54 protein-coding genes and 2 pseudogenes (2 of these 56 cut by a window edge) are annotated in these 54,111 nt (G+C 69.5%); 26 read left to right on the forward strand and 30 right to left on the reverse strand.

The features are described 5' to 3' along the window. Together ABL838_RS30850 and ABL838_RS30855 are read left to right on the forward strand one after the other, a co-directional pair. Positions 1-895, forward strand: the 3' portion of a protein-coding gene (locus tag ABL838_RS30850; protein WP_418123404.1) for a tripartite tricarboxylate transporter substrate binding protein. 89 nt of this gene lie to the left of the window's left edge; 895 of the gene's 984 nt are visible here — the last part of the coding sequence; the start codon falls outside the window, past its left edge; the stop codon is at positions 893-895. A gap of 114 nt (positions 896-1,009) precedes the next feature. Next, positions 1,010-1,201: a hypothetical protein gene (locus ABL838_RS30855; protein WP_418123406.1), complete on the forward strand. Its 192-nt coding sequence runs from the start codon at positions 1,010-1,012 to the stop codon at positions 1,199-1,201. Between the two features lie 9 nt (positions 1,202-1,210). Here ABL838_RS30855 and ABL838_RS30860 read toward each other — a convergent pair whose 3' ends face one another. After that, a complete protein-coding gene (locus tag ABL838_RS30860; RefSeq protein ID WP_418123407.1) occupies positions 1,211-1,840 on the reverse strand; it encodes a TetR/AcrR family transcriptional regulator in 630 nt (209 codons plus the stop codon). 75 nt (positions 1,841-1,915) lie between these two features. Here ABL838_RS30860 and ABL838_RS30865 point away from each other — a divergent pair, with 75 nt between their 5' ends. After that, complete coding sequence (locus ABL838_RS30865; protein ID WP_418123408.1) at positions 1,916-2,752, forward strand: thioesterase family protein; 837 nt, start codon at positions 1,916-1,918, stop codon at positions 2,750-2,752. Between the two features lie 35 nt (positions 2,753-2,787). Further along, positions 2,788-4,428 (forward strand): acyl-CoA dehydrogenase family protein, encoded by a 1,641-nt coding sequence (locus ABL838_RS30870; RefSeq protein WP_418123410.1) that lies wholly within the window; start codon positions 2,788-2,790, stop codon positions 4,426-4,428. 19 nt (positions 4,429-4,447) lie between these two features. Here the strand turns inward: ABL838_RS30870 and ABL838_RS30875 are convergent, their stop codons facing one another. Continuing rightward, positions 4,448-5,341 carry a gamma-glutamyl-gamma-aminobutyrate hydrolase family protein gene (locus ABL838_RS30875; protein WP_369660336.1) on the reverse strand — a complete coding sequence of 298 codons (894 nt, stop codon included), beginning with the start codon at positions 5,339-5,341 and terminating at the stop codon, positions 4,448-4,450. A gap of 140 nt (positions 5,342-5,481) precedes the next feature. Here ABL838_RS30875 and ABL838_RS30880 point away from each other — a divergent pair, with 140 nt between their 5' ends. Further along, positions 5,482-6,537: a sugar phosphate isomerase/epimerase family protein gene (locus tag ABL838_RS30880; protein ID WP_369660335.1), complete on the forward strand. Its 1,056-nt coding sequence runs from the start codon at positions 5,482-5,484 to the stop codon at positions 6,535-6,537. A 63-nt stretch (positions 6,538-6,600) separates the two neighbouring features. On the opposite strand, the gene ABL838_RS30885 is transcribed toward ABL838_RS30880, so the two are convergent. Both ABL838_RS30885 and ABL838_RS30890 read right to left on the reverse strand, forming a co-directional pair. Further along, positions 6,601-7,029, reverse strand: coding sequence for a hypothetical protein (locus ABL838_RS30885; RefSeq protein ID WP_418118500.1), 429 nt, complete (start codon positions 7,027-7,029; stop codon positions 6,601-6,603). Positions 7,030-7,171: 142 nt separating this feature from the next. Continuing rightward, positions 7,172-8,470, reverse strand: a complete 1,299-nt coding sequence (locus ABL838_RS30890; protein ID WP_418123411.1) for an aspartate aminotransferase family protein — start codon at positions 8,468-8,470, stop codon at positions 7,172-7,174. A 119-nt stretch (positions 8,471-8,589) separates the two neighbouring features. Between ABL838_RS30890 and ABL838_RS30895 the strand changes: the two genes are divergently transcribed. After that, complete coding sequence (locus ABL838_RS30895) at positions 8,590-9,072, forward strand: Lrp/AsnC family transcriptional regulator (protein ID WP_418118502.1); 483 nt, start codon at positions 8,590-8,592, stop codon at positions 9,070-9,072. Here ABL838_RS30895 and ABL838_RS30900 read toward each other — a convergent pair whose 3' ends face one another. After that, positions 9,073-10,533, reverse strand: a complete 1,461-nt coding sequence (locus tag ABL838_RS30900) for a PLP-dependent aminotransferase family protein (RefSeq protein ID WP_418123413.1) — start codon at positions 10,531-10,533, stop codon at positions 9,073-9,075. An 86-nt stretch (positions 10,534-10,619) separates the two neighbouring features. Between ABL838_RS30900 and ABL838_RS30905 the strand changes: the two genes are divergently transcribed. From ABL838_RS30905 to dbpA, 3 genes are all read left to right on the forward strand, one after another. Next, a complete protein-coding gene (locus tag ABL838_RS30905; RefSeq protein WP_418123414.1) occupies positions 10,620-11,876 on the forward strand; it encodes an MFS transporter in 1,257 nt (418 codons plus the stop codon). 350 nt (positions 11,877-12,226) lie between these two features. Continuing rightward, positions 12,227-12,514, forward strand: a complete 288-nt coding sequence (gene infA / locus ABL838_RS30910; RefSeq protein WP_093195906.1) for a translation initiation factor IF-1 — start codon at positions 12,227-12,229, stop codon at positions 12,512-12,514. An 85-nt stretch (positions 12,515-12,599) separates the two neighbouring features. Then, complete coding sequence (dbpA, locus tag ABL838_RS30915; RefSeq protein WP_418123416.1) at positions 12,600-14,030, forward strand: ATP-dependent RNA helicase DbpA; 1,431 nt, start codon at positions 12,600-12,602, stop codon at positions 14,028-14,030. Here the strand turns inward: dbpA and ABL838_RS30920 are convergent. Next, on the reverse strand, positions 14,005-15,441 hold the full coding sequence (locus ABL838_RS30920) for an MATE family efflux transporter (protein ID WP_418123417.1): 1,437 nt from the start codon (positions 15,439-15,441) through the stop codon (positions 14,005-14,007). The genes dbpA and ABL838_RS30920 overlap by 26 nt on opposite strands. Before the next feature lie 60 nt (positions 15,442-15,501). On the opposite strand from ABL838_RS30920, the gene ABL838_RS30925 reads away from it, so the two are divergent. From ABL838_RS30925 to ABL838_RS30940, 4 genes are all read left to right on the forward strand, one after another. Further along, a complete protein-coding gene (locus ABL838_RS30925; RefSeq protein WP_164546861.1) occupies positions 15,502-15,672 on the forward strand; it encodes a hypothetical protein in 171 nt (56 codons plus the stop codon). Positions 15,673-15,778: 106 nt separating this feature from the next. After that, entirely contained in the window at positions 15,779-16,108 is a 330-nt protein-coding gene (locus tag ABL838_RS30930) for a hypothetical protein (RefSeq protein WP_418123419.1), read from the forward strand. A 19-nt stretch (positions 16,109-16,127) separates the two neighbouring features. Then, a complete protein-coding gene (locus ABL838_RS30935; protein ID WP_369660327.1) occupies positions 16,128-17,144 on the forward strand; it encodes a MerR family transcriptional regulator in 1,017 nt (338 codons plus the stop codon). 33 nt (positions 17,145-17,177) lie between these two features. Beyond that, the gene (locus ABL838_RS30940; RefSeq protein ID WP_418123421.1) at positions 17,178-18,401 is read left to right on the forward strand and encodes an acyltransferase family protein; all 1,224 of its coding nucleotides are present in this window, start codon (positions 17,178-17,180) and stop codon (positions 18,399-18,401) included. On the opposite strand, the gene ABL838_RS30945 is transcribed toward ABL838_RS30940, so the two are convergent. Beyond that, positions 18,338-19,225: a LysR family transcriptional regulator gene (locus ABL838_RS30945; protein WP_369660325.1), complete on the reverse strand. Its 888-nt coding sequence runs from the start codon at positions 19,223-19,225 to the stop codon at positions 18,338-18,340. The two genes, ABL838_RS30940 and ABL838_RS30945, sit on opposite strands and share 64 nt — an antisense overlap. Positions 19,226-19,306: 81 nt before the next feature. Between ABL838_RS30945 and ABL838_RS30950 the strand changes: the two genes are divergently transcribed. After that, complete coding sequence (locus ABL838_RS30950) at positions 19,307-20,200, forward strand: EamA family transporter (RefSeq protein WP_418123423.1); 894 nt, start codon at positions 19,307-19,309, stop codon at positions 20,198-20,200. Between the two features lie 90 nt (positions 20,201-20,290). On the opposite strand, the gene ABL838_RS30955 is transcribed toward ABL838_RS30950, so the two are convergent. From ABL838_RS30955 to ABL838_RS30995, 9 genes are all read right to left on the reverse strand, one after another. After that, complete coding sequence (locus ABL838_RS30955; protein ID WP_126021001.1) at positions 20,291-20,965, reverse strand: GntR family transcriptional regulator; 675 nt, start codon at positions 20,963-20,965, stop codon at positions 20,291-20,293. A gap of 26 nt (positions 20,966-20,991) precedes the next feature. After that, positions 20,992-22,287: an FAD-dependent oxidoreductase gene (locus ABL838_RS30960; protein ID WP_418123425.1), complete on the reverse strand. Its 1,296-nt coding sequence runs from the start codon at positions 22,285-22,287 to the stop codon at positions 20,992-20,994. Then, positions 22,284-22,535, reverse strand: a complete 252-nt coding sequence (locus tag ABL838_RS30965) for a (2Fe-2S)-binding protein (protein ID WP_418123426.1) — start codon at positions 22,533-22,535, stop codon at positions 22,284-22,286. The genes ABL838_RS30960 and ABL838_RS30965 overlap by 4 nt, the downstream gene beginning before the upstream one ends. After that, positions 22,532-23,635 (reverse strand): NAD(P)/FAD-dependent oxidoreductase, encoded by a 1,104-nt coding sequence (locus ABL838_RS30970; protein WP_418123427.1) that lies wholly within the window; start codon positions 23,633-23,635, stop codon positions 22,532-22,534. Before ABL838_RS30970 ends, ABL838_RS30965 begins: the two co-directional genes overlap by 4 nt. A gap of 20 nt (positions 23,636-23,655) precedes the next feature. Then, positions 23,656-24,594, reverse strand: a complete 939-nt coding sequence (locus ABL838_RS30975) for a 4-hydroxyproline epimerase (protein ID WP_418123428.1) — start codon at positions 24,592-24,594, stop codon at positions 23,656-23,658. Positions 24,595-24,609: 15 nt separating this feature from the next. Next, complete coding sequence (locus ABL838_RS30980) at positions 24,610-25,749, reverse strand: branched-chain amino acid ABC transporter substrate-binding protein (protein ID WP_418123429.1); 1,140 nt, start codon at positions 25,747-25,749, stop codon at positions 24,610-24,612. 84 nt (positions 25,750-25,833) lie between these two features. Continuing rightward, positions 25,834-26,748 carry a dihydrodipicolinate synthase family protein gene (locus ABL838_RS30985; protein ID WP_418123431.1) on the reverse strand — a complete coding sequence of 305 codons (915 nt, stop codon included), beginning with the start codon at positions 26,746-26,748 and terminating at the stop codon, positions 25,834-25,836. Positions 26,749-26,900: 152 nt separating this feature from the next. Then, complete coding sequence (locus ABL838_RS30990; RefSeq protein WP_418123432.1) at positions 26,901-27,620, reverse strand: glycine zipper 2TM domain-containing protein; 720 nt, start codon at positions 27,618-27,620, stop codon at positions 26,901-26,903. Positions 27,621-27,748: 128 nt separating this feature from the next. Further along, a complete protein-coding gene (locus tag ABL838_RS30995; RefSeq protein ID WP_418123433.1) occupies positions 27,749-28,522 on the reverse strand; it encodes a Crp/Fnr family transcriptional regulator in 774 nt (257 codons plus the stop codon). Between the two features lie 111 nt (positions 28,523-28,633). On the opposite strand from ABL838_RS30995, the gene ABL838_RS31000 reads away from it, so the two are divergent. Next, a complete protein-coding gene (locus ABL838_RS31000; RefSeq protein ID WP_418123435.1) occupies positions 28,634-30,631 on the forward strand; it encodes an acetoacetate--CoA ligase in 1,998 nt (665 codons plus the stop codon). Between the two features lie 78 nt (positions 30,632-30,709). Then, a complete protein-coding gene (locus tag ABL838_RS31005; protein WP_369660316.1) occupies positions 30,710-31,696 on the forward strand; it encodes a Bug family tripartite tricarboxylate transporter substrate binding protein in 987 nt (328 codons plus the stop codon). Between the two features lie 10 nt (positions 31,697-31,706). On the opposite strand, the gene ABL838_RS31010 is transcribed toward ABL838_RS31005, so the two are convergent. The 5 genes from ABL838_RS31010 to ABL838_RS31030 all read right to left on the reverse strand — a co-directional run bounded on the left by ABL838_RS31010 (position 31,707) and on the right by ABL838_RS31030 (position 35,925). Then, complete coding sequence (locus ABL838_RS31010; RefSeq protein ID WP_418123438.1) at positions 31,707-32,687, reverse strand: tripartite tricarboxylate transporter substrate-binding protein; 981 nt, start codon at positions 32,685-32,687, stop codon at positions 31,707-31,709. 43 nt (positions 32,688-32,730) lie between these two features. After that, complete coding sequence (locus ABL838_RS31015; RefSeq protein ID WP_418123440.1) at positions 32,731-33,936, reverse strand: M20 aminoacylase family protein; 1,206 nt, start codon at positions 33,934-33,936, stop codon at positions 32,731-32,733. A 114-nt stretch (positions 33,937-34,050) separates the two neighbouring features. Continuing rightward, positions 34,051-34,905 (reverse strand): pirin family protein, encoded by an 855-nt coding sequence (locus ABL838_RS31020; RefSeq protein WP_418123442.1) that lies wholly within the window; start codon positions 34,903-34,905, stop codon positions 34,051-34,053. Continuing rightward, positions 34,902-35,486, reverse strand: coding sequence for an NADPH-dependent FMN reductase (locus tag ABL838_RS31025; RefSeq protein WP_418123444.1), 585 nt, complete (start codon positions 35,484-35,486; stop codon positions 34,902-34,904). Before ABL838_RS31025 ends, ABL838_RS31020 begins: the two co-directional genes overlap by 4 nt. 55 nt (positions 35,487-35,541) lie before the next feature. Further along, the gene (locus ABL838_RS31030) at positions 35,542-35,925 is read right to left on the reverse strand and encodes a DoxX family protein (RefSeq protein WP_418123446.1); all 384 of its coding nucleotides are present in this window, start codon (positions 35,923-35,925) and stop codon (positions 35,542-35,544) included. Positions 35,926-36,011: 86 nt separating this feature from the next. On the opposite strand from ABL838_RS31030, the gene ABL838_RS31035 reads away from it, so the two are divergent. Next, a complete protein-coding gene (locus ABL838_RS31035) occupies positions 36,012-36,914 on the forward strand; it encodes a LysR family transcriptional regulator (RefSeq protein ID WP_418123448.1) in 903 nt (300 codons plus the stop codon). A 47-nt stretch (positions 36,915-36,961) separates the two neighbouring features. After that, a complete protein-coding gene (locus ABL838_RS31040) occupies positions 36,962-37,438 on the forward strand; it encodes an FKBP-type peptidyl-prolyl cis-trans isomerase (RefSeq protein ID WP_418123450.1) in 477 nt (158 codons plus the stop codon). A gap of 21 nt (positions 37,439-37,459) precedes the next feature. On the opposite strand, the gene ABL838_RS31045 is transcribed toward ABL838_RS31040, so the two are convergent. From ABL838_RS31045 to ABL838_RS31060, 4 genes and pseudogenes are all read right to left on the reverse strand, one after another. Then, positions 37,460-39,037 carry a CHAD domain-containing protein gene (locus ABL838_RS31045; RefSeq protein ID WP_418123452.1) on the reverse strand — a complete coding sequence of 526 codons (1,578 nt, stop codon included), beginning with the start codon at positions 39,035-39,037 and terminating at the stop codon, positions 37,460-37,462. Positions 39,038-39,371: 334 nt separating this feature from the next. Further along, positions 39,372-39,943 (reverse strand): annotated as a pseudogene (locus tag ABL838_RS31050) (NAD(P)/FAD-dependent oxidoreductase); the annotation flags it as partial. Continuing rightward, on the reverse strand, positions 39,940-40,659 hold the full coding sequence (locus ABL838_RS31055) for a cupin domain-containing protein (RefSeq protein ID WP_418123455.1): 720 nt from the start codon (positions 40,657-40,659) through the stop codon (positions 39,940-39,942). The pseudogene ABL838_RS31050 and the gene ABL838_RS31055, both read right to left, overlap by 4 nt. Positions 40,660-40,849: 190 nt before the next feature. After that, positions 40,850-41,518, reverse strand: coding sequence for a haloacid dehalogenase type II (locus ABL838_RS31060; protein ID WP_418118527.1), 669 nt, complete (start codon positions 41,516-41,518; stop codon positions 40,850-40,852). A gap of 383 nt (positions 41,519-41,901) precedes the next feature. On the opposite strand from ABL838_RS31060, the gene ABL838_RS31065 reads away from it, so the two are divergent. Together ABL838_RS31065 and ABL838_RS31070 are read left to right on the forward strand one after the other, a co-directional pair. After that, complete coding sequence (locus ABL838_RS31065) at positions 41,902-43,656, forward strand: dihydroxy-acid dehydratase (RefSeq protein ID WP_418123457.1); 1,755 nt, start codon at positions 41,902-41,904, stop codon at positions 43,654-43,656. Positions 43,657-43,659: 3 nt separating this feature from the next. Continuing rightward, positions 43,660-44,586, forward strand: a complete 927-nt coding sequence (locus tag ABL838_RS31070; protein ID WP_418120539.1) for a 2-hydroxyacid dehydrogenase — start codon at positions 43,660-43,662, stop codon at positions 44,584-44,586. A gap of 180 nt (positions 44,587-44,766) precedes the next feature. Here the strand turns inward: ABL838_RS31070 and ABL838_RS31075 are convergent. Next, positions 44,767-45,661 (reverse strand): annotated as a pseudogene (locus ABL838_RS31075) (IS630 family transposase); the annotation flags it as partial. A gap of 174 nt (positions 45,662-45,835) precedes the next feature. Between ABL838_RS31075 and ABL838_RS31080 the strand changes: the two are divergent. Then, the gene (locus ABL838_RS31080; protein ID WP_184639211.1) at positions 45,836-46,252 is read left to right on the forward strand and encodes a VOC family protein; all 417 of its coding nucleotides are present in this window, start codon (positions 45,836-45,838) and stop codon (positions 46,250-46,252) included. A 167-nt stretch (positions 46,253-46,419) separates the two neighbouring features. Further along, on the forward strand, positions 46,420-47,493 hold the full coding sequence (locus tag ABL838_RS31085) for a pirin family protein (protein ID WP_418123459.1): 1,074 nt from the start codon (positions 46,420-46,422) through the stop codon (positions 47,491-47,493). Here the strand turns inward: ABL838_RS31085 and ABL838_RS31090 are convergent. The 3 genes from ABL838_RS31090 to ABL838_RS31100 all read right to left on the reverse strand — a co-directional run bounded on the left by ABL838_RS31090 (position 47,490) and on the right by ABL838_RS31100 (position 50,071). Continuing rightward, the gene (locus tag ABL838_RS31090; protein WP_093195879.1) at positions 47,490-47,780 is read right to left on the reverse strand and encodes a YciI family protein; all 291 of its coding nucleotides are present in this window, start codon (positions 47,778-47,780) and stop codon (positions 47,490-47,492) included. The two genes, ABL838_RS31085 and ABL838_RS31090, sit on opposite strands and share 4 nt — an antisense overlap. A gap of 118 nt (positions 47,781-47,898) precedes the next feature. Next, entirely contained in the window at positions 47,899-48,906 is a 1,008-nt protein-coding gene (locus tag ABL838_RS31095; RefSeq protein WP_418123460.1) for a Bug family tripartite tricarboxylate transporter substrate binding protein, read from the reverse strand. Positions 48,907-48,979: 73 nt separating this feature from the next. Then, positions 48,980-50,071 (reverse strand): tartrate dehydrogenase, encoded by a 1,092-nt coding sequence (locus ABL838_RS31100; protein WP_418118531.1) that lies wholly within the window; start codon positions 50,069-50,071, stop codon positions 48,980-48,982. A gap of 122 nt (positions 50,072-50,193) precedes the next feature. On the opposite strand from ABL838_RS31100, the gene ABL838_RS31105 reads away from it, so the two are divergent. From ABL838_RS31105 to ABL838_RS31115, 3 genes are all read left to right on the forward strand, one after another. After that, the gene (locus ABL838_RS31105; protein WP_418123461.1) at positions 50,194-51,123 is read left to right on the forward strand and encodes a LysR family transcriptional regulator; all 930 of its coding nucleotides are present in this window, start codon (positions 50,194-50,196) and stop codon (positions 51,121-51,123) included. Positions 51,124-51,224: 101 nt separating this feature from the next. After that, positions 51,225-52,301 carry a M4 family metallopeptidase gene (locus ABL838_RS31110; RefSeq protein ID WP_418123463.1) on the forward strand — a complete coding sequence of 359 codons (1,077 nt, stop codon included), beginning with the start codon at positions 51,225-51,227 and terminating at the stop codon, positions 52,299-52,301. Next, the gene (locus ABL838_RS31115; RefSeq protein ID WP_184639197.1) at positions 52,298-52,627 is read left to right on the forward strand and encodes a protealysin inhibitor emfourin; all 330 of its coding nucleotides are present in this window, start codon (positions 52,298-52,300) and stop codon (positions 52,625-52,627) included. The genes ABL838_RS31110 and ABL838_RS31115 overlap by 4 nt, the downstream gene beginning before the upstream one ends. A gap of 7 nt (positions 52,628-52,634) precedes the next feature. Here ABL838_RS31115 and ABL838_RS31120 read toward each other — a convergent pair whose 3' ends face one another. Next, the gene (locus ABL838_RS31120; RefSeq protein ID WP_369660302.1) at positions 52,635-53,960 is read right to left on the reverse strand and encodes an Nramp family divalent metal transporter; all 1,326 of its coding nucleotides are present in this window, start codon (positions 53,958-53,960) and stop codon (positions 52,635-52,637) included. 117 nt (positions 53,961-54,077) lie between these two features. On the opposite strand from ABL838_RS31120, the gene ABL838_RS31125 reads away from it, so the two are divergent. Continuing rightward, positions 54,078-54,111, forward strand: the beginning of a protein-coding gene (locus tag ABL838_RS31125) for a putative quinol monooxygenase (protein ID WP_369660301.1). It continues 275 nt past the right edge of the window; only the first 34 of its 309 coding nucleotides appear in the window; its start codon is at positions 54,078-54,080; the stop codon falls past the right edge of the window.

The raw sequence follows: 54,111 nt of genomic DNA on the forward strand, positions 1-54,111 counted from the left end.
CAAGCCCGTCAAGCTGGTGGTGCCGTTCCCGCCCGGACAGGCCACCGACATCTTCGCCCGCGCCCTGGCCGAGCAGCTCGGCAAGCGGCTGGGCCAGCCGGTGATCGTCGACAACAAGGCCGGCGCCGGCAGCAACATCGGCACCGAGTTCGTGGTGCGCTCGCAGCCCGACGGCTACACGCTGGTGGTGGCTGGCAGCGCGATGGCGGTGAACCAGACGCTCTACGCCAAGCCGGGCTTCGACCCGCGCAAGGACCTGGTCGGCATCTCGCTCGTCGCCAAGGTGCCACTGGTGTTCCTGGCCACGCCCGAGAGCGGCATCCGCACGCTGGCCGAGCTCACCGCGCGCGCCAAGGCCGAGCCCGGCCGGCTGAGCTACGCGAGCGCCGGCATCGGCGGCACGCAGCATCTGTCGGGCGAGATGTACAAGGCGGCGGCGCATGTGTTCATCACGCACATTCCGTACCGGGGCAGCGGCCCGGCGCAGTCGGACTTCCTGGGCAACCAGGTGCCGCTGATGATCGATTCGGTGACGGCCGCGCTGCCGCACATCAAGTCGGGCCGGGCGGTGCCGCTGGCCGTGACCTCGGCCACGCGCTCCTCGCAGCTGCCCGACGTGCCCACGGTGCGCGAGAGCGGCGTGGCGGGCACCAGGAACTTCGAGGCCGTCGGCTGGCTCGGCCTGATGGCGCCGCGCGGCACGCCGGGCGAAATCGTCGAGCGCCTCAACCGCGAGGTGACCGACATCCTCAAGAGCGAGCAGATGGCGCGCTTCATCCGCGAGCGCGGCTCCGAGCCCGCGCCGACGACGCCGGCCGAGTTCGACCGCTTCGTGGCGAGCGAGATCGGCGTGTGGGGCGCGGCGGTGAAGGCCTCGGGCGCCAAGCCCGAATAGGACGCAGGGCAGGGGGCGCCGGCAACAACCCTGTCGGCGCCGGGTCTGTTTGTTACAGGCCGTCCCGGCCGCCGGGCCTATAGTGGCCCGGACCTCACCATCCAGGAGATTCCGTTGAAGTCGTCTTTCATCGCCGCCGCATTCGCGATCGCAATGGGCGTGCTGGCCACGGGCTGCGCCGGCACGGGTTCCGCCGGCAACCCCGGCTCCTCGGCCGCGACGCCAACCAGCGGCAGCGGCGTCACGGTGTTCGGCACCATCGACGCCAGCGTCAGCGGCTACAAGAACAGCAGCGGCGCACGCTGATCGCCGGCCTCAGGCCGCGACAGCCAGGTAGCCGTGCAAAGCGGCACGCAGCTGCCGTGACAGCGCCTGCAGGTCGGGCCGCCCGCCCGTGCCGATGTGCAGGTGCGCGAACAGGCCGTAGATGATGGTCTGGCACACGCGGGCGACTTCCTTCTTCTGGCAATCCGGCGACAGGTCTTCGGCCGCGTCGAGCACGCCCACCCACTCGGCCACGAAACGGTCGTACATCTTGCGATAGGCCTCGGGCCCCGAGAGGTGCCGCTCCAGCAGGTAGTGCGCGCCCCAGGCCAGCGGCTGCGTGCGATGCGCCTCCAGCTGCGCGTCGATCACCGCGTCGACGATCTGCGCCAGCGGCCGGCCTGCGTGCGCGGCGACGGCCGCGCGCATGTCCAGCAGCAGCGCCTTGGAGCGCAGGTGCAGGCACACACGCGCCAGGTCGTCCTTGCTCGCGAAGTATTCGTAGAAGCTGCCGAGCCCCGTGCCGGCCACCGACACGATCTCGCGGATGGTGATGGCGGCGTATCCCTTCTCGACCAAAAGCCGAACAAAGGCTTCCTGCAGCGCCTGCGAGGTGTGGCGCGCGCGGGACTGGCGCGGCTTTCGCCTCGGGGCGGCGGCCGGGGCGCGGGCGGTTGCCATCAGCGCGGCGGAACCCGAACACCTCGCGGGCGGGTTGTTCCTAGAATTTTTTGACCCATCGAACGGCATTCTGCAATGGCCCACGCCCCCGACGACTCCGACGACTCCCGACCCGCCGTCTACACCGCGCAAGGCGAGGACGCATGGCTTCCCAGCGAACACTCGCGCGGCCCCTGGGACCCGCGCGCGCAGCACGGCGGCGCGCCCGCCGCGCTGCTGGTGCACGTGGCCGAGCGCGCCGCGCCCGGGCCGGGCTGGCAGCTGGCGCGGCTCACGCTCGAACTGGTGAAGCCGGTGCCGGTGGCGCCGCTCGTCACGCGCACGCAGGTGCAGTCCTCGCGCTCCACGGTGCGCGTGGGCATCGACCTGCTGGCGGGCGATGTGCTGGTGGCGCGGGCGCATGCGCTGCTGCTGGCGGGCCAGTCGCTGGCGCTGCCGCCCGGCCTGCCGGGCTGGCCGCAGGAGCCGCTGCGGCCATTGCCGCGCGACTGCACGGAGCGCGTGCGCATTCCGGGCCTGCCCGAAGGCACGTCGTTCTACGGCACGGCCGTGGAAACGCGCGTCGCCGAGGGTGACTCGACCCGGCCGGGCCCGTGCTCCGCGTGGTTCCGCCTCGCGGTGCCGCTGCTGCACGGCACAGCCACCTCGCCCGCCATGCGCGCCGCGGCGGCGGCCGACTTCGGCAACGGCCTGAGCTGGGTGCTGCCGGCCGAGCGCTACCTGTTCACCAACGCCGACCTGAGCCTGAACCTGTTCCGCGTGCCGCAGGGCGAGTGGATCGGCCTGCGCTCGGCCACCGAGGTGCACGGCGGGGGCGCGGGCCTGGTCGCGTCCTGCCTCTACGACGAGCAGGGCCCCATCGGCCTCGCCACCCAGACGCTGGTGCTGCGCGAACGGAGCCCCGCCGCCTGACCCGCCCCGCAACGATCAACCGGAGAGAGACAAGCATGACCACCACCGGCATCCACCCCGACAACCAGGTCCCCGAACTCAAGGACTACAACGTCTACACCAGCGACCCCACGCTGCGCGCCTCGGTGGCGCGCGGCGGTGCCGCATGGCGCGACGAGGAACTGGCGCGCCAGGGCGCGGAGTACGGCGCCGAGGCCGCGCTGCGCGCCGCGGAAGACGCCAACCGCCACGAGCCCGAGCTGCACACCCACTCGCGCACCGGCGAGCGCATCGACCAGGTGAGCTTCCACCCCGCCTGGCACACGATGATGGGCATCGCCCGGCGCAACGGCATCGCCAACCTGCCGTTCTTCGACGAGCGGCCCTCGGCCTGGGTGGGCTACGGCGCGTCGCTGTACATGCACAGCCAGATCGAGTCGGGCTCGACCTGCCCGACCACCATGACCAAGGCCTGCATCCCGGTGGTGCGGCGCAACGCGGCGCTGTATGCCGCGCTGCGCGACAAGCTGGCGTCGAACGAGCACGACGCGCGCGACATTCCGCTCGTAGGCAAGACCTCGATCACCGTCGGCATGGGCATGACCGAAAAGCAGGGCGGCAGCGACGTGCGCACGAACACCACGCGCGCCGTGCCGGCCGGCGCCGGACCGTGGGGCGAGGAGTTCCTCATCACCGGCCACAAGTGGTTCTTCTCCGCGCCGATGTGCGACGGCCACCTGGTGCTGGCGAAGACCGACGAGCACGGCTCCTCGTGCTTCTTCGTGCCGCGGTGGCGGCCCGACGGCGGCAAGAACGCGGTGCACATCCAGCGGCTGAAGGACAAGGTCGGCAACCGCTCCAATTCGAGCAGCGAAGTCGAGTTCAAGGATGCCTGGGGCGTGCTCGTGGGCGACGAGGGCCGGGGCATCCCGACCATCATCGAGATGGCGACCGTGACCCGGCTCGATTGCGCGCTGGCCAGCGCCGGCTTCATGCGCCAGGGCTTCGCGCAGGCGCTGCACTACGCGCGCAACCGCCATGCCTTCGGCAAGGCCCTGGCCGACCAGCCGGTGATGACCGCGCTGCTGGCCGACATGGCGCTCGAATCGCAGGCCGCCACGCTGCTGGCGATGGGGCTGGCCTCGCGCTTCGGCTCCGCAGAGCCGCTGGACACGGCCTGGCGCCGGCTGCTCACGCCGGCGGCCAAGTTCTGGAACTGCAAGCGCGCGGTGGCCTTCACCGGCGAGGCGATGGAGGTGTTCGGCGGCAACGGCTACGTGGAAGAGAGCCCGATGGGCCGGCTCTTCCGCGAGGCGCCGGTCAACTCGATCTGGGAAGGCTCGGGCAACGTGATGTGCCTGGACGTGCTGCGCGCCGTCTCGCGCAACCCCGACGACGTGCACCTCGTGCTCGACCAGCTGCACGAAGTCGCCACCGGCGAGCCCCGCGTGCAGGACGCGCTGCAGGCCGTGCGCAAGATGACGCAGCTGCCGCCGCAGGAGCTGGAGCAGCAGGCCCGCCGCTTCACGCAGCGCCTGGTGCTGGCCGCGCAGGCCTGCCTGATGCTGGAGCACGCGAGCGCGCAGGAGTCGGCCGCGTTCCTGTCGAGCCGTTTCGACCCCGACTGGGGGCCGGTGACGGGCATCAGTGCCGGCACTTCCGATCCGGCAGCGCTGCTGCGCGCCGCGTGGCGCTGAACGCCCGGGGGCGCGCCGCCTAGCCCCGCCTTCTCAGCAGCGCCTGCCGCAGCACCCGCGCGGCGCGGTCGCGGATCTTGCCGGGGCCGGAGCGCGGCGTGGTCTTGGGCGCGACCTTGGCGGTGGCGCAGGCCCAGAGGAAGTCGTGCAGGATCGGCGTGTCGTCCACCGTCTCGGTGCTGCCGTACTTGTGGAACTCGGGGTGCCACTGGGTGGCCGAGATGTAGCTGCGGCCCTTCTCGGGGCGGCGGCGGATGGCCTCGGGCACGCGGTCGGGCAGGCTCCAGGCCTCGATCTCGAAGCCCGGCGCGAGCCCCTTGATGCCCTGGTGATGGATGCTGTTGACGCGCGCCGTGCGTACGTGCGGATAAAGCTTGGAAAGCCGCGTGCCCTCGACGATCTCGATGTCGTGGAAGTTCTGGTCGTAGGTCACGGGGTCGCGATGCTTCAGCGTCTGGGGGTGGCCGTGCTGCTCCTCGATGTCCTGGTAGAGCGTGCCGCCGAAGGCCACGTTGATGAGCTGCAGCCCCCGGCACACGCCGAAGATGGGCTTGCCGGCCTGCTCGAAGGCTTCGACCAGCGCGAGGTCGTAGAGGTCGCGGATGCGGTCGCCGATCCAGGCGTCCTTCAGTGGCACCTCGCCGTAGCTGCCGGGCCAGACGTCGGCGCCGCCGTGCATCACCACGCCGTCGAGCCACTCGGCGTAGTGCGACAGCTTGGTGTCGCCGCGCGCGGTCTCGCCAGTGGGGCAGGGCACCATCACGACCATGGCGCCAGCGGACATGAGCCAGTGCGCGATCGACTGCTCGACGTACTGCAGCGTCTTGTTGGTGAAGAGCGAGCGGGCCGGGTCGGCATGCGAGAAGCAGGCGGACAGGCCGATCTTGAGCCTGGCGGAAACAGGTTGTGTCATCGCTGGACTGTCGTCGGTGGCAACCGGACGGGTGATGCGGAAAGGAAAGTCCATTTTGGCTCGTTGGCCTCTCGCGCGGGGTCGGACGACACGCCAAGTATGCTTTCAACGCTGCCCCAACGTACAAGGAAGACAAGCCGATGAAAACCATCAAGGGCCCAGCCATATTCCTGGCCCAGTTCGCGGGAGACGCCGCCCCCTTCAACACCCTCGACGGCATTGCCGGCTGGGCCGCCGGCCTGGGCTACAAGGGCGTGCAGATCCCGAGCTGGGACGCCCGCCTGTTCGACCTCAAGAAGGCGGCCGAAAGCAAGACCTACTGCGACGAGGTGAAGGGCACGCTGGCGGGCCACGGCCTGCAGATCACCGAGCTCTCGACCCACCTGCAGGGCCAGCTGGTGGCGGTGCACCCGGCCTACGACGCGGGCTTCGACGGCTTCGCGGCGCCCGAGGTGCGCGGCGACCCGGTGCGGCGCCAGCAGTGGGCCGTCGAGCAGCTGCACTTCGCGGCGAAGGCCTCGGCCAACCTCGGGCTCACGGCGCACGCGACCTTCTCGGGCGCGCTGGCCTGGCCCTACCTCTATTCGTGGCCGCCGCGCCCGCCGGGACTGATCGAGGAAGCCTTCGACGAGCTCGCGCGCCGCTGGCGCCCCATCCTCGACGCCTTCGACGCCGTGGGCGTGGACGTGGGCTACGAGATCCACCCCGGCGAAGACCTGCACGACGGCGTGAGCTACGAGATGTTCCTGGAGCGCGTGAACAACCACCCGCGCGCCTGCCTGCTGTACGACCCGAGCCACTTCATGCTGCAGCAGCTCGACTACCTGGCCTACATCGACCACTACCACGAGCGCATCAAGATCTTCCACGTGAAGGACGCCGAGTTCAACCCGACCGGCAAGCAGGGCGTGTACGGCGGCTTCCAGAGCTGGATCAACCGGGCAGGACGCTTCCGCTCGCTGGGCGACGGGCAAGTGGACTTCAAGGCCATCTTCTCGAAGATGGCGCAGTACGACTTCCCGGGCTGGGCGGTGCTGGAGTGGGAGTGCTGCATCAAGCACCCCGAGGACGGCGCGCGCGAGGGCGCGAAGTTCATCGCCGACCACATCATCCGCGTGGCCGACCGCGCCTTCGACGACTTCGCCGCTGGTGGAGTGGACGTGGCGGCGAACAAGCGGATGCTGGGGGTCGGCTAGGCCCGCCCGAACCGGGCCGAACAGTTGTTCCGAGGGGTTGGTCTTCGCCCCTTCAGGAAACTCTCAGGCCGCCTTGAATCGCTCGATGCACGCGCGAGATGCGGCGATCTGGCGGTCGAACTTCAAGACGCCTGAGTAGTCCGATTTATCGACACGGAAGTCACCGTTATCGAAGACGTAGCCCACCAGAAACTGGGAGTTGGCAAACGCAATATCGATGCGGGTGTTATCCGCGCGTCGGGTCTGCCGAACATGTCCAAGCAGCACGTCTTCCATCGGGCTCGTAAATGCATCATTGACGCAATCCACCATCTGCGCGTGGGCGTCCTTGCGAAAACTTCCCTGCAGGACCGGTTGAAATTTCTCGGGCGCCCAGACAGTGTTCGTGCTCTTCTGAAACTCGCCGGTGGCTACCGCCGTACAGCCTGACAGGGCCGCGGCCAAGCACAACACGACTGCAATTTCGGCCTTCCGGGCCCGCAGCTTCTGCATCTCTTCTCCTCTTGCTTGCGCGCCTCTTCGGGCGCAAAAAATCCAGAGCCCAGTCTAATCAGGCCCCGATCACTGTGCCAAGTATGCAGAGATGCCGAGTGCATCAGCCCTTTCCGTCTCCAGAAGCGGCGCAAGCCGGCCCTTAGCCCACCGACCGGATCGCGTCGTCGAGTATTTCGAGGCCGCGGTCGAGCTCGGCCTCGCTCACGTTCAGCGGCGGCGCGATGCGCCACACGGCCGCCATGCCGCCGACGGACACGATGTTCATGCTCAGGCCGCGCTCCATGCAGGCGTCGGTGATGGCCCGGCCGCGCTCGGCGTCGGGCTCGCGGGTCTCGCGGTCCTTCACGAGTTCGACGCCCTGCAGCAAGCCGTGGCCGCGCACGTCGCCGATCACCTCGTGGCGGGCCTTCAGCGTCTCCAGGCCCTGGCGCAGGCGCCGGCCCATTTCGGCCGCGCGGCGGGCGAGGTCTTCCTCCTCCAGCACATCGAGCACGGCCAGCGCGACTTCGGCCGGCAGCGGGTCGGACACGTGCGAGGTGACATGCACGAAGCCCTTGTCGTGGCAGTCCTGCTCGATGGCCTCGCTCGTGATGGCCGCGCCGATGGCGACACCGCCGCCCAGCGTCTTCGACACGGTGAGGATGTCGGGCACCACATCGGCCTGCTCGAAGGCGAAGTTGGCGCCCATGCGGCCGAAGGCGGTCTGCGCCTCGTCGAGGATCAGCAGCATGCCGCGCTCGCGGCACTTCTCCTTGAGCTTGGGAAAGTAGCCCCCGGGCGGCACGATCACGCCGCCCGAGCTGAGCACCGGCTCGGCGATGAAGGCGGCGAGCGAGCCGCTGGATTGCGCGTCGACCATGTCGAAGCCGACGTCGAGGCAGGTGGTGTCGCAGGCATCGCGGCAGTGGCGCACCGGACAGCGGTAGCAGTTGGGCGCCGGAATGGACATGGTGCCGGGCTTGCGCGGCCCGTAGTCCACGTGATGCCTGCCGGCGAAGGTGAGCGAGGCGATGCCGCCGGTCACGCCGTGCCAGCCGCCGTTGAGGCCCACGATCTCGTAGCGGCCGGTGGCCAGCCGCGCCATGCGCACCGCCGCCTCGTTGGCCTCGCCGCCGGTGGAAAGAAAAAGCGACTTCGACAACGACGGCGGCAGCATCGACGCCAGCCGCCCGGCCAGCGCGGGCACCGCCGGCCCGATGAAGCCGCTGTAGAGGTGCAGCGCACCCTCGCAGGCCTTCTGGATGGCCGCGACGATGCGCGGATGGTTGTGGCCGATGGTGGCGCACATCTGGCCGGAGGTGAAGTCGAGGATCTCGCGGCCGTGCTGGTCCCACAGCGTGGCGCCGCGCGCCTTGACGATCACGTGCGGGCTCAGGCCCATGCCGTAGCGCACGAGGTGCCTGGCGGCCGCCGGGTCGTAGGTTGCGCCTTCTGCCATCGGATGCTCCTTTTCGTGGGGATGCGGGCAGCGTATCCAGCGGCCGGAGAATCCGGTGTCGTTGTGCAGGCCCCAAAGCGCATCCGATTGCACGGGCGTTGCGCCACACTGGCGGCACCATGAAGACCGGCACCCTCGATCTCGATCGCATCGACCAGAGCATCCTCGCCGAGCTGCAGGCCGACGCGGGCCTGCAGAACCAGGCGCTGGCCGAGCGCGTGAACCTCTCGCCCTCGGCCTGCCTCAAGCGCGTGCAGCGGCTGCGGCGCTCGGGCGTGATCCGCGAGGAGGTGGCGATCCTCGACGCCGCGCGCGTGGGCTTTCCGGTGCTGGTGATCTCGCGCGTGTCGCTGCGCAGCACCACGCGCGAGGCGATACAGGCCTTCGAACGCAAGGTGCACGCGCTGCCGCAGGTGCTGCAGTGCCACTGCGTGGCGGGCGACACCGACTTCGTGCTTGTGATCTGCGCGCGCTCGCTGCCCGAGTACCAGGCCTTCGCGCAGGAGCAGCTGGGCGACGCGCTGGAGCTGGAGAACTATTCGAGCGACGTGGTGCTGTCGACCACCAAGTTCACCACGCAACTGCCGCTGGACCGGGCCTAGCTACAGCAGCCCCGCAAGCCGCCGGATCGCCCCGTCGATCTGCGCCTCGCCGATCAGCCCGTAGCCGAAGGCCAGCCCGTTGGGCGTGCCGGGCGCCAGCGGATCGAGCGCGAAGCGCGACAGCGGCGGCAGCGTGATGCCGGCCGCTGCGGCGCGCTCGACCACGGTGAAGTCGCGCGTGTCGCCATGCAGCCGTGCAGACAGATGCAGGCCGGCGCTCGACGGAATCGTCGCCAGCCGGCCCGCGCCGTGGCGCGACAGCGCCTCCAGCAGGGCGGTGCGCCGCGCGCCGTAGAGCTTGCGCATCTTGCGGATGTGGCGCGCGAGGTGCCCCTCGGCGATGAAGGCCGCGAGCGCCTCCTGCCCGAGCACGGGGCCGTGCCAGTCGGCCAGTTCGCGCGATCGCACCAGCGCCGCGCGGGCCCAGGGCGGCGCGACCACGAAGCCCAGCCGCAGTGCGGGGAACAGGCTCTTGGAAAAGGTGCCGACGTAGAAGACCGACTCGGCGCGGTCCAGCGTCTGCAGCGCGTCGAGCGGGCGGCCGGCGAAGCGGAACTCGCTGTCGTAGTCGTCCTCGACGATCACCGCGTTGCGCTCGCGTGCGAAAGCCAGCAGCGCGGCGCGGCGCGGCGGCGACATCGCGACACCGGTGGGGAACTGGTGCGAGGGCGTCACGCAGACCACGCGCGCCTCGGGCGGAATGCGCTCCACGCACAGGCCCTCGGCGTCGGTGGGCACCGTCACCACCCGCGCGCCCGCCGCCAGCATCGCTTCGCGCAGCGAGGGATAGAAAAGCTGCTCCACCGCGACCACGGTGCGCCCCGGCACGACCAGGATGCGCGCGAGCAGCCCGAAGGCCTGCTGGGCGCCGGCCGTGACCACGATGTCGTCGGCGGTGCAGCCGACCGCGCGGGTGAACGACACATGCCCGGCGATGGCTTCGCGCAGCGCGGGCTGGCCTTGCGGGTCGGCGTAGTCGGCCGTCTGGCGCGCGACGCGGCGCAGGGCGCGGTCGCTCAGGCGGCGCCAGATGTCGAAGGGGAAGAGGCTCACGTCGGGCAGGCCGACGCGGAAGTCGTCGCGCGCGGGCGGCGGCTGCAGGGTGGGAGCGAGGTCGGCGCCGGGGACGCTCGCGGGCACGAGGCGAGGGTCGCGGCCGGCGGCCAAGGCTCTCCTGGGGGAAGGGCGCTGTCGGGACGCCGGCAGCGTGTCGGCCACGTAGGTGCCGGCGCCGGGCCGCGCGAGCAGGTAGCCCTCGCCCAGCAGCAGGTCGTAGGCCGCCAGCATGGTGTTGCGCGACACGCCCAGCCGCTGCGCCAGCGCCCGCGTGGCGGGCAGGCGCGCGCCGGGCTGCAGGCGGCCGTCGAGGATGGCTGCGCGCAACTGGCGGTGCAGTTCGCGCAGCAGGTCGCGCGAGCCGGCGGGCGGCAGGCGGATGGCGAGTTCGAAAAGTGGCTCCATGAACTTCGCCGATTGTGGTTCTTTTGAAGAGCCACTTGCAAACCTATTCTGGAGGCACTGAACACACTTTCCACGGAGTCATCGTCATGAACAACACGGCTCTTTCCTCTTCCTCCTCCGCGCCGCAACCGGCCGAGCGCCTGCCGCTGAGCCTGGGCTGGCTCGCGCTGGGCGCCTTCGCCATCGGCACCGAGAGCTTCATGGTCGCGGGGCTGCTGCCGGTGCTGGCAGCCGACCTGCAGATCAGCGCCGCGCGCGCCGGGCAGCTGGTGCTGCTGTTCGCGCTGAGCTATGCGATCGGCTCGCCGCTGATGGCCGCGCTGCTGGCGCGCTTCGGACGCCGCCGGCTGCTGGTTGTCAGCCTCGCGGCCTTCTCTGGGATGACGCTGGCGGCCTCGATGGCGCACGGCTTCGTACAGCTGGCGCTGGCGCGCGTCGCGCTGGGGCTGGTGGCCGGCGTGTTCCTGCCGACGGCGAGCGCGGTGGCGGCGGTGATGGTGTCGCCCGCGCTGCGCGGCCGGGCGCTGGCGATCGTGACCGGCGGCGGCACGGTGGCGGTGGCGCTCGGCGTGCCGCTGGGCGCGTGGATCGCGGGCTGGGGCGGCTGGCGCACGGCCTACCTGCTGATCGCGGCGGTGGCGGCGCTCGCCACCTGGGGCCTCGCGCTGGGGCTGCCGCGCGAACTGGCGCAGGCACCGGTCGCCGAAAAGCGGGCACCGGCCTTCGCCATCGCCCGCGAACCGGGCGTGCTGCCGGGTTTGCTGGTCAGCCTGCTGTGGGCCACGGGCGGGTTCAGCTTCTACACCTACATCGCGCTTTTCCTCTCGCACACGCTGGGTTTCGGCGCTGAAGGCACGGGCGCGGTGTTCTTCGCCATCGGCGTCGCGGCGGCCATCGGCACCGCGGCCGGCGGCTGGGCCACCGACCACTTCGGCGCCGACCGCATGGCGCAGGGTTTCGCGCTGATGCTGGTGCTGATCCTGGGCGGGCTGTCGTTCGCGGCGCAGATGCTGCCGCACGGGCTGGCGCTGCCGGCGATCGTGGGCCTGTCGGCGCTCTGGGGCTTCGCGGGCTGGGGTTTCGGGCCGGCGCAGGCGGTGCGGCTGATCCGGCTGGCGCCGGAGCGCGCGCCGATGACGCTGTCGCTCAACGCCTCGGCGATCTACCTGGGCATCGCCGCGGGCTCGGGGCTGGGCGGGGTGGCGATCGAGCTGTTCGGCGTCGGCACGGTGGGCTGGGTGGGGGCGGCCTGCCAGTTCGCCGGCCTGATGCTGCTGCTGCTGCACGCCGGGCGCGCGCGGCCGGCGCCACTCCTGCTAAGCTATGCTTTCGATAGCAAATAGCGCTTGCACAACGGCCCTTCGGGGCCTTTTTCTTTTGGGCGTTGTTTTAAGACAAGCAACTGTCATGCCCTGCAAGCTATAATGTCGGGTTCGTTTCGATACCACGACGAAGAATTTCGTCAATCCCGCCTGCAAGCTGCGCTGCTCCCGGACTCTCCGGCCTCCCGCTCGGCAAGCCGGCATTCACAGTGTGTTGGAGCGCCAGACCGGCGCCCATGATGGCCACCACTGCCGTCGTTCCTGTTGAAGCGAATCGCGCGTCCGTCTCGCGCTCCCGTGCGCGGGCTGAAACAATCACACCAATTCAATCTCCAACACACATCGAACGAACGATTCAGAGGTAAGCACAGATGCCAAAGGAAGAACTGATCGAAATGAACGGCGCGGTGACCGAAGTCCTGCCGGACTCGCGCTACCGCGTCACGCTGGACAACGGCCATCAGCTGATCGCCTACAGCGGCGGCAAGATGCGCAAGCACCACATCCGCATCCTGGCCGGCGACAAGGTGTCGCTCGAGCTCTCGCCCTACGACCTGACCAAGGGCCGCATCACCTTCCGCCACCTGGAGCGCCGCGGCCCGCCGCCGACGAACTCCGGCTCCGGCGGCTCCGGCAACAACAACGCACCCCGCCGCTGATACGCCACCGACCGAAGGCCTTGCGACGCCCGCCATGGGTGCCGCAAGGCCTTTGTCATTCGTGCGTCCCGCCGGCCATCGAACCATGACCACCCCCGATTCCACGGCCGGCAACGGCGACAAGAACAACGGCTTCTCCGCGCTGGCGCTCTCGCCGCAGATGCTGGCCAACCTCACGCAGCTCGGCTACACGCAGATGACGCCGATCCAGGCGGCCGCGCTGCCGCCGGCGCTGCTCGGCAAGGACCTGATCGCGCAGGCCAAGACCGGCAGCGGCAAGACCGCCGCCTTCGCCCTCGCACTGCTTTCCAACCTGAACCCGCGCCGCTTCGCGGTGCAGGCGCTGGTGCTGTGCCCGACGCGCGAACTGGCAGACCAGGTCACGACCGAGATCCGCCGCCTCGCGCGCGCCGAGGAGAACATCAAGGTGGTCACGCTCTGCGGCGGCGTCGCGCTGCGCGGGCAGGTGGCCAGCCTGGAGCACGGCGCGCACATCGTGGTGGGCACGCCGGGGCGCATCATGGACCACCTGGAGCGCGAGAACCTGAACCTGGAAGCGCTCAACACCCTGGTGCTCGACGAGGCCGACCGCATGCTCGACATGGGCTTCTTCGACGACATCGTGAAGGTGGCGCGCCAGTGCCCATCGGCGCGCCAGACGCTGTTGTTCTCGGCCACGTACCCCGAAGGCATCGCGAAGCTCGCGCAGCAGTTCATGAAGAGCCCCGAGCAGATCGCGGTGCAGTCGCAGCACGAGGGCAGCAAGATCCGCCAGCGCTGGTACGAGGTGGCAGACCACGAGCGCCTGCACGCCGTGAGCCTGCTGCTCGACCACTTCCGCCCCGTGAGCACGCTGGCTTTCTGCAACACCAAGCAGCAGTGCCGCGACCTCGTCGAGGTGCTGCGCGCCCAGGGCTTCAGCGCGCTGGCCCTCTTCGGCGAGCTGGAGCAGCGCGAGCGCGACCAGGTGCTGGTGCAGTTCGCCAACCGCAGCTGCTCGGTGCTGGTGGCCACCGACGTGGCGGCGCGCGGGCTCGACATCGCACAGCTCGAAGCGGTGATCAACGTCGACGTGACGCCCGATGCCGAAGTGCACATCCACCGCGTCGGCCGCACCGGCCGCGTGGGGCAGCAGGGCGCCTCGGAAGGCCTGGCGCTGAACCTCGCAAGCATGGACGAGATGGGCAGCGTCGGAAAGATCGAGCAGCTGCAGGGCCGCGAATCCGAATGGCACCCGCTGGCCGAGCTCACGCCGGGCAAGGGCGCGCCGCTGCAGCCGCCGATGGCCACGCTGCAGATCGTGGGCGGTCGCAAGGAGAAGATCCGCGCCGGCGACGTGCTGGGCGCGCTGACCGGCGACTGCGGCTATGCCAAGGAGCAGGTCGGCAAGATCAACGTCAACGAGTTCTCGACCTACGTGGCGGTGGACCGCGCCATCGCGGCGGAAGCGGTGCGCAAGCTGTCGGCCGGCCGCGTGAAGGGCAAGTCGGTCAAGGTGCGGCTGCTGGAGCAGTAGCCGCCTGCGGCGAGGTCGGCGCCACCGGCGCGTCGAGCGCCGGGGCCGTACCTGCCGGCACCTCCTGCCGCGCCAGCTTCGCGGCCAGCCGGAACGCGACGATCACCGCCAGCAGCCCGAAGATCGACGAGCCCACGGCCTGACCGATCAGCACGCCGGCCGCGCCGTAGTGCGAGCCCCACCACGCGAACGGAATGGTGCCCAGCGTGGCGCGCCCCCAGTTGAACGCGGTCGACAGCAGCGGATGCCCGAGGTTGTTGAACGAGGCGTTCGCCACGAACAGCCCGCCCGCGAAGAAGAAGCTCGCGGCCAGCCAGCTGCAGAAGAGCGAGATCAGCTGCGCAGCCTGCCCGTCGGCCGAGAACGCGCGGATCAGCACGCCCTGCCCGAGCGCCAGCACCAGCCACGCCACGGCCACCGACACCACCATGAAGAGCAGGCTGTCGCGCAGCCCCTCCTGCACGCGGCGGAACTGCCCAGCGCCCAGGTTCTGCGCGAGGATCGGCCCGACCGCGCCGCTGAGCGCATAGACCAGCCCGAAGGCCACCGGCGTCAGCCGGTCGATGGTGGCCGCGCCCGCCACCGCCGAGGGTCCGAACTGCGCGACCGAATGCGTGACGAAGGCCGCGCCCACCGGCGTGGCGAGGTTGGTCAGCACCGCCGGCGCGGCCACCGTGCCGAGCGCGCGCGCATCGCTACCCAGCCGCGACGGCTCGAAGCGCCCGAGCATGCGGTGCCGCACGATCACGCCATGCAGGCCGATGGCCGCGAGCACGATGCGCGAGACCACCGCGCTGACGGCCGCGCCGTCGAGCCCCATGCCGAAGCCGAAGATCAGGATCGGATCGAGCACCGCCGTCACGAAGGCGCCGCCGAGCGTCACCGTCATCGAGCGGCGCGCATCGCCGATGGAGCGCAGCAGCGCCGAAGTCGCCATGCCGATGCCCAGCAGCGGCAGCGTGTGCACCGTCACCGAGAGATACCGATGCGCGAGCCGCGCCGTCTCGCCCTGGGCGCCGAGCGCGTGCAGCGCCGGCTGCAGGAAGAACGCGGTGCCCGTGCCCGCCACAACCGACACCGCCGTCATCAGCACCAGGCTCGATGTGGCGATGCGGCGCGCGTCCTCGCCTCGGCCGGCACCCACGGTGCGCGACACCACCGCCGCGATGCCGATGGTCAGCCCGATGCACAGCGACGCATGGAAGAAGCCCACCACGCCCGCGAAGCCGATCGCGGCGGCGATCTCCTTCTCGCCCAAAAGCGAGATGTAGAACAGGTTGATGAGGTCGACCGCGAACACCGCGATCAGCCCGATGGCGCCCGTGCCGGCCATCACGCAGACATGGCGCATCAGCGAGCCAGAAACGAAGCGCGCGCGCCCGACACCACCCGCCGTTGCGGTTATTGGCATGTGAAATTCCCGATGTGGCCTAATTGCAGGTTCGAACATTCACTTTTACCCGAGCTTTTCATGCCCAAGACATTCCGTACCGAAGCCGAACGCGTTGCCACCCCGAAGCCGACGCCGCTGCCCGGCTACACCGTGCCGCGCTCCGGTGGCGGCCAGAAGGTCAGCCTCGAACGCGGCACCGCCACGCGCAGCAAGAAGAACCCCGGCAAGCGCGCCAAGAAGGGCGGCTGATCCGGCCTTCGGCCAGCCGGCTCCCTGAAGGAGCCACGACGAACGCGCCCCAGGGCGCGTTTTGTCATTGGGGCGCGCCGCCCCGAGCCTTCCCCCGAGACCCGCGATGTCCGACGACAACCAGATCCTCATCCCGCCCTCGTTCTTCGCGGTCTACACCGATGCGCGCCAGCGCCTGAGCGAGCCCATCGGCGTGGTGCGCGAGCGCTACGAGATCTGCGAGGACCTCGCCAGCCACCTCGTGGGCCATGCGCAGATCCAGCACCACACCGAGGTGCCGGTCGAAAGCGAGATCCTGCGGCGCATCCACGCCGGCCTATTGGCGCCCGAATCGGGCGTGTCGGCGGCCGAGGCCACCTGGGTCGTGCGGCGGCTGGCGGAGTTGCTGGGCTGGGAAGACCCCGAGCTGCCCGAGCCGAAATCCGACGCCAGCTGAAACCGCAGGAGCGACCACCGTGCTGCTGAAGGTCGGAGAACTCGCCCGGCACACCGGCCTCACGGTGCGCACGCTGCACCACTACGACGCCATCGGCCTGCTGGCGCCCTCCGCGCGCTCCGAGGCCGGCTACCGGCTCTACAACGCGGCCGACATCGCCCGCCTGCATGCCATCCAGGCGCTGCGGCTGCTGGGCCTGCCGCTGGCGGAAATCGGCGCGGTGCTCGGCACGGAAAGCGATGCGCTGCCATCCATCCTCCGGCGCCAGATGGCTTCGCTCGACCAGCAGATCGCGCAAGCCACCGCCCTGCGCGAACGGCTCGGCCTGCTCGAGCAGCGCCTGGCCGAAGGCGCCCAGCCCGACATGAAGGATTGGCTCGCCACGCTGGAGCAGATGACCACCTACGGCCGCTACTTCAGTCCTGCCGAGATCCGGTCGCTCATGGCCAACTGGAAGCTCGTGGCCGAGCGCTGGCCGCCGCTGGTGGCCGAGGTGGCGGCGCTGATGGCGCGGGGCGTGCCTGCCGACTCGCTGGAAGTGCAGCCGCTGGCCGCGCGGTGGATGACGCTGATGGGCCAGTGGATGGACGGCAACTACGACCTCGTCACGCGCTGGGGCGAGATGTACCGCCGCGAACCCGTGGCGCGCCGCGAAGACGGGCCTTCCACGGAGCTGGTCGACTACATCGGCGAGGCCATCGGCATCCGCATGGCCGCACTGCTGCGCCACATGCGCACAGACGACTTCGCGCGGCTGGGCCCGCCGCCCGAGGACGAATGGCGGCGGCTCGCAGCCGAACTCGCGGCCCTGCAGGCGCGCGGCGTTCCGCCCGAAGACGAAGCCGTGCAGGCCATCGCGCGCGAATGGGCGCGCCTGTTCGACGCTTTCACCGACCACGACCCCGGCATCGGTGCCCGGCTGATGCAGGCGATGGCGGCCGAACCGGTGCTGCAGGCCACCGCCGTCACCACGCCTGCGGTGCGCGACTACCTGCTGCGCGCGATGAATCCCGCGACGGCCCCGCGCAGCGCTTGACCCTGACGTTGCGTGAGGCCCGACAGTGGCCGCATGAACAACGCACACACCACCCAGGCCCCCCAGCGGCTGCACGCGCTCGACAACCTACGCGCCCTCATGATGTGGCTCGGCATCGTGCTGCACGTCGCGATCAACCACCTCACCATCGACTCGCCGTTGCCGTGGCGCGATCCAAAGACGTCGCCGCTGGCCGACCTGCTGCTGCTGTTCATCCACAGCTTCCGCATGCCGGTGTTCTTCGTGCTGGCCGGCTTCTTCGTGGCGCTGCTGGCCGAGCGGCGCGGCGCGAACGGCATGCTGAAGAACCGCTGCCTGCGGCTCGCGCTGCCCTTCGCGATCTTCTGGCCGCCGCTTTTCGTGGCAACCACGGTGCTGGCGATGGTCTACATCCACCTGACGGTGCGCGGCGTGCCGGGCATCGACGTCGCGCTGACACCCGCGCGGCAGGCCAGCGGTTCGCCCTTCAACACCATGCACCTGTGGTTCCTGTACCAGCTGTTCTGGCTCAGCGTGCTGGCGTGGGCCGGCATGCGGGTCCGGCGCTTCGTGCCGGCGCGGCTACGCGAGGCGCTGGCCTCCGGCTTCACCGGGCTGATGGCGCGACGCTGGGGTTTCGCGGTGCTGGCGCTGCCGCTGGCCTTTGTAGGCATGCTCTATCCGTCGGGCATGGTCACGGAAAGCGGCTCGTTCCTGCCGCCGCTGGCCGAATGGATGCAGAGCGGCCTCTTCTTCGTGGCCGGCTGGTACGTGCATGGCCAACAGGAGCGGCTGCTGGCGCTGTTCGCGGCGCGGTGCAAGGGCTGCGCGGCGGCGGGCCTCGCCTTCCTCGTTGCAACCGTGCTGCTGCTGGGCGCCTCGCGCGGCGGCAGCCTGCATCGCGTGCCGCACCCGGAGTTCTGGATCGCCTTCGCCTACAACGCCACCGCGTGGCTCTGGAGCATGGCGCTGATCGGCGGCTTCGTGCGCTACCTGCCGCGCCAGAACGCGGTGCTGGCCTACCTGTCGCAAAGCTCGTACTGGGTGTACCTGGTGCACATGCTGGGCACCGTGGGCTTCGGCATCCTGCTGTTCAACGCGCCGCTGGGCGCGGTCGCGAAGATGGGGCTGAACATCGCGGCCACCTCGCTGGCGGCGCTCGCGAGCTACCAGCTGCTGGTGCGCCGCACGCCCGTCGGCAGGCTGCTGAACGGTCAGCGCCCCGAGAGCCGCTCGACCAGGAAATCGACGAAGGCGCGTGTCTTCGCCGCGAGGTGACGCGAGGGGTACACGGCATAGATCGGCGTGCGGTCGGCCTCCCAGTCTTCGAGCACCGCCTCAAGCCGTCCCGAGGCCAGCTCGGCCTCGACATAGATGCGCGGGACGAGGCTCAGGCCGAAGCCCGCGAGCAGGGCGTCGCGCACGGCGATGCTGGAGCCGACCTTGTAGCGCCCGTCGATGTGCACCGACACGCTGCGGCCAGCGCGCGCGAAGGTCCATTTGTTGGCGTGGCCCGAGAGCGTGAACTGCACGCACTCGTGGTTCTTCAGGTCGCCGGGCTGTCCGGGCCGGCCGGCGATGGCGAAGTAGGCGGGAGCGCCGCACAGCACGTGGTCCATGGTCATGAGCTCGCGCGCGACGAGGCTCGAATCTTCCAGCCGGTCGCTGCCCCTTATGGCGAGGTCGTAGCCCTCGCCGATGATGTCGACGCGGGCGTCCTGCAGGTTCAGCTCCAGCCGCAGGTTCGGATGGCGGGCCATGAACTCGGGAACGGCCGGCGACAGCAGGGTGAGCGCGAAGGTCAGCGGCGCGCTCACGCGCAGCACGCCGCCGGGGCTGCTGCCCATGGGCGCCAGCGCGGCGTCGGCCTCGGCGAGCTCGTCGAGGATGCGCGACAGCCGCTCGTGGTACGCCGCGCCGGCCTCGGTCAGGCTCATCTGCCGGGTGGTGCGGTTGATGAGCCGCACCTTCAGATGCGCCTCCAGCTCCGCGATGTTCTTGCTGACGGCCGCCGCCGAAAGCCCCATCTGCCGCGCGGCGCCGGCGAAGCTGCCGCTGGAGGCGGCCGTGCGGAAGACTTTGAGGGCGGTGAGGTGGTCCAAGCCTTATTGACGACTGCCGGTAAAGAATCAATTCATTATTCGGACATTCACAACCGCCGGTCAACTCACTAGATTCGAGGCATGACCAGCCGCACCACCGACATCCTCCTCACCGCCACGGCGCCCGCCGTCTGGGGCAGCACCTACATCGTCACGACCGAGCTGCTGCCTGCGAACTACCCGCTGACGGTGGCGCTGCTGCGCGCGTTGCCCGCCGGCCTGCTGCTGCTGGCGATCGTGCGTCAGCTGCCCGAGCGCGCGTGGTGGGGCCGCATCCTGCTGCTCGGCGCGCTGAACTTCTCGGTGCTGTGGGCGATGCTGTTCCTCGCGGCCTACCGGCTGCCGGGCGGCGTGGCGGCCACCATCACCTCGGTGCAGCCGCTCTTCGTGGTGTTCCTCGCCAGCGTCTTCCTGGGCTCGCCGGTGCGCGCGCTGTCGGTGGTGGCGGCGGTGGTCGGCATCGGCGGGGTGGCGCTGCTGGTGCTGACGCCGAACGCGGCGCTCGATGCGCTCGGCATCGCGGCCGCCATCGCCGCCGCGGTGTCGATGGCCTTCGGCACGGTGCTGAGCCGGCGCTGGCAGCCGCCGGTGTCGGCGCTGACCTTCACCGCCTGGCAGCTCACCGCGGGCGGCCTGCTACTGCTGCCCGTGGCGCTGCTGCTGGAGCCGCCGCTGCCTGCGCTCACGCTGCACAACTGGATCGGCTTCGGCTGGCTCGGCCTCGTGGGCGCCGCGCTGACCTACATCGTGTGGTTCCGAGGCGTGGCCCGGCTGGAGCCGTCGACCATCGCGCCGCTGGCCTTCCTGAGCCCGGTGACGGCGGTGATCCTCGGCTGGGCGCTGCTCGGTCAGGCGCTCTCGACGTGGCAGGTGCTGGGCATCTTCATCGTGATCGCGAGCATCTGGCTGAGCCAGCATGCGCAGCGCGGCGCGCAGCCGCCGAAGGTGCGCACCGCGCCGGCGGGCGTGCGCTGAAGGAAGGCCAGGCTGCGGCCGTGGCCCGGGCAGCTGCCCGGGGGGCCGGGGCAGCGAACGAAGTCCTTCGGCCTGTTTTTTTCTCTTTGGCTAGTTGTCGATGATCTTGCGCGCGAAGACTTCGAGGTAATCCATCAGCCGGTTGGCGCCAGCCGTGGCGGCCGCTTCGTCGCCCGTCGCGATGCCGCGCGCCAGCTGCAGGTGCGCGTTCGCACCCTCGACGATCTCGCCCTCGTGCTGGTAGGCGTACCAGAAGCGCCGGCACTGCACGATGGGCGGGATCACCGCGCGCACCGCCGAGTCGTTGTGGCTCGCCTGGTGGTTGACGAGATCCAGCGCGCGGTCGGCCTGCATGTAGTCGTTGAGGTCGCCGCGGCCCGCGGCCTCGACCATCGCCTCGGCGCAGCGCACGATCTCCTGGCGCTGCCGCGCGGTGGCGCGGCGCGCCGAGCAGGCGGCGATCAGCAGTTCGAGCACCCGCCGCGTCTGGATCACGTCCAGGTGGTCGGCCAGGTCGATGGCCGACACCAGCAGCCCGCGCCGGGGCTGCTGCACGATGAGGCCGATGGACACCATGCGCATCAGCGCCTCTCGCACCGGCGTGCGGCCCAGGCCAGTGCGCTCGGCGAGTTCGGCCTCGACGATCTGGCTGCCGGGCTGCAGCTGCATGGTGGACAACAGCGTCTCGATGGCGTCGTAGGCCTCGTCGGCGGCGCGGCGCTTCGGCTGGGGACGGGGTGCGACGGTGTTCTTCGGGGAGGCCATGGTCTTGTTCTGCGGATGCGGCGGCGTCATTGTCGGATGTCCGCGCCTTCGCCCGCGAGGCCAGCGAGCGTGGCGATGCGCACCGGCGACAGCGGCGGGCGCGGCGCGGGCGGTGTCCATCCGAAGAGGAACTGCGCCGCGTCACCGCACACGCGCCCCTGGCAGGCGCCCATGCCGCAGCGGCGGTGCAGCTTGGCGTCGGTCCAGCCGCTGCAGTCCTGCAGCGCGGAGAAGGGCACATCCTCGCAGCGGCACACGAGCGTGTCGGGCTGGGGCAAGGTGCGGATGTCGGCATGCAGCGCGAAGCTGCGGTGCAGCTGCGCGGCGAAGGCATCCCAGCGGGCGCGTTCGCCTTCGTGGGCGGCGGCGGCACGCTCGTTGCCCACCGCAGCATGGCCGGCGATGCTGCCCTGCGCCAGCGCACGCTCGCTGCCGCCGAAGCCGGTGCACTCGCCCGCCGCGAAGATGCCGGGCACGCTGGTGGCCTGCCGCGCATCGACCTGTAGGCCCCGCGCGCTGAAGCCGTCCGAAGCCAGCGCGCAGCCGAGCATGCGGCCGAGCTGCGTGTTGGGCACCAGGCCAAAGCCACAGGCGATGCGGTCGCAGGCGATCTCCACCTCCTTGCCGTTACCTTGGCGCAGGCGCACCGACTCGACCTGCAAGGCGCCACCCGCCGAGACCACGTGCGACGAAGTGCGATAGCAAGGGTCGGCCAGCGTGACGGCCTGCGCCGCCTTGCCGGGCCAGCGCGCGAGGCTGGCGCCGAAGCGCGCGACCGAGGCGAACGAAGCCTGCTCGGCGATGCGCAGCACCCTCGCGCCCGCCGCGCGCGCGGTGGCTGCGGCGGCCAGCAGCAGAGGGCCGCTGCCCGCGATGACGATGCGCTCGCCCTCCACCGGCAGGCCGGCCTTGATGAGCGCCTGCAGGCCGCCAGCCCCGGTCACGCCGGGCAGCGTCCAGCCGGGAAAGGGCAGCAGCAGTTCGCGCGCGCCGGTGCAGAGGACGAGCTTGCCCCATCGCATGCGCACGGCGCCGTCGGCGTCTTCGAGCAGCAACTCGCCGGGCGAGGGCGCCGCGACCACGCGCGTGCCGCTGCGCAAGCGGATGTTGGCGTGGCGTTCGAGCGCATCGCGCCATTTGCGCGCAGCGGGCGGCAGCCTGGCACCGGGGCCGTCGCGCCAGATCTGTCCGCCGGGCGCGGGGTTGTCGTCGATCACGACGATCGATGCGCCGCTCGGTGCGGCCGCAACAGCCGCCGCCATGCCGGCAGGGCCGGCGCCGACGACCAGCACGTCGCAGCGCTCGGGCACGACGGCGTTCATTCCAAAGTCTCCACGCGCATGCCCTCGGCGCACACCGTCTGGCAGGCCAGCCTGCGCCGGCCATCGACGAGCACGCGGCACTCCTGGCACACGCCCATGCCGCAGAAGGGTGCGCGCGGCTGGCCCGTGACCGAAGTGCGCGCGACGCCCATGCCGCCGGCCACGCGCAGCGCGGCGGCGACCGAGCTGCCCGCCTGCACGCGGACCAGATGGCCGTCGATGTGCAGCAGGGTGTGGCCGTTGTTCATGCGGCCTCCCGCAGGCCGCGCGGCGCATAGGGTGCGGCGTCGAAACCGGGTGCCGCGCCGGTCATCAGCGCGGCGAGCAAATGCGCGCTGCCGGGCGCGGTGGTCACGCCCAGGCCTTCGTGGCCGACGGCGAGCCAGAGCTTCTCGCGCCATGGGTGCTTGCCCAGCAACGGCAGGCCGTCGGGCGAGGCCGCGCGCATGCCGGTCCACGAACGCAGCGCGTTGAGGCTGGCGAGCCCCGGCAGGTAGTCCAGGGCGCGCTGGAGCATGCGCGCCAGCATCGGCGCTTCCACGGCCGCGTCGGTGGTGTCGAACTGGCGCGAGGAGCCGATCAGCAGCTGCCCCGTGGGGCGCGGCTGCACGTTGAAGGCGACCGAGTCGCCCTCGCTGTGGTGCGCGCTGGTGACGTAGCCGAGCTCGACGAGTTGGTGATGCACCGTGCCCGGATAGCGGTCGGTGATGAGCAGGTGGCCCTTCTTCGGACGGATCGGCAGTTCGGGGCAGAGCGTGGTCGCCTGGATGCCGTTGGCGAGCACGACCTGCGGCGCGGCGCGGCGGCTGCCGTCGGCCAGTCGCAGCGCGCCGCCGTCCTCGATGGCATCGACCTTCGCCTGCTCGACGCGGACCGATGCCGCCTGCTGGGCGAGCAGCCAGCGCGCCGCGTTGGGTGCGTAGAGGATGCCGTCGCCCGGCACTTCGAGCGCACCGGCGAGGCCCTTGCGCAGTGCAGGTTCTGTGCTTGCCAGTTCGCGCGCGTCGAGCAGGCGGCTGTCGATGCCGTGCGCGCGAAGCCGCTGCTGCTTGCGTTCGGCCTCGGCCATCTCCTCGTCGCTGGCGGCGATCCACAGCGTGCCGCAGGGGCTGTATGCGCAGTCTTCGCTCATGCGCGGCGCGAGCTCGCGCCATTGCGCGATCGAACGGCGGCTCAGTTCGAGCTCGGCCGGGTTGTCGTCCATCGCCACGAGGTGGCCCATGCCCGCGCCGGTGGCACCGCCGATGCCCGCGTCGAGCACCAGCACCTTCGCACCGGCTTGAGCGAGCGCATGCGCGCACGCGGCGCCGACGATGCCGGCGCCGATGACGATGACGTCCGCGTCCATTCCGCCCGCTGCGCCCGATGTCAGAGCCGGATGCCCCAGCCGAAGGGGTCGGCGTCGTCGATCAGCAGCGTCGCCTCGGCGCTGATGTGCGCGCGGCCGCGCAGCGTGGGAATGACGCGGCCTTCGCCGTCGAGCGCATAGCTGGCCTCGAAGACGCTGCCGATCACGCTGGCCTGCTTCCACACCTCGCCCGGCGCGAGCTTGCCGTCGGCCGCCAGGCAGGCGATCTTGGCGCTGGTGCCGGTGCCGCAGGGCGAGCGGTCGTAGGCGTTGCCGGGGCACAGCACGAAGTTGCGGCTGTCGGCGCCCTCGCTGTCGTCGGCGAAGAGTTCGATGTGGTCGATCTCCGCGCCGTCGGCACCGGTGATGCCCTGCGCCGCCAGGGCCTTGCGCAGCGCGGCGGTGTAGTCGGTGAGCGCGGCGAGGTTGTCGCTCGCCACGCGCTGGCCGTGCTCGCTCACGAGGAAGAACCAGTTGCCGCCCCAGGCCACGTCGCCGCGCACGGTGCCGTGGCCCGGCAGCTCGACCGCCGCCTGCCGCAGGTGCCTGTAGGCGGGCACGTTGCGCACGCTCACCGAGCCGTCTTCGTGCAGCGTGGTGGTCACGGTGCCCACGGGCGTCTCGATGCGGTGCTCGCCGACGCCGATGCGCCCCATGTGCGCGAGGCTGGCCACCAGCCCGATGGTGCCGTGGCCGCACATGCCGAGGTAGCCGGCGTTGTTGAAGAAGACGACGCCGGCTGCTGCGTCGGCCGAGACCGGCTCGCAAAGCAGCGCGCCCACCACCACGTCGCTGCCGCGCGGCTCCAGCACGGCGGCGGCGCGCCACCTGTCGTGCCGCTCGGCCAGCAGCGCGCGGCGCTCGGCCATGCTGCCCTTGCCCAGGTCGGGGAAGCCCCCGACCACCAGGCGCGTGGGCTCGCCGCCCGTGTGTGAGTCGATGACCTGGATGCGCTGCATGTTCTTCGCTTCGGATCAGTAGCTTGCGATGGGCACGGGGGCCGCGTTCTTGAAGGTGAACACGGTGATCGGCGCCTGCTTCATGTTGCCCTTGTCGTCGTAGGCGTAGGTGGCGGCCACGCCCTTGTAGGTGGCCTTGTAGAGCTCGGCGCCGACCTTGTCGGGGTCGATGGAGTTGGCCTTCTTCATCGACTCGCCGATGAAGAGCACCTGGTCGTAGTACGAGGCGGCATACGCGTCGGGATCGGCGTTGAAGCGCTTCTTGAACTTCTCCTTGAAGGCCGGGCCGCTTTGCGCCTTCTCGAGGATGGAGCCGCCCTGCGCGCAGAACACCAGGTCGTTGACCGCGTCGCCGCCGAGCTTGCCGGTGGCGGGGCTGCAGACGGTGTCGCCGCCCAGCAGCTTGCCGGGCACCGCGAGCTGCTTCATCTGGCGCGCCATGGGCGCGGCCTGCGGCGCGTAACCGCCGAAGAAGATGGCCTCGGGCGCCTTGGCCTTCATGTTGGTGAGGATGGCGGTGAAGTCCACGGCCTTGTCGGTGGTGAACTCCTGGCCGACCACGGTGAGGCCCTGCTTCTTGGCCTCCTTGGTGAACTCCTCGGCGAGGCCCTGGCCGAAGGCGGTGCGGTCGTCGATCACGCCGACCTTCTTCAGCTTCATTTCCTTGGCCGCATAGACCGCCATCGCACCGCCGATCTGGTTGTCGCTCGCGATGATGCGGTAGAGGTTCTTGTAGCCGCCCTGCGTGACCTTCGGGTTGGTGCCCACGGTGGAGACCATGGTGCCGCCGTCGCTGTAGACGCGCGAGGCCGGGATGGCCACGCCCGAGCAGTACGGGCCCATGACGAACTTGACGCCGTCGTCCACGAACTTCTGCGCCACGCTCACGCCGGTCTTGGCGTCGCACTGGTCGTCTTCGGAGACGAGTTCGAACTTCAGCGTCTTGCCGCCGACCACGAGCTTCTTCGCGTTGAGCTCCTCGATGGCGAGGCGCACGCCGTTTTCATTGTCCTTGCCCGCGAAGGCATTGGGGCCCGAGAGAGGACCGCTGTGGCCGATCTTGACGACCTGCTCCTGCGCATGCGCGTGGCCGGCGAGGGCCAGGGTGATGACGGCGAGGCCGGGAAACGAAACCATGCTTGCTTTTGTCTTCATGCTTCTTCCTGCTGGGTTGGGGACGATGAAAAACACGCTGCCGGCAGCCGGCGGGTAAGCCGGCGCCAGCGCGCCGTCGGTTTATTACATGACCGACTGGTATTGAACAGGCCTCGTCGCGAGCGCCTTCTTCACGATGCCTTCGACGAATTCGCGCTCGGCGCCGACCAGCGGCAGGCGCGGGCGGCGCATGTGCTCGGTGCCCACGCCCACGAGGGCGTCGATGAGCTTGAGGTTCTGCACCAGCTTGGTCGACACGTCGAGGTGCAGCATGGGCGTCATCCACTGGTAGAGCTTGAGCGCCTCGGCGAACTTGCCGGCCTTCATCAGGTCGTAGAGCGCCACCGTCTCGCGCGGGAAGGCGCAGCCCACGCCGGCGAGCAGGCCGTCGCAGCCCAGCGCCAGGCCCTCGTAGGCGAGGTCGTCCACGCCGAGGAAGAGTTGGTAGCGGTCGCCCACGGTGTTGCGCAGGTCGGTGATGCGGCGGATGTCGTCGGTGCTTTCCTTGATGGCGGCGATCCATTCGCAGTCGGCCAGCTCGGCCATGTGCGCAGGCTTCAGGTCGACGCGGTAGGCCACCGGGTTGTTGTAGACCATGATGGGTTTCTGCGCCGCGTTGGCGATGGTGCGCACGTTGAGCATCGCCTCGCGCGCGTCGGCCACGTAGATCACCGAGGGCATCACCATGAAGCCGGCCACGCCGAGCCTGTTGGCGCCGTCGACGTAGCGCAGCGCCTCGCGCGTGCTGGTCTCCGACACGTTGGCCAGCACGGGGATGCGGCCGTCGGCGGCTTCGAGCGCGATCTTCGCGACCTGCAGCTTCTCCTCCAGCGTCAGCGTGCTGGCCTCGCCGAGCGAGCCGCAGGTGACGAGGCCGTGGATGCCGTTGCGGATCTGGAAGTCGATGTGCCGGGCCGTGCCCTCGGCGTCGATGCTCTCGTCGGCGTTGAACTTGGTGGTGACGGCGGGAAAGACGCCCTGCCAGCGGGGATTGCTCACTTGATCGCTCCTTCGGATGTGCGGTGGAAAACGCCGCACTCTAAATATATTAAGGATATACGGTCAAGATACTTTTGGGGCAAGCGCTCTTTTGCCCCGTGTTCTTCTGTGATACGGAGGCGCAGGGCGCGAAAGCCCTGCGGAAGGCCCGCCTACTTGCGGCCGTCGGCGGGACGCAGCACGCCGCGCTGGAGCGTGACTGGCTTGCCGATCGGCGGCGCGGTCTTCGTCTCGACCGTGCGCAGCCGGCCGTCGTCCATGCGCACGCCCACCTCGTAGACGGTGACGGTGCGCACGTGCTTCTCGATGGCGTTGCCGGCGAAACCGCCGCCCACGGCGCCCAGCACCGTGGTGGCGACGCGGCCGTTGCCGTGGCCGAACTGGTTGCCGACGAGGCCGCCGACCACGCCGCCAGTGACCGCGCCCACGCCGGTGGTCTTCTGCTGGCGCTGCACCGGCCGGACCGACTCGACGCGGCCGCAGACCGCGCAAGCGGGCGCGGCCGGCATGGCGGGCGCAGGCTCGGCAGCGGCAACCGTGGTCGAGTTCGCGGGAGCAGTAGCCGCCTGCGGCACGGCGGCCATCGACTGCGGGGCCGTGCCGGCTGCACCAGCGTAGCCACCGACGGCAGGCGGCATGGCAGGCGCGGGTGGCATGGCTTCGGGCTTGAAGTCGTCGGGCGCCGGGGCGGTCGCCGCGGCGGCCACGGGCGTGGATGCAGGCGCGGCCGTTTCCTGCCCTTGCCTGTGCAGCAGCACCCCGCCCAGCGCCGCGACCGCGATGGCCAGCACGCCGATCACGGCCCAGAGCACCTTGGGCGATCCGCCCGCGCGCATGGCCGCAGGCTGTTCGAGGGGCGACGTCGAATTCATGGAAAGTCCTTTCCGCCCCCGCGCACGGTGCGCCGGAGGCACCGCCAGAGCATGGCTTTGGAGGACGCGGAGTTCAATCCGCCGGCGTCCTACAGGCGCATAGGGCGGGGCGCCGAAGCAGCAGCGGATCAGCCCGCCCGCGCCATGCCCGCGATCGGCGCCAGCGCGAGCAGGGTCAGTTGCCCGTAGCCCACGTGCAGCCAGCCTTCGGCCTGCATGTGCTGCAGCGCGAGGTTGCAGCGCTGGCGCGAGACGCCGGCGATGGCGGCGAGTTCGTCCTGCGCGATGGGCAGGTGGATCAGCCCGAGCGGGTTGTTCAGCGGATGGGCCAGCCCGCACAGCGCATTCGCCACGCGCGCGGGGCCGCGCATCAGCCGCACGTCGCCCACGTGGTCCATGAAGTAGTGCAGGCGCTCGTTGATCTGGCCGTAGATGAAGTCCTTGAAGGGCGGGTGCTCCTGCAGCAGGCGGGCGAAGTCGTCCTGCGGCAGCAGCGCGACGCGGCTGTCGCGCAGCGCCACGTAGTCGGCATGGCGGGGCTTGCCGCGCAGCAGCGCGCCCTCGCCGAACCAGCAGCCCGGCAGGATGCCGCCGAGCGTGGAACTGCGGCCGTCGGCGGCGAGCACCGAGGTCTTCAGCAGCCCCTCCATCAGCCCGAACCAGGCCGACGGGATCTCGCCGCGCCGCGCCAGCAGCTGGCCGCGCGACACCCGGTGCTCGCGCATGCGCTCCATCACCCGCTTGTGCAGCGGCGCGGGAAAGGGCGCGCTCCACGACGACAGGCGAAGCAGCTCGTCGATGCCGAAGCCCGCGGGTCCATCCGCCCTCGGGCGCCGGGAAGGCGGCGGACGCGATGCGCCCTGGCGATGCGCTTTCCGCAGTTCGTCTGGCTTCTTTTCCAACGGGCAAACCCTTAAGTCAAATGTCTCATTTTCAACAGTATCGCTTCCGCATCGCCCGAACAATTCGGCCCAAACCGCCCGCCGGGCGGCCCTCCGGATTCCAGCCGCACGATGCACGATTCGCCCCCTTCCGACGCCCACGGCCAGCTGCTGTGGACCCCCTCGGCCGAACAGGTCCGCGCCAGCGGCCTCCATGCCTACCAGCAATGGCTGGCCGAACGCCACGGCGTGCCGGCGGGCGGCTACGAGGAGCTCTGGCAGTGGTCCGTCGACTCGCTGGAACTCTTCTGGCAATCGATCCGCGAGTACTTCGGCGTCGTGGGCGAAGGCGATGCGCAACCGGTGCTCGGGCAGCGCGAGATGCCCGGTGCGCAGTGGTTTCCCGGCACGCGGCTGAACTACGCCGAGAACGTGTTCCGCAGAGTGGGCAATGACCCGGCAAGTCCGGCGATCATCTCGCGCCGGGAAGACGCGCCGCTGCGCGCCATGTCGTGGGCCGAGCTGGAGCGCGACACCGCCGCGCTGGCCGGCCGGATGCGCGCATGGGGCATCGGCCCCGGCGACCGGGTTGCGGGCTACCTGCCCAACTGGCCGGAGACCGTCGTCGCCTTCCTGGCCTGCGCCAGCATCGGCGCCATCTGGTCGAGCTGCGCGCCGGACATGGGCCCCGGCGTGGTCCTCGACCGGTTGCGCCAGATCGAGCCCTGCCTGCTGCTGGCGACCGACGGCTACCGCTACAACGGCAAGCACCACGACCGCTGCGCCCAGGTGAAGGAGCTGCTGGCCGAGCTACCCAGCGTGAAGCGCGTGGTCCACGTGCCGGGCCCGGCCGACGAGGCATCGGCACCCGACTGGCGCGACCGCGTCGACTGGGCCGACGCGCTGCGCGAGGACGCGCCGCCGCGCTACGAGCGCCTGCCTTTCGACCACCCGCTGTGGATCGTCTATTCGTCGGGCACCACCGGCCTGCCCAAGGCGATGGTGCACGGCCACGGCGGCATCGTGCTCACGCACCTGAAGACCATGGCGCTGCAGCACGACCTGCGCGCAGGCGACCGGCTGCTGTTCCTCGGCAGCACCGGCTGGATCGTGTGGAACCTGCAGGTGGGCGCGCTTTTGACCGGCGCGAGCATCGTGCTGTTCGACGGCAACCCCGCCTGGCCCGACGCGAGCGCGCTGTGGCGTTTCATCGGCGAGCAGGGCGTCACGCTGTTCGGCTGCGGCGCGGCCTACCTCGCCAACTGCATGAAGGACGACCTGCGCCCGCGCGACATCGCGAACCTGGAGCGGCTGCGCGCCATCAACGCGACCGGCTCGCCGCTGCCGGTGGAGGCCTATCTGTGGGTCTACGACGCCGTCAAGCCCGACCTCTGGCTGGCCTCGATCAGCGGCGGCACCGACATCGCCTCGGGCTTCGTGGCCTGCGCGCCCAGCCTGCCGGTGCACGCCGGCGAGATCCAGTGCCCCGAACTCGGCGTGGCGGCGTACGCATTCGACGACGCCGGCCGGCCGGTGGTCGGCGAGGTGGGCGAGCTCGTCATCACCAAGCCCATGCCATCGATGCCGCTGTACTTCTGGAATGACCCTGAGAACCGGCGCTACCGCGAGAGCTACTTCGAGACCTTTCCCGGCGTCTGGCGCCACGGCGACTGGATCCGCTTCACGCCGCGGCGCAGCGCGGTGATCTACGGGCGCTCCGACAGCACCATCAATCGCTTCGGCATCCGCATGGGCACCGCCGAGATCTACCGCGTGGTCGAGCAGTTGCCCGAGGTGCGCGACAGCGTCGTGGTCGACCTCGAATACCTGGGCCGGCCTTCTTTCATGCCGCTGTTCGTGGTGCTGCAGCCGGGCATGGCGCTCGACGCGGCCCTCATCGAGCGCATCCGCGCCGCCATCCGCACCAAGGCATCGGCGCGCCACGTGCCCGACGACGTCGTGCAGGTGGACGAGATCCCGCGCACGCTGAGCGGCAAGAAGATGGAAGTACCCCTGCGCAAGCTGCTGCTGGGCACGCCGGCCGACAAGGCGGCGAGCCCCGACAGCATGCAGAACCCGCGCAGCCTTGCGTTCTTCATCGACTACGCCCGCCGGCGCGCGGCGGCCTGATTCCGCGGCAGCCTCCCGGGCCGCCTTCCGTTTTCCCCAGCCCTTTCGCAAACACACAAACTCAAGGAGACACAGCACATGCAACGACGCCACTTCCTCAACGCCATGGCAGGCGCCGCCGCCACCGGCGCACTGACGCCCTTCGCCGCCATCGCGCAGGCGCTGGAGCAGGTGAAGGTCATCTACGGCTTTCCTCCCGGCAGCGCCGGGGACAGCGTGGCGCGCCGCGTGGCCGAGAAGCTCGGCGGCACGCCCTACAGCAAGAACCCCGGCTACGTCGAGAACAAGCCCGGCGCGGGCGGGCGCATCGCACTGGAGACGCTGAAGGCCGCGCCGGCCGATGGCTCGGTGCTGGCGCTGGCACCCGTCTCGGCGCTCTCGGTGTATCCGTACATCTATCCGAAGCTCTCGTACAAGCCCGAGGACGTGACGGCCGTTTCCATCGGCGCGGTGATGTTCCACGGCCTGGCCGTGGGTCCTTCGGTCCCGGCCGAGGTCAAGACGCTGAAGGACTTCCTGGCCTGGGCCAAGGCCAACCCCGAGAAGGCCAGCTACGGCTCGCCGGGCGCCGGCTCCATGCCGCACCTGCTGGGCGCGCTGCTGGGCATGCGCGCGGGCGTCGATCTCAAGCACGTGCCCTATCGCGGCACCGTGCCCAGCATCACCGACCTGGTGGGCGGCCAGATCGCGGCGGCCATGAACCCCAGCGGCGACTACCTGCAGTACGTGAAGGCCGGCCGCATCCGCGTGCTGGCCACCTCCGGCAAGAAGCGCTCGCCTTTCCTGCCCGACGTGCCGACCTTCGCGGAGCTGGGCTACCCCGACGTGACCTCCGAGGAGTGGTTCGGCTTCTACGCGCCCGCCAGGACGCCCGCCTCCACCATCGCCACCGCCAACGCGGCCATCACCCGGGCGCTGAAGGACAAGGCCGTGATCGACGCGCTGGCCCTGGTCGGCCTGGTCGCGAACGGCGGCACGCCGCAGGACATGGCCGCCGACCAGAAGGCCGAGTACGAGCGCTGGGGGCCGCTGGTGAAGCAGATCGGGTTCACGTCGGAGTCTTGAGCGGCAGGCCTCAATCGACCTTCGCCCCCGAAGCCTTCACCACGGCGCCCATCGCATCCCAGTCCGAGCGCAGCAGCTTCTGGAATTCTTCCGCGCTCTGGCTGCGCGGCTCCACGCCCAGGCGCTTGAAGCGCTCCTGGATCGCCGGGTCGGCCAGCACCTTGTTGGCTGCGGCGTTCAGGCGGTCGACCTCGGCCTTGGGCGTGCCGGCGGGGGCGAGCAGGCCGATCCACGAGTCGAAGGCGTAGCCCGGCAGCCCGCTCTCGGCCACGGTCGGCAGCTTGGGCAGGAAGGGGCTGCGCGACTGGCCGGTGGAGGCCAGCAGCTTCATGCGGGCGTCGTCCTGGAAGCCGATCACGCCGATGCTCGAGGAGATCACCGCCTGCACGCGGCCGGCGAGCACCTCGTTGACGGCCTCGCCGGTCGACTTGGTGGGGATGTGCGTCATCTGCAGGCCGGCCTTCGCGAGGAAGGAGGCCATCGCCAGGTGCGTGGCGCTGCCGTTGCCGGCGGAGGCGTAGTTGTACTTGCCGGGGTTGGCCTTGACCTCCTTGATGAAGTCGGCCGTGCTCGACACGCCCATGCCGCTGGCCACCGCCAGCACGTAGCCCGCGTTGCCGACATTGGCGACGCCGACGAAGTCCTTCAGCGGGTCGTAGCTGAGCTTGCTGTAGAGGAAGCCCGCGATGTTGTGGCTCGCGGCCGCGAGGATCAGCGTGTTGCCGTCGGCCGGCGCGCGCGCCACGATGGCCGCGCCCACGGTGCCGCCCGCGCCCGCGCGGTTCTCGACGATGGCGCTGGCGTTCAGCGCCACGCCGAGCTCGTTGTTGAAGGCGCGCGCCACCGTGTCCTGCACCGCGCCGGTGCCGAAGGGCACGACGATGTGGATCACGCGCTGCTGCGCATGCGCCGGAACGCCGATCGCCAAAGCAGCGGCGCCGGCCGCGAAAAAGGCTGCGAGAGAACGTCGGGTGAACGGGGTCGTGCTCATCTGGGTGGCCGCTTTCATCATCAACAGGAAAAGGGAATGCCGATCAGCCGCGCGCCGGCAGCCAGCGCTGCACCAGCTTCACGAAGTAGCTCGCGCCGATCGGGATGATCTCGTCGTTGAAGTCGAACGAGGTGTTGTGGATGATGCAAGGCCCGGGCCCGTGGCCGTCGAGCCGGTGGTCGCCGTCGCCGTTGCCCAGGAAGGCGTAGCAGCCGGGCCGCGCGAGCAGCATGTGGGCGAAGTCCTCGGCGCCCATCACGGCGGGGAAGTCGTCGGTGACCATGTCGTCGCCCACCACCTCGCGCATCACACCGGCCGCGAAGCGCGCCTCGGCCGGGTGGTTCACGGTCGGCGGCGACGAGCGCTTGAAGAACACCTCGGCGGTGCAGCCGTGCGCCGCCGCCACGCCCGCGGCCACTTCGCGCAGGCGGGCCTCGAGCTTGTCGATGGCGTCGATGGAGAAGGTGCGGATGGTGCCGCCGACGGTGGCGACGTCGGGAATCACGTTCGGTGCATCGGAGCCCTGCAGCTGCGTGACCGCGAGTAGCGCACGCTCGGTGCTCGGAATGGTGCGCGCCACGATGGTCTGCAGCTGCTGCGCGAGCGTGACCACCGCCGCCACCGGGTCGATGCCTGTGTGGGGCATCGAGGCATGGGTGCCGCGCCCACACACGGTGATCATGTAGGTGTTGCTCGAGGCCATCAGCGCGCCTTCGTTGAGCGCGAAGCGGCCCACGTCGCCCACCGGGAAGTTGTGCAGCCCGAAGACGGCGTCGCACGGGAAGCGCTCGAACAGGCCCTCGTCGATCATCTTCTTCGCGCCGGCCTTGCCCATCTCCTCGGCGGGCTGGAAGATGAAATTCACCGTGCCGTCGAAGTCGTCGGGCCCTTGTTGCGACAGGTGCCAGGCGGCGGCCAGCAGCATGGTGGTGTGGCCGTCGTGGCCGCAGGCGTGCATGCGGCCGGGGTTGGTCGACTTGTGGGCGAACTCGTTGGCCTCGTGCAGCGGCAGCGCGTCCATATCGGCGCGCAGGCCGATGGTGCGGCTGCCCGTGCCCTTGCGCAGCACGCCGACGAGCCCCGTGCCCGCGATGCCGCGGTGCACCTCGATGCCCCACTCGGCGAGCAGCTTCGCGACCTTGTCGGAGGTGCGGTGCTCCTCGAAGCCGAGCTCGGGGTGCGCGTGGATGTCGCGCCGGATCTCGACGAAGCGGGCGGCGTTGGTGACGAAGGAATCGGCGATGTTCATGGCGGGGCTGAGGCTGGCTGCAAAACCAGTCGGATCGTTCGATGAAGGGATGAAGCGAACGATTCTGGCGCAGCCGCCCGCCCGGCGCATGCCGGGTTACTTACTACCCGGGGGCTAGGCGAGCCGCCCTTCCTGCCGCAGCTTCGCGCCGATGCGCCGGATCTCGGCCTCGCCCTGCTCGAGCGCGGCCTTGCTGGTGTGCACCGAGTAGTAGCCCATCACCAGTTCGTGCGGATGCTTCACTGCCGAGCCCAGCACGAAGGAGGTGTCGCCATGGGCCACGAAGTCGATGGCCGCGCCCGACTCCTCGAACACCGCGAGCTCGCCGGCGGCGATGGGGCCGCCCGTGTCATCGCCCGCCTCAAGGCTGCCTGCGTCGACCGCGACCCAGCCCACGGTGTGGCCGGCCGGCGGCACATAGCTCCAGCGCTCGCCGTCCTTCAGCTTCAAGGCCAGGTAGTTCATCGGCGAGGGCGCCGCGACGGGGCTCTGCGCCGCGCCGTATCGGCCGAGCAGCACGCGCGCCGGGCCTTCCTGCGGCACCTGCGAGGGCGCGAGGTACATGCTCTGCGCGGGCGCGTTCTCTTCCGAGGGCGGCAGCGCCACCCACAGCTGGAAGCCGCTCACGCGCTCCACGCCGGGCGCGGGCGCGCCGGTGTGCCACACGCCGTTGCCGGCGCGCATCCATTCGACGCCGCCGCCGCGCAGCGTGCCCTGCTCGCCGGTGGTGTCCTCGTACTGCGTGTCGCCTTCCATCAGCCAGGTCAGCGTGGCGATGCCCGAGTGCGGATGCAGGCCGAAGCCCTTGTGGCCGCCCGTGACGTCGAAGCCGAAGAGGTCCAGGAACACGAAGGGCTTGAGGAACTCGCCCAGGTCGCCTGGGCTCATCAGCCGCGTGATGCCGCCGTGGCGCGAACCGCGCGTACGGTAGACGATGGCGCGGGCCCGCGTTGCGACTGCGGCGGTCATACGGCCTCCCTTGCGGTCTTCAGTGCCTTCGTCCACCAGGCGATGTCGTCGAGCAGCGCCGTGGCCGCCTGCGCGAGGTGCGGGAAGTCGCCGAAGCTCTTGCCCTGCTGCCAGATGCCGAGGAACTCGACCATGCCGATGTGCACCGCGTGGCGCACCGGCGCCATCTGCATCTCGACGGCCACCAGCCGCAGCTGCTCGACCGCGCGCGCAGCACCCACGCCGCCGTAGCCCACGAAGCCGATCGGCTTGCGGATGAATTCCTTGTAGGCCCAGTCGATGGCGTTCTTCAGCACCGCGCTGGGGCCGTGGTTGTACTCGGGCGTGACGACGATCAGGCCGTCGAAGCTGGCCAGCTTCGCCTGCCAGCGTTGGGCGGCCTCGTTCTTCACCGGGCCCCAGGCCGGCGCGCCGGCTTCGTCGAAAAGGGGCAGCGGGTGGTCGCGCAGGTCGACCAGCTCGAAGGCAAGGTCGGTGCGCTGCTTTGCGATGTCATGGATCCACTGCGCGGGCTTCTCGCCGAAGCGGCCTTCGCGGGTGGAGCCGAGGATGATGCCGATGCGGGGTTGTTGTGCGGTCATGAGGTACTCCGTGGGGTCTGGAAGAAAAAGAAGAAGAAGAAGAATGAAGGGAAGCTCAGGCGGCCGCGGCCGGCTGCGGCACGGGCCACAGCCGCCAGGCGACGAAGCCCGACAGCGCAGCCAGCACCACGGCCGGCGCCGGGTTGCCGCCGATCAGCGCGAGGTGCGTGGCCACGGCACAGACCATGGTCGCGAACAGCAGCAGGCCGCCGAGGAAGCCGGTCGCGGGCACCAGCAGCAGCACGGCGCCGCCGACCTCGACGAGGCCCGTCACGTAGCGCAACCACTGGCCGAAGCCGATGGCGTCGAACACCTGGACCATCTGCGGCGCACCGGCCAGCTTGGCGGCTCCGGCAGCGCCGAAAGCCAGGGCCAGCAGGATGCGCACGCCCCAGACGATGCGGCGTTGCGTGGGGGAAGCGAGTGATGTGGAAGTCATGGGCAGAAGGTTAGGCACGCGCCCATTGGTCGACTAGACGGTAGAGTCGGATTGCACTCGTCCACAAATTGAAGGAATCAGCCGCCATGTTCGACCTCAACGACGTCGCCGTCTTCGTCCAGGTGGTGCGCCACGGCAGCTTTGCCGAGGCCGCCCGGCGGCTGGGCCTGCCGCCCAACACCGTGAGCCGGCGCATCCAGCAGCTCGAATCGCAGCTGGGCACCCGACTGATGCAGCGCTCCACCCGCAAGCTCACGCTCACCAGCGCCGGGCAGGATTTCCACGACCGGTGCGCCGGCCTGATCGACGGGCTGGCCGCCGCCGGGCAGGCGCTGGCGGCCGGCGGCCAGGAGCCCAGCGGCCTCGTGCGGGTGGCCGCGCCGGCGGACTTCTTCGATTTCTTCCCCATGGAATGGGTGGCCGACTTCCTGGCCGAGCACCCGCTGGTCAAGCTCGACTTCGTGCTCAGCGACGCGTCCGCCGACCTGATCGCCGAGCGGATCGACGTGGCCTTCCGCGGCGGCGTGCTGCGCGACTCGGGCTATGTCGGCCGGCGGCTGGCCACCCGCAGCGCCGGCCTGCTCGCGAGCCCCGCCTACATCGCGCGGCGCGGCGAACCCCACAGCCTGCAGGATCTGGCCGGACACGACTGCGTGACACCCTCGACGCCCACCGGCCACACCACCTGGCGCCTCACCGGCCCCGACGGCGTGGAGGAAGAAGTGCAGGTCACCGGCCGCTTCACCGGCAACACCGCCCAGGCGCTGCGCAGGGCCGCGCTGGCCGGGCTGGGCATCGCGCAGCTGCCACCCGCCATGGCCACCCGCGACGAGCAGGCCGGCCAGCTGGTGCGCGTGCTGCCGCAGTACGAGTACGCCGGCCGGGGGCTCAACGTGGTTTATCCGAGCCGCAAGCACCTGCCGCTGGCGGTGTCGGCCTTCATCGGGCTGGTGATGGGCAAGCTCGACCAGATGGACGTGCTCAAGTAGCCGCACCGCCGCCTGCGCCTTCGGGTTTCGGCCGAGAATGCGAGCCCATGAAAATCGCAAAAGACACCGTCGTCACCATCAAGTACAAAGTCTCCGACGCCCAGGGCAAGCTCATCGAGGCGAGCCCCGAGCCGATGGCCTACCTGCATGGCGGCTACCAGAACACGCTGCCCAAGATCGAGGAAGCGCTGGACGGCAAGGAAAAGGGCTACCAGACCGTTCTGAACCTGGCCCCCGCAGACGCCTTCGGCGAGCGCGACGAGTCGCTGGTGCGCAGCATTCCCAAGACCGACTTCCCGCCCGGCGTGAAGGTCGGCGGCCAGCTGCAGGGCCGCCTCGACGACGGCCGCGAGCACGTCTTCACCGTGATGAAGATCAAGGGCCCGGTCGTGCTGCTCGACGGCAACCATCCCTGGGCCGGCAAGGCGCTGAAGTTCAGCCTGCAGGTGACTGATGTGCGCGCGGCGCAGCCGGTGGAGATCGAGCACCGGCATGTTCATGGGGCGCACGGGCACCATCACTGAACGGGCCGTGTTCCCCCACGGCTAGCCTTTCTTCCAGAACCTCGCCGCATCCTCGATCTTCGCGAGCGCCTTGCGGCAGGCCTCCGCCCCGGCCGCGTGCCGCGCGGTGAACCATCCCACCGCGAACCATGCGCGCGCGTCGCGCGCGGTGGCCTCGCGGTACAGGGCGAGCGCGACGGCCTCGTCGTTGAATTCGCCGAGCGCGTCCTGCGCGGGGCGCAGGGCCTTCAGGTAGCGGCCGGCGGCGCCGCCTTCTTCCTTCTCGTCGAACAGCGGCGCCACGAACTCTGCGAGGTAGCGCAGGCGCTTGAGGCGCTTGCGCACGCGGTGCTGGCTTTCGGTGTCCAGCGATTCGAAACGCTCGCCGTCGCGCAACACCTGCTTGTGGAGCCGCTGCAGGCGCTTTCGCAGAAGGCGGCGGGCGTCGTTGGCGCCTACCGGTGCTGATGGCGGATCGCCTTCAGCGGCAGTCTCGGGCGCCGGTTCGGCCGGCTTCGCCGCGGTGAAGCCGATCAGCGAGACGAGCACGTTCTGGAAGGCCGGGGCGCGCACGATGTCGCTGGGCGAGGGCGCATCGGCTGCGGCGGCATCGTCGGCGGCCAGCGGGTCGAAGTCGGGCGCGCCGGCTTCGCGCAGGCGCGGCTGGGCCAGCTTCACGACCTGCTCGCGGTCGCGCAGTGCACCGAGGGCGCGGAAGGCATCGACGAGCGGAGGCTCCCATTCGGCGGCTTCGGCGAGGCCGGAGGCGGGGTCGAGCGGCGCGAGTTCGCGCAGGGCGGTGCGCAGGCGGCGGATGCCGATGCGCAGCTGGTGGATCTGCTCCTCGTCGGTGCTGCCCGCGGCGATCTCGCTGGCGTTCGGCAGCATCTGCGCGAGGCACGAGGCGACCACGGCCTGACGGATGGCCAGGCCGTCGGGGTGCTGGTCGGCGAAGCGCGGCGGCTCGGCCTTCACGGCTTCCACGGTCCCCTGCGCCGCAAGCAGCCGCGCGCCGCGCTCGGCCTTCGAGACGGTGCTGAACCACAGCCCGTGCTGCTGCGACCAGCGCCGCGCGAGCGAGACCAAGCCCTGCACGTCGCCGCGCTTGAGTTCCAGTTCGAGCTCGCACACCGGCGATTCGCGCTGCTCGGGCGTGCCAGCGTGGGCGACGACCTTGCCGACGTCCAGCGCCATCTCGACCACCGCGCCGCCGGGCCCGGTGACGCGCACGTCGCGCGTGAGCCGCACGATGTCGGTCGATTGCCGTTCGACCAATTGCGTGCCATCCGCCAGCAATTTCGCAAGCCGCTCGCCCACAGGCGTGCCCTGGTGGCGCTGGGGATCGATCTGCGGCGCCGGGCCCGTCGTGCCCAGATCGACGTTGTGCTCCAGCCGGTGCAGGGCGTTGTCACCGGTGGCCTTGACGGTCTGAACCCAGCGCCGCCCCTCCTTGCGCAGCCGCAGCACCATGCCGTCGGCGGCCAGCCGCTGGTCGGCGGTGTCGAAATAGCGGGCCTGCAGGCGCGTGCGCTCGACGGTGCCGCGCCTGAGGGCGGTTTCGACGGCCTTCAGGCGGCCGGGAGGGATGCAGAACTTGAACTCGATTTCCATGGCGACCATGATGCCCCGTTCATTTCACCTCTCGCAATCGCGGTCGCATCACCGAGTTTCCCGGTGCCCCCGGTGAACTAACTTCCGGACTGGCACGATCCCGTTCCGTACAAGTCGACGTCTGCGGCAGCAGCGGATGTCGCGGCGGGGCTGCTCGACCTGACGTTCGATGCGGCGTCGAAGCCCCGCGCCGACGCCGCTCAAGTCAAGATCATCGCGGTGACGGGTGGCCAGCGTGATCCCCGCATGCCGAATGTCCCGACACCACACTGGGTGTGCAGCCCGAGTTCAATCCGCCCACGGCGCGACGACACTTCACTGTGATCGCCTCAGACTACGTCACGCAGGTGCTCATGGCCGAGGCCCCGAAACGCTTCATGGGCGCAGCGGCCACGGCCGGCGCCGCCTTGGCAGGATCGGCAGTGCCGTCGCTGGGCGAGAACACGCCACCCCCAAGGGCGGCCGGTTGCACGCCCGCGCTCGGTCGCCTCGCGGCCGCTCGGCATGTGGGTCGTCACGTCTGCGGTTCTCGCAAAATCGCGCCAACTGGCCCGGCGGGAAATTTCGGCCTCATCATTGCTGAGATACGGCTGCCCGCAGCGATGAAACCCGTGTCTTCACCGCTCTCGACCGCAAATCGTTCCCACAGGTCAAGGCTCTTGCTCGCCAATGGCAGTTCGCGAGCATCGCGGTTCTGCTGCCGACACCAGCCCCAGTTGCGGCTCGATTGTTCGGCGCCGATCCTGCCCTTTTCGACCAAGACCACGGAAACGCTGCGCTTGGCCAGGTAGTAGGCGGCGAAGACGCCGATGATGCCGCCGCCGATCACGGCGGCGTCAGCCGAGGCCGGCAGAGTTACGGGAGTTTGGATGTGGCGCAGCGGAGGAGACGTGGTGAATCTCGTCGCCCATTCAGTCCCGGGCGCTCTGAACGACGTAGAACTTCGCGACGCGATCGCGGCTTTCCCAACCGATCAGTGCACCCTGGGGCACGAAAACCGCATCGCCCGCGCCCGCCGACAGCACGCCGCCATCAGGCGCTGCGAACTGCACGTTGCCGTCCAGGAGATGCATGAACTCGTTCATGCGATGCGGGCGAACGATCCGGTGGTAAGGGGTCGAGTCCCAGGTGCCCGCGAGGTACTGCGCCGCGTCGTCGGCAAAGACTTTGTCGCTGCGACACTCCGGCGAGGGACTCAGTAATACTTCCGCGGGCAACGTGGCGGTGGGCTTGAAGTTGGCGTCGGCGTGCAGAGGGAAGAGGCCGCGTTTCGTCGGCCGATCGCAACCGGCCGCGCAAAACACGAAACGAACGCGAGATCCGGCTTGGATATGGAGCGAGGTACCGGAACCGATGACAGCCCCCGCTTGTGGGCCGACCACCAGCGGAGCCTCCCCGGCGACGGTCAGGGTCAGCTCACCTTCGACCACGACAATGGTTTCGATGTGGGGAAAGCTTGCGACTTCGAGCTCACCGATGAAACTGACGCGACCCGAGATCATCGAGTCCGGTCCTTCCCACGCAATCTCGCGATGCCGCGAAAAAGGATCATCCTTGCCGAACGGTGCCCTGCGGAAGACGGTTGATACGGGTGCGCCGCCGGCGCGATGCAGCACTAGGGCCACGGTCATGATTGCTCCTGCGCGTCGCGCGATGTGTTTACTGCAAAAACTGTCAATCGATTCTGTGCATCGAAATCTTCGATTCCCTGTTCACGGCCAGTACCCGACGCGCGTAGTACCCGAAGGGCGTATAGGGATTCCAGGCCGGAAGTGGATGTGCGCCTACTCGGACTCTAGTAAGCGGGTGCAGAGCACGGGTTCACAGGCCGACCAAGGCGGGCAGACCGTTAATGTCACGGATCTCCGCGAAGTTGAATGCTTCGTTGGGACGTGGCTCGTGGCCGCGGTTGACGAAGACCTTGTTCTTGATGCCTAGGCTGTCGGCCGGAAAGATGTCGTAGCGCGGATTGGCCGACACATGCAGGATGTCCTCCGGCCCGCAACCGAGCTGGTCCAGCATGTACTCGTAGGCCGCGAACCGCGGCTTGTAGGCTTGGGCATCCTGCGCGGTGTACACCTTGTGGAACGGTGCCTCGAGCTTGGCGACGTTGGAATGGATCTGCTCGTTCATCGCGTTCGACAGGATCACCAGCGGGATCTTCTTGCCCACGCGCGTCAGTGCATGCGGCACGTCGGCGTGCGGCCCCCAGGTGGGCACGGCGTTGTAAAACTTCAGAGCGTCCTCGTCGCGGTAGACAAGGCCGTGGCGCTTGCACACGCGGGACACCGCCGACTTGAGCACCTCGGCATAGGGCTTCCAGTCACCCATCACTTCGTCAAAGCGATAGTCGGCGAACTCCTTGACGAACACGCGCATCTGCTCGGGCGGCAACTGGTCGCCATAGATGTCGTACGCCACCTGGTGCATGGGGAAGTAGGTCAGCGTGCCGTAGCAGTCGAAGGTGATGTACTTGGGGCGGAAGGTCATGACGGGGTTTCCTGGAAGGGTGGATGAAAGAAGGTCGAAGCGCGGCGGGAAATGCGGGATCGAGCAGGTACGAAGCGGTCGATTTCGGTGCGTCAAATGCTACGCAGCGGGCACCAAAGATGTTGCTGTTCGGCGTGGCCGCGGCGCAGCAAAGAATGGAAATGGCGAGGTGCGCGGCTCGTTTGTGCCGCACTCGCGACGAGCCAGTGCTTCTCTGCCCGGCTTGCCACCCTGCGCACCGCCCGCATTCGGGCGGTATCCATCGGAATCTGCCAATTGCATGGCCAAGGCCGAGGCATTCGTGCCGAATGCCCCGGCGTAAACGGCAGGGCAATCGAGAGCCTCGCAACTAGCATCTCTCCAATTCTTTGGAGATCGATCCCATGAGTGACAACAAGACTTCGCAAAGCCGGCCGCTGCGTAGCGCGCGCTGGTTCCGCAAGGATGACCTGCCTGGCTTCGTGCACCGCTCCACCCTGGCCGCGGCCGGATGGAGCCGCGAAGACCTCATGACGCGACCCGTGGTGGGCATCCTCAACACCTGGTCCGACATCAATCCCTGCAACCTCAATCTGCGGGCACTCGCAGAGGAGGTGCGCACGGGCGTGCTGGAGGCCGGCGGCATCCCCTTCGAGATTCCGCTGATGTCGATCAGCGAGAACATCATCAAGCCGACCTCGTTCCCGTTTCGCAACCTGCTCGCGATGGAGGTGGAAGAAACCCTGCGCGGCTATCCCTTCGACGCGGTGGTGCTGCTCGGTGGTTGCGACAAGACGCAGCCGGCCTTGCTCATGGGGGCGGCCAGCGCCAGGACCCCCTTCGTTTTCCTGGCGAGCGGCCCCGCGACGCCGCGCTCGGCCACGGGTGGCCAGCTGGCCAACGCCACGGGGGTGTGGCGCCTGATCGACCAGTTGCGCGCCGGCGAGTCCCAATGCGACTTCGCGTCCTTCGAGCGCAGCGTCATGGGCACGGTGGGCCATTGCGCCGAGATGGGCACCGCCTCTTCGATGTCGGCGATCTGCGAAGCGCTGGGCGTTGCGCTGCCCGGCAGCAGCCTGGTGCCTGCGGCCGACCGCCGTCGCAGCCACTGCGCTCGCGAAGCAGGTCGCCGCAGCGTGCATCTGGCTTCCGAAGGCGGCCCCCGCCCGGAGGAAATCCTCGACGCGCGAGCCTTCGACAACGCTATCACGCTGCTGTGCGCGGTGGGAGGCTCGACGAACGCCATCATCCACCTGCTGGCGCTCGCCGGCCGCGTGGGCGTGCCGTTGACTCTGGACCGTTTCGACGAGATCGCGCGCCGCGTGCCGCTCATCGCGAATGTCCAGCCCGCTGGCGAGCACCTGACCGAACGGCTGATGACGGCCGGCGGCGTGCCCGCCCTGCTCAAGACGCTCAAGCCGCTACTGCACCTGGACGCGCGGACCATCGATGGGCGCACGATCGGCGAGATCATCGAAACCGCCGAGGTGCTCGACGCAGAGGTCATCCGGCCTCTGCACAATCCGGTGAAGCCCGGCGAGACCCTGGTCGTGGTGAAGGGCAATCTCGCACCGGATGGCGCCGTGATGAAGGCCTGTGCCGCCGACCCGAAGCTGTTTCGCCATCGCGGCCGCGCGGTGGTGTTCGAGAATGTGCAGACCATTGCCGACCGCATCGACGACCGCGCCCTGGGCATCGACGAGCACAGCGTGCTGATCCTGCGCAACGCCGGCCCGGTGGGCGCCGCGATGCCGGAATGGGGCATGCTGCCGCTCCCGCGCAAGCTGCTCGAGCGCGGCGTGCGTGACATGCTGCGCATCTCCGATGCGCGCATGAGCGGCACCGCCTACGGTGCGGCCTTGCTACACGTTTCCCCCGAGGCTGCGATCGGCGGTCCGCTCGCCTTGGTGCGCGATGGCGACATCATCGAGCTCGATGTCCCCGCGCGCCGGCTGCAACTCTGCGTGGCACCCGAGGAGCTCGAGCGTCGACGCAAGGAGTGGCAGCCCCCGCCGCGCGTGCATGCGCGCGGCTACCGCAAGCTCTACGACCAGCATGTGGAGCAGGCGCATCTCGGCTGCGACTTCGACTTCCTTCGCGGCGCCAATGAAGAGACGCTGCCGGAGGGATTATTCGACGGCTGGGTGGGAGGCTGGTAACCCATGAGCATCCTCTACCGCTCGGACGCACCGCGCGCTGCAGCCTGGGCGCGCTACTTCGCCCAACATGCCCCAGACCTAGACTTCCGAGTCTGGCCCAACGCCGGAAACCTTCACGAGATCGAGTATCTGATCGCCTGGCAAGCGCCGGCCGAGTTGCTCGCTTCGCTGCCCCGGTTGAAGGTGCTGTTCTCCTCGGGCGCCGGCATCGACCACGTCGACTTCACCGCCGTCCCGGCGCATATCCCCATCGTGCGTATGGTGGAGCCTGGGATCATCAACGGGATGGTGGAGTACGTGAGTCTCGCTGTCCTTGCCCTTCATCGCGATTTGTTCGACTATGTCGCAGCGAAGACCGCGCGCACCTGGAACGCGCTCGAGGTGCCGCCTGCCTCGGCCCGCACCATCGGCGTCATGGGCATGGGTGTGCTCGGACTTGCCGTACTGAAACGGCTGGCCTCGTATGGCTTCAGGTTGCGTGGATGGAACCGATCTTCGCGCCAGTTGAAGGGCGTGGAGAGTTTCGCCGGTGATGATCAGTTGCAGTCTTTTCTCGAAAGCTGCGACGTCCTGATTTGCCTCTTGCCGCTCACTCCGGCCACCAAGGGCATCCTGGATCGCAAGCTCTTTGCCGCACTGCCTTCCGGCGCGGCATTGATCAATGTCGGCCGCGGTCCGCACCTCGTGGATGCGGATCTCGTCGAGGCACTGGATTCGGGGCGGCTCTCGCGTGCGATCCTCGACGTGACCGACCCCGAGCCGCTGCCGGCGGAACATCCCTTCTGGACCCATCCGCGTGTGTTCCTGACCCCCCACGTGGCGAGCATGACTCAGCCTGAGACAGCCGCACCCATCTTGCTCGAGAACCTTCGCCGCCACCAACGCGACGAGCCGCTCCTGAACGTCGTCGACCGGTCGCGTGGCTATTGAGCGCGTGTAGACGCGATCCTGAACCGGGCTTTGCCCTCCACCCCGGCGATGCGCGCGGCGCCGCCAGGATCTACATCCCTGGGGGAGCGGCTTGTCCTGCCTCAGGATGCGCCCCAACTCCCGCAAGTGAGCGGGCCGCAGAGCCCGGCCCTGAAACCTCTTGTGGCCTGCGCTGCGCTGGTGTCCTATCCCGCTGATACGTGAACAAAGTCGATGCAGCTTCTCAAGGATCGAGTCGGCGGTGGCGGTCCACTTGAAGGGCTGGCATTCGGTGTTGTAGGCAGCGACGAAGCGATCGATGCGTTGCACGAGTCTCAAGCGGCACGGCCTCGCCGATCTCACGCAGGAACGACAGGAACTCCTGATGCCGATGACGCGGCTTGCATGCCGCGAGCACCGCACCATTGAGCACCTTAAGAACCGCGAACAGCGTGCTCGTGCCATGGCACTTGTAGTCGTGGGTGAAGCCCTCGACATAGCCGAACCCCATCGGCAGCATGGGTTGCGTGCGCTCCAGCGCCTGGCACTGACTCTTCTCGTCCACGCAGATGAGCAACGCGTTGTCCGGTGGGCTCAGATACAGGCCGACCACATCGCGCAGCTTCTCGATGAAGAACGGGTCGTTGGACAGCTTGAATCTCTCGCTGCGGTGCGGCTGCAGGCCAAAGAGCTGGAAGTAGCGCTGCACACTGGTCTTGGAGATGCCGGTCTCGGCGGCTACCGTACGTACGCTCCAGTGCGTCCAGCCGTTGGCTGGCTTGGTGTGCAGAGTCGTCTTGATCAGATGCGCCACGCGTTCGTCGTCGATCGTGCGCGGCTGGCCCGGGCGCACGTCGTCGTACAGCCCGGCAATGCGCCGCTCGATGAACCGCGTGCGCCATTTGCCCACCGTCTGCTTGGTCATCTTCAGCCGTTCGGCAATCGCGCTATTCGGCTCGCCCTCGGCGCTGGCCAACACCAGACGTGCGCGATTGCCCGGCGCGGCAGGCAGCGAGCGGCTGCGCGCGAACGACTGCAACTGCATTCGCTCGTCATCACTCAACACCAGCTCTGCCTTCGGCCTGCCTGTTCTCATCGCGGTCCTCCGCTTTTTTCCCCGGTCCACGGCTTTGTTCCCCGTTGCCAACCGGCGTCGAAAAAAGATGTGGACGCCGTCCATTTGATTTGATATCGTTTGTGGACGGCGTACACAAAACGCCGGAAAACATCTCCACAACCCACTTCTTTTCTTCATCGACAGGACGACACCATGGCCACCAAGCAGATCTTCGTGAACCTCCCCGTCAAGAATCTCGACAAGACCAAGGCGTTCTTCGCCGCGCTGGGCTACACCTTCAACGAGCAGTTCACCGACGCCAATGCCGCGTGCATGGTCGTCCAGAAGGACAGCATCCACGTGATGCTGCTGGTCGAGGAGTTCTTCAAGACCTTCACCACCAAGAGCATCACCGACACCGCCAAGAGCACCGAAGTGCTGCTGTGCCTCTCGTGCGAGAGCCGCGCCGAGGTCGACGAACTGGTAGCCAAGGCCAAGGCCGCCGGCGGCACCACGCCGACCGAGCCGAAGGACTACGGCTTCATGTACGGCCACGGCTTCCAGGACATCGACGGCCACCTGTGGGAGCTGGTCTACATGGACCCGAACGCCGAGATGCCGAAGCAGTAAGGCGCCGGCAGGCCGCCGGAAGAGAAGGACGACCGATGCCCATCGTTCCATACGCGCTCTTCACCGTTGCACGCAAGGCACCTACCACGAGGCGGCGGCGCCCCGATATTCCAGGCACCGGCGCGGCATCATCGGCCGCGTCCCACCTGGAAAGGATTAGCAGCGCCATGACCGGCAACAACAGCAAGAGCCCCATCGTGCGGATCGCCCCCCTGGGCTTTCCGTGGCAGACGATCGACCCGTTTCTCTTCTGCGTCTACCACGACGACGCCTACCCCAAGGCCAACGGCCGCATGGGCCCCGAGGCCTCGCTGGCCGGCCGCCAGATGGGCCAGGACTTCAGCCGCAAGGACGGCTGGAGCATGTACCACGGCGAGACGGTGCCGGGCTTTCCCTCGCACCCGCACCGCGGCTTCGAGACCGTGACCATCGTGCGCAAGGGCCTTGTCGACCACTCCGACTCGCTGGGCGCCACCGCGCGCTTCGGCGGCGGCGACGTGCAGTGGCTCACCGCCGGCAAGGGCATCGTGCATTCGGAGATGTTCCCGCTGCTCGACGCCGCCTCGGCCAACCCGCTGGAACTGTTCCAGATCTGGCTCAACCTGCCCGCCAGGAACAAGATGGCCGAGCCGCACTTCACGATGTTCTGGTCGGAGGCCATTCCGCGCTTCGTTTCCGACGACGCGAAGGGCGGCCGCACCGAGGTCGCGGTGATCGCGGGCCGGCTCGGCGGCGACGCGCAGGCCCCGATCCAGCCGCTGGCCCCTCCGCCCGACTCCTGGGCCGCACAAGCCGATGCCGACGTGGCGATCTGGACGCTGAAGATGACGCCCGGCGCGCAGTGGACGCTGCCCGCCGCCGCCGGCGAGGGCACGCGGCGCATGCTGTACTTCTTCAAGGGTGCGACGGCGCTGGTCGGCGGCGAGCAGGTGCAGGGCCCGGCTGCCATCGAGCTGCGCGCGGACGTGGCCGTCGAGATCGCCAACGGCGATGCGGACACCGCGGAGTTCCTGGTGCTGCAGGGCCGCCCGATCGCCGAGCCGGTGGCGCAGTACGGTCCCTTCGTGATGAACACGCAGGCCGAGATCAGCCAGACCATGGCCGACTACCGCCGCACCCAGTTCGGCGGCTGGCCCTGGAAAGACCCGGCGCCGGTGCACGGCCACGACGCGCCGCGCTTCGCCCGGCATCCCGGCGGGCGCGAGGAGCTGCCGGCGGAAGCGGCTGGAAAGCCGGCCTAGAAAGTCTTGAGGATCTCGACGCTCGGCGCCGTCATGCGCGGCACGAACTCGATGACTTCGGTGCGCGCCACCCCGCCCTGCACGAAGGGGTCGCGCGCCAGCACCGCCTCCAGGCCCTCGCGGTCGCCCGAGCGCGCGAGGATCACCCCACCCTGGCGCGGCACCTGCCGGCCCGAGGCCACGAAAAGACCGCTTTCGTAGTGCTTCTTGAGCCAGACCATGTGCGCATCCATCAGCGCATCGACTTCCTCGAGCGGACGGATGTAGGTGAGGGTGACGATGAACATGGGCGGGTGGCGGTGATTTCGGAAGCCCTGATCCTATGGCCTCGGCGACCCGGCCGCTGAACGCAGGTGTGCGCGTGCGTAACCGCCTGCACGCCGCCGGCCGCCATTCGCTGCGGCGCTATTCGATCGCCACGCCGCCTTCCTTCACCAGCTTCGCGAACTTGGCCGTCTCCTCGCGGATCTGCCGCGCCATCTCTTCCTGCGTGCCGCCCAGCGGCTCGGCGCCGATGGCCTGCATGCGCTGCGCGAAGTCGGGCGAATGGATGATCTTCACCATCTCGGCGTTCAGCCGCGCCACGATCTCCTTCGGCGTGGCCGCGGGCGCGAGCACGCCGAACCAGGTGCCGATGTCGAATCCCTTGAGCCCCGCTTCCTCCAGCGTCGACACCTCGGGCAGCACCGACGAGCGCCGCGCGGTGGTCACGGCCAGCGCGCGCAGCTTGCCGCCCTTGATGTGCTGCAGCACCGGCGTGATGGTGTCGAAGGACATCGCCACCTGCCCGCCGAGCAGGTCGGTGGTCAGCGGCCCGCTTCCCTTGTAGGGCACGTGCAGCAGCTTCGCGCCGGTGCTGGCCTGGAACTGCGTGCCGATCAGGTGCTGCGCCGTGCCGTTGCCGTTGGAGCCGTAGGCCAGCTTCTCGGGCGCGGCCTTGGCGAGCGCCACCAGTTCGGCCACGTTCTTCGCGGGCGTGTTCACGGCGTTGACGACCAGCACGTTCGGCACCATCGCCACCACGGTGATGGGCGCCAGGTCCTTCTGGAAGTCGTAGGGCAGCTTCCTGTAGACGCTGGTGGCGATGGTGTGGTGCACCGCGCCCATCAGCAGCGTGTAGCCGTCGGGCTTTGCCTTCGCCACGTAGTCGGCGCCCAGCGTGGCGCCGGCGCCGGGCTTGCTCTCGACCACCACCGGCTGGCCCAGCGACTGCGAGAGCCTGTCGGCCAGCGCGCGGGCCAGCACGTCGGTGGTGCCGCCGGCGGGAAAGGGCACGACGAGGCTGATCGGCCGCGCTGGCCAACCAGGGGTGGACTGCGCGAAGGCGAATGCGGTGGTGCCCAGTCCCATTGCGATGGCTGCGGCCTGCAGCAAGGTGCGCCGATACGGACGCGCGTTCAAGGAAGCGTTCATGGTCTTGTCTCCGGCTCGTTGTTCTGCGGCGCGCGCTTCGAGGCGCGCGGATACCGTGGAATCTCGGGGCGGATCAGGCCGCCAGCCGCAGCGGCTCGGCCGCTATGTGCGCGCACACCGCGCGCGTCACCTGCTCTGTGGTCGCGTTGCCGCCGAGGTCGCGCGTGTGCAGCGCGGGGTTGGCCGTGACGTGCTCCACCGCTGCCATCACGCGGCGCGCGGCCTCGGCCTCGCCCAGGTGCTCCAGCAGCATCACCACCGACCAGAAGGTGCCCACCGGGTTGGCGAGCCCCTTGCCCATGATGTCGAAGGCCGAGCCGTGGATGGGCTCGAACATCGACGGGTAGCGCCGCTGCGGGTCGATGTTGCCGGTGGGCGCGATTCCCAGGCTGCCCGCGAGCGCGGCCGCGAGGTCGCTGAGGATGTCGGCGTGCAGGTTGGTGGCGACGATGGTGTCGAGCGTGGCGGGCCGGTTGACCATGCGCGCGGTCATCGCGTCCACGAGCTCCTTGTCCCAGCTCACGTCGGGGAACTCCTTGGAGACCTGCAGCGCGATCTCGTCCCACATCACCATCGCGTGGCGCTGCGCGTTGCTCTTGGTGACCACCGTGAGCAGCTTGCGAGGGCGCGAGCGCGCCAGCCCGAAGGCGAAGCGCATGACGCGCTCCACGCCCGCGCGGGTCATCATGCTCACGTCGGTGGCGGCCTCGATCGGATGGCCCTGGTGCACGCGGCCGCCGACGCCGGCGTACTCGCCCTCGGAGTTCTCGCGCACGATCACCCAGTTCAGGTCTTCCGCCCTGCAGCGCTTCAGCGGCGCGTCGATACCGGGCAGGATGCGCGTGGGCCGCACGTTGGCGTACTGGTCGAAGCCCTGGCAGATCTTCAGGCGCAGGCCCCACAGCGTGATGTGGTCGGGAATGTGCGGATCGCCCGCGGAGCCGAAAAGAATCGCGTCCTTGCCGCGCAGCGCATCGAGGCCGTCGGCCGGCATCATCTCGCCGTGCGCGCGGTACCAGTCGCCGCCCCAGCCGAAGTCCTCGAAGCTGAACTTCAGCGCGCCGCCCGAGGCCTCGGCCAGCGCCTCCATCACCTGGCGGCCTGCGGGTATCACTTCCTTGCCGATGCCGTCGCCGGGAATGGTTGCAATGCTGTAGCTGCTCATCGTCGATGTCCTTCTTCGTGTGTAGGTGCTCTGTCGGGCTCCCACTGTAGGATCGGCCGCGTCGAACGATTCACGCCGGAAGTGAATCCATCGTTAACCTGAATTCAACAATCGGATCGACCATGGCAGCCCCGGTACAGCCCGCCGACCTTGGTTTCTTCTCCACGCTCGCGGCCAGCGGCAGCCTGAGCGCCGGAGCGCGCGAGCTCGGCATCAGCACGCCCGCGGTGAGCAAGCGGCTCGCGCAGATGGAATCGCGCCTGGGCGTCACGCTGGTGAACCGCACCACGCGGCGCATGAGCCTCACGCCCGAAGGCGAGCTCTACGTGGCGCACGCGCGCCGCATCCTCGGCGAGATCGACGACATGGCGCAGCTGCTGGGCGGCGCCAAGGGCGAGCCGCAAGGCCTGCTGCGCGTGAACGCCACGCTGGGCTTCGGACGCAGCCACGTGGCGCCGCTGATCTCGAAGTTCGCGAAGAAGCATCCGCAGGTCGAAGTGCAGCTGCAGCTCTCGGTGAACCCGCCGCCGCTGACCGAAGACGCCTTCGACGTCTGCATCCGCTTCGGCGCGCCGCCCGAGGCCCGCGTGATCGCGCGGCGCATCGCGTCGAACCGGCGCCTGCTGTGCGCCTCGCCGGCCTACCTCGCGCGCGCCGGACAGCCCAAGGTGCCCAACGACCTCACGCGCCATCGCTGCATCGGCATCCGACAGGGCGACGAGGGCTACGGCATCTGGCGGCTGAGCACCGGGCGCGGCAGCGCGCAGCGCACCGAGGCGGTGAAGACGCGCGGCATGCTCAGCACCAACGACGGCGAGATCGCGGTCAACTGGGCGCTCGACGGCCACGGCATCCTGATGCGCGCCGAGTGGGACATCGCGCGCTACCTGCGCAGCGGGCGCCTCGTGCAGGTGCTCGCCGCCTACCGCACGCCCGACGCCGACATCTACGCGGTGTATCCGCAGCGCCACCAGCTGTCGGCGCGCGTGCGAACTTTCGTCGACTTCATGGCCGCTGCGCTGGGCAAAGACGACATGCCGCCCAGGGCTTGAGGCTCGATCCGACAGGGGCGAGCCTGTGTTTCTGCTACGGTGTTCCGGAACCGTCGACACCCGTTCGACACCCGTGAAAGACACCTGGAGAAAGGCCTGCCATGCCCTCGCGCGACCCGCAGATGCTGCCCCCCGCCTTCGTGCCGCCGTACCTGCTGAGCCGGCTCGCCGAAAGCGCCAGCCCGCCGCTGAGCGACTGCGCCGCCAACACGCTGACCATCGACCGCGAACATCGCGCGCTGCGCGGCCTGGTGCCGCCGGCGGCGGTCTCGAACATCACCGGCACGCCGGTGCGCCCAGCGCGGCCCGATTCGCCCGAGCGCGCCGTCCACGATGCGGGCCACACGACCGAGCTGCCCGGCAGGCTGGTGCGCACCGAAGGCAAGCCCGCCACCGGCGACATCGCGGCCGACGAAGCCTACGAGCACCTCGGCGCCACATGGCGGCTGTACCACGACGTGTACGGGCGCGACTCCATCGACGGCGCGGGCATGCCGCTGACCGGCAGCGTGCATTACGGCAGGAACTACGACAACGCCTTCTGGAACGGCGCGCAGATGGTGTTCGGCGATGGCGACGGCGAGGTCATGAACCGCTTCACCATCGCGGTGGACATCATCGGCCACGAACTCACCCACGGCGTGATCGACCACGAGGCCGCGCTCGTCTACCAGGGGCAGCCCGGCGCGCTGAACGAATCGATCTGCGACGTGTTCGGCGTGCTGGTGAAGCAGCACACGCTGAAGCAGACCGCGCGGCAGGCCGACTGGCTGATCGGCGCCGGGCTCTTCATGCCGAGCGTGAAGGCGAAGGCCCTGCGCTCGATGGCCGAGCCCGGCACCGCCTACGACGACCCGGTGATCGGCAAGGACCCGCAGCCCGCGCACATGAAGGACTTCGTCTCCACCACGCAGGACAACGGCGGCGTGCACATCAACTCGGGCATTCCGAACCGCGCCTTCTACCTGGCTGCCGTTGCCGTGGAAGGACCGGCGTGGGAGGGCGTGGGCCGCGTCTGGTACGACACGCTGCGCGACAGGCGCCTGCGCGCGGACGCCGACTTCGCGGCCTTCGCCACGCTCAGCATCGAGATGGCGTCGCGTCGCTTCGGCGCGGGCAGCGCGGTGCACAAGGCCGTGGCCGATGCATGGCTGGCCACCGGAGTGACCGAGCCATGATCCGCCTGCCGCCGCTCGATGAAGCCACCGTCGTGCGCGTGACGCGCGAAGGCGGGCTGGCCTACCTGCCGGGCCTGGCCCGGCCGCGCAGCTTCCAGCTCGGCGACTGCACCGACGCGCTGCGCCAGCAGATCGGCGACGCGCTGCAAAGCGCCGTGCCCCATGCCGGCCAGCCCGGCGCGACGGTGAGCGGCGGCGACCAGCGCTTCTATCGGGTCGAGGTGCTGGTGCAGGGCACCGAGGAAATCTCCGTGAGCTTCGAAGTGCCGGAAGCCGAGGCGCCCGAAGCGCTGGTGCACCTGTGGAAGGACGCGGGCACGCCCTGAAGCCGGCTCAATTGCCCGTGGCCACGGAGGCAATGAGCCACACGTTGGCCGCGCCGATCACGCCGAACAGCAGCCACGCGAGCGACTTCACCACCGGCCCGTTGGCGAAGCCGCCCATCAGCGCGCGGCTGCTGGTGAAGCGGATCAGCGGCCACATCGCGAACGGCAGCTGGAAGCTCAGCACCACCTGGCTGAGCACCAGCATCTTGCCCACGCCGCCGTCGCCGAACCACCACACGCCCAACCATGCCGGGCCCAGCGCCAGCGCACGCGTGATGAGCCTGCGCTGCCAGCACGGGATCTTCAGGTCGAGGAAGCCTTCCATGATGATCTGGCCCGCGATGGTGCCGGTGAAGGTCGAGCTCTGGCCCGAAGCCAGCAGCGCGATGCCGAACAGCGTGGCCGCGATGGCGCTGCCGACGATGGGCTCCAGCAGCCGGTAGGCGTCGTCGATCTCCGTCACCTCGCGGTGGCCGGTGGCGTGGAAGGCACTGGCCGCCAGCACCATGATCGCCGCGTTGACCAGCAGCGCGAGCGAGAGCGACACCACCGCGTCGAGCGTGCAGAAGCGCACCGCCTCGCGTCGCGCGGGCTCGGTGTCGGCGATCAGGCGCGTCTGCACGATGGAGGAATGCAGGTACAGGTTGTGGGGCATCACCGTCGCGCCGACGATGCCGATGGCCAGGTACAGCGCGCCCGGCTGGTGCAGCCGCTCCAGGCTCGGGCCGAAGCCCATCGCCACGCCGAACCAGTTGGGCGGCGACATCGCGAGCTCGACGACGAAGCAGGCCGCGATGGTGCCGACGAGCCCCAGCACGATGGCCTCCACGCGCCGGAAGCCCGCGCCCTGCAGGCCCAGCACCAGCAGCGTGTCGAAGGCGGTGATGCCGATGCCCACCGGAATCGACACGCCGAACAGCAGGTGCAGTGCGAGCGCGCTGCCCAGCACCTCGGCGAGGTCGCAGGCCACGATGGCGAGTTCGGCGCCCAGCCAGAGCAGGCGGTTGACGCGCGGCGAGTAGTGCTCGCGGCAGGCGCGCGCCAGGTCCTTGCGTGCGACGATGCCCAGCCGCACGCACAGCGTCTGCAGCAGCATGGCAGACAGGCTCGCCAGCAGCACCACGAACAGCAGCCCGTAGCCGAAGCGCGAGCCGGCCTCGATGTCGGTGGCCCAGTTGCCCGGGTCCATGTAGCCGACCGACACCAGCAGGCCCGGGCCCGCGTAGCGCATCAGCTTCTTGAAGAAGGGCAGTTCCTGCGGGACGGCGACGCTGCCCTTGACTTCGGAAGGGCAGAAGGGCGCGGTGGCCGTGCGAGGGAGCGGGAAGAACATGCAGGCGATGATAGGGACAAGGCCGCGGAGTTGTCGCGGACCTGACCGGCACTGCCGCGCCGAATCTCTTAGATTCGACCGTCGTCATTCACCACTCATCCAACCGGAGACTTTTCAATGATCCACGTCGTCGCCGTCATCACCGCCAAGC

The organism is Variovorax sp. 160MFSha2.1 (genome assembly GCF_048305075.1).
Lineage (GTDB): Bacteria > Pseudomonadota > Gammaproteobacteria > Burkholderiales > Burkholderiaceae_C > Variovorax > Variovorax guangxiensis.

What these genes read in the sequence shown, in the direction of transcription:
- ABL838_RS30860 (WP_418123407.1), bottom strand. Translation starts at nt 1,840, where the DNA reads ATGGCAACCGCCCGCGCCCCGGCCGCCGCCCCGAGGCGAAAGCCGCGC.
- ABL838_RS30865 (WP_418123408.1), top strand. Translation starts at nt 1,916, where the DNA reads ATGGCCCACGCCCCCGACGACTCCGACGACTCCCGACCCGCCGTCTAC.
- ABL838_RS30870 (WP_418123410.1), top strand. Translation starts at nt 2,788, where the DNA reads ATGACCACCACCGGCATCCACCCCGACAACCAGGTCCCCGAACTCAAG.
- ABL838_RS30875 (WP_369660336.1), bottom strand. Translation starts at nt 5,341, where the DNA reads ATGACACAACCTGTTTCCGCCAGGCTCAAGATCGGCCTGTCCGCCTGC.
- ABL838_RS30880 (WP_369660335.1), top strand. Translation starts at nt 5,482, where the DNA reads ATGAAAACCATCAAGGGCCCAGCCATATTCCTGGCCCAGTTCGCGGGA.
- ABL838_RS30885 (WP_418118500.1), bottom strand. Translation starts at nt 7,029, where the DNA reads ATGCAGAAGCTGCGGGCCCGGAAGGCCGAAATTGCAGTCGTGTTGTGC.
- ABL838_RS30890 (WP_418123411.1), bottom strand. Translation starts at nt 8,470, where the DNA reads ATGGCAGAAGGCGCAACCTACGACCCGGCGGCCGCCAGGCACCTCGTG.
- ABL838_RS30895 (WP_418118502.1), top strand. Translation starts at nt 8,590, where the DNA reads ATGAAGACCGGCACCCTCGATCTCGATCGCATCGACCAGAGCATCCTC.
- ABL838_RS30900 (WP_418123413.1), bottom strand. Translation starts at nt 10,533, where the DNA reads ATGGAGCCACTTTTCGAACTCGCCATCCGCCTGCCGCCCGCCGGCTCG.
- ABL838_RS30905 (WP_418123414.1), top strand. Translation starts at nt 10,620, where the DNA reads ATGAACAACACGGCTCTTTCCTCTTCCTCCTCCGCGCCGCAACCGGCC.
- infA (WP_093195906.1), top strand. Translation starts at nt 12,227, where the DNA reads ATGCCAAAGGAAGAACTGATCGAAATGAACGGCGCGGTGACCGAAGTC.
- dbpA (WP_418123416.1), top strand. Translation starts at nt 12,600, where the DNA reads ATGACCACCCCCGATTCCACGGCCGGCAACGGCGACAAGAACAACGGC.
- ABL838_RS30920 (WP_418123417.1), bottom strand. Translation starts at nt 15,441, where the DNA reads ATGCCAATAACCGCAACGGCGGGTGGTGTCGGGCGCGCGCGCTTCGTT.
- ABL838_RS30925 (WP_164546861.1), top strand. Translation starts at nt 15,502, where the DNA reads ATGCCCAAGACATTCCGTACCGAAGCCGAACGCGTTGCCACCCCGAAG.
- ABL838_RS30930 (WP_418123419.1), top strand. Translation starts at nt 15,779, where the DNA reads ATGTCCGACGACAACCAGATCCTCATCCCGCCCTCGTTCTTCGCGGTC.
- ABL838_RS30940 (WP_418123421.1), top strand. Translation starts at nt 17,178, where the DNA reads ATGAACAACGCACACACCACCCAGGCCCCCCAGCGGCTGCACGCGCTC.
- ABL838_RS30950 (WP_418123423.1), top strand. Translation starts at nt 19,307, where the DNA reads ATGACCAGCCGCACCACCGACATCCTCCTCACCGCCACGGCGCCCGCC.
- ABL838_RS30955 (WP_126021001.1), bottom strand. Translation starts at nt 20,965, where the DNA reads ATGGCCTCCCCGAAGAACACCGTCGCACCCCGTCCCCAGCCGAAGCGC.
- ABL838_RS30960 (WP_418123425.1), bottom strand. Translation starts at nt 22,287, where the DNA reads ATGAACGCCGTCGTGCCCGAGCGCTGCGACGTGCTGGTCGTCGGCGCC.
- ABL838_RS30965 (WP_418123426.1), bottom strand. Translation starts at nt 22,535, where the DNA reads ATGAACAACGGCCACACCCTGCTGCACATCGACGGCCATCTGGTCCGC.
- ABL838_RS30970 (WP_418123427.1), bottom strand. Translation starts at nt 23,635, where the DNA reads ATGGACGCGGACGTCATCGTCATCGGCGCCGGCATCGTCGGCGCCGCG.
- ABL838_RS30975 (WP_418123428.1), bottom strand. Translation starts at nt 24,594, where the DNA reads ATGCAGCGCATCCAGGTCATCGACTCACACACGGGCGGCGAGCCCACG.
- ABL838_RS30980 (WP_418123429.1), bottom strand. Translation starts at nt 25,749, where the DNA reads ATGAAGACAAAAGCAAGCATGGTTTCGTTTCCCGGCCTCGCCGTCATC.
- ABL838_RS30990 (WP_418123432.1), bottom strand. Translation starts at nt 27,620, where the DNA reads ATGAATTCGACGTCGCCCCTCGAACAGCCTGCGGCCATGCGCGCGGGC.
- ABL838_RS31000 (WP_418123435.1), top strand. Translation starts at nt 28,634, where the DNA reads ATGCACGATTCGCCCCCTTCCGACGCCCACGGCCAGCTGCTGTGGACC.
- ABL838_RS31005 (WP_369660316.1), top strand. Translation starts at nt 30,710, where the DNA reads ATGCAACGACGCCACTTCCTCAACGCCATGGCAGGCGCCGCCGCCACC.
- ABL838_RS31010 (WP_418123438.1), bottom strand. Translation starts at nt 32,687, where the DNA reads ATGAGCACGACCCCGTTCACCCGACGTTCTCTCGCAGCCTTTTTCGCG.
- ABL838_RS31015 (WP_418123440.1), bottom strand. Translation starts at nt 33,936, where the DNA reads ATGAACATCGCCGATTCCTTCGTCACCAACGCCGCCCGCTTCGTCGAG.
- ABL838_RS31020 (WP_418123442.1), bottom strand. Translation starts at nt 34,905, where the DNA reads ATGACCGCCGCAGTCGCAACGCGGGCCCGCGCCATCGTCTACCGTACG.
- ABL838_RS31025 (WP_418123444.1), bottom strand. Translation starts at nt 35,486, where the DNA reads ATGACCGCACAACAACCCCGCATCGGCATCATCCTCGGCTCCACCCGC.
- ABL838_RS31030 (WP_418123446.1), bottom strand. Translation starts at nt 35,925, where the DNA reads ATGACTTCCACATCACTCGCTTCCCCCACGCAACGCCGCATCGTCTGG.
- ABL838_RS31035 (WP_418123448.1), top strand. Translation starts at nt 36,012, where the DNA reads ATGTTCGACCTCAACGACGTCGCCGTCTTCGTCCAGGTGGTGCGCCAC.
- ABL838_RS31040 (WP_418123450.1), top strand. Translation starts at nt 36,962, where the DNA reads ATGAAAATCGCAAAAGACACCGTCGTCACCATCAAGTACAAAGTCTCC.
- ABL838_RS31045 (WP_418123452.1), bottom strand. Translation starts at nt 39,037, where the DNA reads ATGGTCGCCATGGAAATCGAGTTCAAGTTCTGCATCCCTCCCGGCCGC.
- ABL838_RS31055 (WP_418123455.1), bottom strand. Translation starts at nt 40,659, where the DNA reads ATGACCGTGGCCCTAGTGCTGCATCGCGCCGGCGGCGCACCCGTATCA.
- ABL838_RS31060 (WP_418118527.1), bottom strand. Translation starts at nt 41,518, where the DNA reads ATGACCTTCCGCCCCAAGTACATCACCTTCGACTGCTACGGCACGCTG.
- ABL838_RS31065 (WP_418123457.1), top strand. Translation starts at nt 41,902, where the DNA reads ATGAGTGACAACAAGACTTCGCAAAGCCGGCCGCTGCGTAGCGCGCGC.
- ABL838_RS31070 (WP_418120539.1), top strand. Translation starts at nt 43,660, where the DNA reads ATGAGCATCCTCTACCGCTCGGACGCACCGCGCGCTGCAGCCTGGGCG.
- ABL838_RS31080 (WP_184639211.1), top strand. Translation starts at nt 45,836, where the DNA reads ATGGCCACCAAGCAGATCTTCGTGAACCTCCCCGTCAAGAATCTCGAC.
- ABL838_RS31085 (WP_418123459.1), top strand. Translation starts at nt 46,420, where the DNA reads ATGACCGGCAACAACAGCAAGAGCCCCATCGTGCGGATCGCCCCCCTG.
- ABL838_RS31090 (WP_093195879.1), bottom strand. Translation starts at nt 47,780, where the DNA reads ATGTTCATCGTCACCCTCACCTACATCCGTCCGCTCGAGGAAGTCGAT.
- ABL838_RS31095 (WP_418123460.1), bottom strand. Translation starts at nt 48,906, where the DNA reads ATGAACGCTTCCTTGAACGCGCGTCCGTATCGGCGCACCTTGCTGCAG.
- ABL838_RS31100 (WP_418118531.1), bottom strand. Translation starts at nt 50,071, where the DNA reads ATGAGCAGCTACAGCATTGCAACCATTCCCGGCGACGGCATCGGCAAG.
- ABL838_RS31105 (WP_418123461.1), top strand. Translation starts at nt 50,194, where the DNA reads ATGGCAGCCCCGGTACAGCCCGCCGACCTTGGTTTCTTCTCCACGCTC.
- ABL838_RS31110 (WP_418123463.1), top strand. Translation starts at nt 51,225, where the DNA reads ATGCCCTCGCGCGACCCGCAGATGCTGCCCCCCGCCTTCGTGCCGCCG.
- ABL838_RS31115 (WP_184639197.1), top strand. Translation starts at nt 52,298, where the DNA reads ATGATCCGCCTGCCGCCGCTCGATGAAGCCACCGTCGTGCGCGTGACG.
- ABL838_RS31120 (WP_369660302.1), bottom strand. Translation starts at nt 53,960, where the DNA reads ATGTTCTTCCCGCTCCCTCGCACGGCCACCGCGCCCTTCTGCCCTTCC.